This is a genomic window from Aeoliella straminimaris (assembly GCF_024054565.1).
Taxonomy (GTDB): domain Bacteria; phylum Planctomycetota; class Planctomycetia; order Pirellulales; family Lacipirellulaceae; genus Aeoliella; species Aeoliella straminimaris.
Map to the genome: position 1 here is coordinate 1 of NZ_JAMXLR010000006.1, position 57,671 is coordinate 57,671.

Annotated in this window: 49 protein-coding genes and 1 pseudogene (1 of these 50 running past the window's edge); 26 read left to right on the plus strand and 24 right to left on the minus strand. The window is 60.1% G+C overall.

Annotated features, from left to right (window positions below; genetic code table 11):
• Positions 1-1,288: 1,288 nt before the first annotated feature.
• From NG895_RS01365 to NG895_RS01390, 6 genes are all read right to left on the minus strand, one after another.
• Complete coding sequence (locus tag NG895_RS01365; RefSeq protein WP_252850646.1) at positions 1,289-1,447, minus strand: outer membrane protein assembly factor BamE; 159 nt, start codon at positions 1,445-1,447, stop codon at positions 1,289-1,291.
• Between the two features lie 323 nt (positions 1,448-1,770).
• Positions 1,771-2,013: a hypothetical protein gene (locus tag NG895_RS01370; protein WP_252850647.1), complete on the minus strand. Its 243-nt coding sequence runs from the start codon at positions 2,011-2,013 to the stop codon at positions 1,771-1,773.
• A 186-nt stretch (positions 2,014-2,199) separates the two neighbouring features.
• Positions 2,200-2,700 carry a hypothetical protein gene (locus NG895_RS01375; protein WP_252850648.1) on the minus strand — a complete coding sequence of 167 codons (501 nt, stop codon included), beginning with the start codon at positions 2,698-2,700 and terminating at the stop codon, positions 2,200-2,202.
• A gap of 138 nt (positions 2,701-2,838) precedes the next feature.
• A complete protein-coding gene (locus NG895_RS01380) occupies positions 2,839-3,675 on the minus strand; it encodes a hypothetical protein (protein WP_252850649.1) in 837 nt (278 codons plus the stop codon).
• A gap of 410 nt (positions 3,676-4,085) precedes the next feature.
• Positions 4,086-5,003 (minus strand): PEP-CTERM sorting domain-containing protein, encoded by a 918-nt coding sequence (locus NG895_RS01385; protein ID WP_252850650.1) that lies wholly within the window; start codon positions 5,001-5,003, stop codon positions 4,086-4,088.
• Positions 5,004-5,364: 361 nt separating this feature from the next.
• Complete coding sequence (locus NG895_RS01390; protein ID WP_252850651.1) at positions 5,365-7,569, minus strand: autotransporter outer membrane beta-barrel domain-containing protein; 2,205 nt, start codon at positions 7,567-7,569, stop codon at positions 5,365-5,367.
• 367 nt (positions 7,570-7,936) lie between these two features.
• Here NG895_RS01390 and NG895_RS01395 point away from each other — a divergent pair, with 367 nt between their 5' ends.
• From NG895_RS01395 to NG895_RS01430, 8 genes are all read left to right on the plus strand, one after another.
• A complete protein-coding gene (locus tag NG895_RS01395; protein ID WP_252850652.1) occupies positions 7,937-9,412 on the plus strand; it encodes a hypothetical protein in 1,476 nt (491 codons plus the stop codon).
• Positions 9,413-9,535: 123 nt separating this feature from the next.
• Positions 9,536-10,021, plus strand: a complete 486-nt coding sequence (locus NG895_RS01400; protein ID WP_252850653.1) for a MarR family winged helix-turn-helix transcriptional regulator — start codon at positions 9,536-9,538, stop codon at positions 10,019-10,021.
• Positions 10,022-10,115: 94 nt separating this feature from the next.
• On the plus strand, positions 10,116-11,213 hold the full coding sequence (locus NG895_RS01405; RefSeq protein ID WP_252850654.1) for an alkene reductase: 1,098 nt from the start codon (positions 10,116-10,118) through the stop codon (positions 11,211-11,213).
• A 429-nt stretch (positions 11,214-11,642) separates the two neighbouring features.
• Complete coding sequence (locus tag NG895_RS01410) at positions 11,643-13,304, plus strand: hypothetical protein (RefSeq protein ID WP_252850655.1); 1,662 nt, start codon at positions 11,643-11,645, stop codon at positions 13,302-13,304.
• Positions 13,228-15,048 (plus strand): HSP90 family protein, encoded by a 1,821-nt coding sequence (locus tag NG895_RS01415; protein ID WP_252850656.1) that lies wholly within the window; start codon positions 13,228-13,230, stop codon positions 15,046-15,048. Before NG895_RS01410 ends, NG895_RS01415 begins: the two co-directional genes overlap by 77 nt.
• Complete coding sequence (locus NG895_RS01420; protein ID WP_252850657.1) at positions 15,041-16,126, plus strand: hypothetical protein; 1,086 nt, start codon at positions 15,041-15,043, stop codon at positions 16,124-16,126. Before NG895_RS01415 ends, NG895_RS01420 begins: the two co-directional genes overlap by 8 nt.
• Before the next feature lie 70 nt (positions 16,127-16,196).
• Positions 16,197-17,282, plus strand: a complete 1,086-nt coding sequence (locus tag NG895_RS01425; RefSeq protein WP_252850658.1) for a hypothetical protein — start codon at positions 16,197-16,199, stop codon at positions 17,280-17,282.
• A gap of 154 nt (positions 17,283-17,436) precedes the next feature.
• Entirely contained in the window at positions 17,437-18,414 is a 978-nt protein-coding gene (locus tag NG895_RS01430; RefSeq protein WP_252850831.1) for a UDP-glucuronic acid decarboxylase family protein, read from the plus strand.
• Here the strand turns inward: NG895_RS01430 and NG895_RS01435 are convergent.
• Positions 18,405-18,815: a VanZ family protein gene (locus tag NG895_RS01435; RefSeq protein WP_252850659.1), complete on the minus strand. Its 411-nt coding sequence runs from the start codon at positions 18,813-18,815 to the stop codon at positions 18,405-18,407. The two genes, NG895_RS01430 and NG895_RS01435, sit on opposite strands and share 10 nt — an antisense overlap.
• 141 nt (positions 18,816-18,956) lie before the next feature.
• Between NG895_RS01435 and tadA the strand changes: the two genes are divergently transcribed.
• The 10 genes from tadA (at position 18,957) to NG895_RS01485 (ending at position 25,863) form a co-directional block, all read left to right on the plus strand.
• Positions 18,957-19,439 carry a tRNA adenosine(34) deaminase TadA gene (gene tadA, locus NG895_RS01440; RefSeq protein WP_252850832.1) on the plus strand — a complete coding sequence of 161 codons (483 nt, stop codon included), beginning with the start codon at positions 18,957-18,959 and terminating at the stop codon, positions 19,437-19,439.
• Positions 19,440-19,799: 360 nt separating this feature from the next.
• Complete coding sequence (rpmJ, locus tag NG895_RS01445) at positions 19,800-19,913, plus strand: 50S ribosomal protein L36 (RefSeq protein ID WP_252850660.1); 114 nt, start codon at positions 19,800-19,802, stop codon at positions 19,911-19,913.
• Positions 19,914-20,066: 153 nt separating this feature from the next.
• Positions 20,067-20,438 carry a 30S ribosomal protein S13 gene (gene rpsM, locus NG895_RS01450; protein ID WP_425267192.1) on the plus strand — a complete coding sequence of 124 codons (372 nt, stop codon included), beginning with the start codon at positions 20,067-20,069 and terminating at the stop codon, positions 20,436-20,438.
• Positions 20,439-20,491: 53 nt separating this feature from the next.
• Positions 20,492-20,881 carry a 30S ribosomal protein S11 gene (gene rpsK / locus NG895_RS01455; RefSeq protein WP_252850662.1) on the plus strand — a complete coding sequence of 130 codons (390 nt, stop codon included), beginning with the start codon at positions 20,492-20,494 and terminating at the stop codon, positions 20,879-20,881.
• Positions 20,882-21,038: 157 nt separating this feature from the next.
• Positions 21,039-21,668 (plus strand): 30S ribosomal protein S4, encoded by a 630-nt coding sequence (gene rpsD / locus NG895_RS01460; RefSeq protein ID WP_252850663.1) that lies wholly within the window; start codon positions 21,039-21,041, stop codon positions 21,666-21,668.
• An 88-nt stretch (positions 21,669-21,756) separates the two neighbouring features.
• The gene (locus NG895_RS01465; protein ID WP_252850664.1) at positions 21,757-22,749 is read left to right on the plus strand and encodes a DNA-directed RNA polymerase subunit alpha; all 993 of its coding nucleotides are present in this window, start codon (positions 21,757-21,759) and stop codon (positions 22,747-22,749) included.
• A 39-nt stretch (positions 22,750-22,788) separates the two neighbouring features.
• The gene (locus NG895_RS01470; protein WP_252850665.1) at positions 22,789-23,523 is read left to right on the plus strand and encodes a bL17 family ribosomal protein; all 735 of its coding nucleotides are present in this window, start codon (positions 22,789-22,791) and stop codon (positions 23,521-23,523) included.
• Between the two features lie 217 nt (positions 23,524-23,740).
• Positions 23,741-24,097 carry a PadR family transcriptional regulator gene (locus NG895_RS01475; protein WP_252850666.1) on the plus strand — a complete coding sequence of 119 codons (357 nt, stop codon included), beginning with the start codon at positions 23,741-23,743 and terminating at the stop codon, positions 24,095-24,097.
• 2 nt (positions 24,098-24,099) lie between these two features.
• Positions 24,100-24,663: a permease prefix domain 1-containing protein gene (locus NG895_RS01480; protein ID WP_252850667.1), complete on the plus strand. Its 564-nt coding sequence runs from the start codon at positions 24,100-24,102 to the stop codon at positions 24,661-24,663.
• Positions 24,664-24,717: 54 nt separating this feature from the next.
• On the plus strand, positions 24,718-25,863 hold the full coding sequence (locus tag NG895_RS01485) for a hypothetical protein (RefSeq protein WP_252850668.1): 1,146 nt from the start codon (positions 24,718-24,720) through the stop codon (positions 25,861-25,863).
• A 169-nt stretch (positions 25,864-26,032) separates the two neighbouring features.
• Here the strand turns inward: NG895_RS01485 and NG895_RS01490 are convergent, their stop codons facing one another.
• From NG895_RS01490 to NG895_RS01510, 5 genes and pseudogenes are all read right to left on the minus strand, one after another.
• The gene (locus NG895_RS01490; protein WP_252850669.1) at positions 26,033-26,467 is read right to left on the minus strand and encodes a hypothetical protein; all 435 of its coding nucleotides are present in this window, start codon (positions 26,465-26,467) and stop codon (positions 26,033-26,035) included.
• Positions 26,468-26,642: 175 nt separating this feature from the next.
• Complete coding sequence (locus NG895_RS01495) at positions 26,643-27,533, minus strand: hypothetical protein (RefSeq protein ID WP_252850670.1); 891 nt, start codon at positions 27,531-27,533, stop codon at positions 26,643-26,645.
• Between the two features lie 82 nt (positions 27,534-27,615).
• A complete protein-coding gene (locus NG895_RS01500; RefSeq protein ID WP_252850671.1) occupies positions 27,616-28,233 on the minus strand; it encodes a hypothetical protein in 618 nt (205 codons plus the stop codon).
• A 111-nt stretch (positions 28,234-28,344) separates the two neighbouring features.
• Complete coding sequence (locus NG895_RS30510; protein WP_341871427.1) at positions 28,345-28,800, minus strand: H-X9-DG-CTERM domain-containing protein; 456 nt, start codon at positions 28,798-28,800, stop codon at positions 28,345-28,347.
• Positions 28,777-29,040 (minus strand): annotated as a pseudogene (locus NG895_RS01510) (type II secretion system protein); the annotation flags it as partial. The gene NG895_RS30510 and the pseudogene NG895_RS01510, both read right to left, overlap by 24 nt.
• A 92-nt stretch (positions 29,041-29,132) precedes the next feature.
• On the opposite strand from NG895_RS01510, the gene NG895_RS01515 reads away from it, so the two are divergent.
• Both NG895_RS01515 and NG895_RS01520 read left to right on the plus strand, forming a co-directional pair.
• On the plus strand, positions 29,133-29,894 hold the full coding sequence (locus NG895_RS01515; RefSeq protein WP_252850672.1) for a hypothetical protein: 762 nt from the start codon (positions 29,133-29,135) through the stop codon (positions 29,892-29,894).
• A 43-nt stretch (positions 29,895-29,937) separates the two neighbouring features.
• Positions 29,938-30,945 (plus strand): arabinan endo-1,5-alpha-L-arabinosidase, encoded by a 1,008-nt coding sequence (locus NG895_RS01520; protein WP_252850673.1) that lies wholly within the window; start codon positions 29,938-29,940, stop codon positions 30,943-30,945.
• 33 nt (positions 30,946-30,978) lie between these two features.
• On the opposite strand, the gene NG895_RS01525 is transcribed toward NG895_RS01520, so the two are convergent.
• Positions 30,979-33,567, minus strand: a complete 2,589-nt coding sequence (locus NG895_RS01525; RefSeq protein WP_252850674.1) for a hypothetical protein — start codon at positions 33,565-33,567, stop codon at positions 30,979-30,981.
• 222 nt (positions 33,568-33,789) lie between these two features.
• Between NG895_RS01525 and crcB the strand changes: the two genes are divergently transcribed.
• Positions 33,790-34,194 (plus strand): fluoride efflux transporter CrcB, encoded by a 405-nt coding sequence (crcB, locus tag NG895_RS01530; protein ID WP_252850675.1) that lies wholly within the window; start codon positions 33,790-33,792, stop codon positions 34,192-34,194.
• Positions 34,195-34,258: 64 nt separating this feature from the next.
• Here crcB and NG895_RS01535 read toward each other — a convergent pair whose 3' ends face one another.
• The 4 genes from NG895_RS01535 to NG895_RS01550 form a co-directional block, all read right to left on the minus strand.
• A complete protein-coding gene (locus NG895_RS01535; RefSeq protein ID WP_252850676.1) occupies positions 34,259-34,693 on the minus strand; it encodes an Hsp20/alpha crystallin family protein in 435 nt (144 codons plus the stop codon).
• Between the two features lie 229 nt (positions 34,694-34,922).
• Positions 34,923-35,480: a YiiD C-terminal domain-containing protein gene (locus tag NG895_RS01540; protein WP_252850677.1), complete on the minus strand. Its 558-nt coding sequence runs from the start codon at positions 35,478-35,480 to the stop codon at positions 34,923-34,925.
• 44 nt (positions 35,481-35,524) lie between these two features.
• Positions 35,525-36,520, minus strand: a complete 996-nt coding sequence (locus NG895_RS01545; RefSeq protein ID WP_252850678.1) for a DUF481 domain-containing protein — start codon at positions 36,518-36,520, stop codon at positions 35,525-35,527.
• A 231-nt stretch (positions 36,521-36,751) separates the two neighbouring features.
• Complete coding sequence (locus NG895_RS01550; protein ID WP_252850679.1) at positions 36,752-38,305, minus strand: hypothetical protein; 1,554 nt, start codon at positions 38,303-38,305, stop codon at positions 36,752-36,754.
• Between the two features lie 745 nt (positions 38,306-39,050).
• Between NG895_RS01550 and NG895_RS01555 the strand changes: the two genes are divergently transcribed.
• From NG895_RS01555 to NG895_RS01565, 3 genes are all read left to right on the plus strand, one after another.
• The gene (locus NG895_RS01555; protein WP_252850680.1) at positions 39,051-39,533 is read left to right on the plus strand and encodes a TadE/TadG family type IV pilus assembly protein; all 483 of its coding nucleotides are present in this window, start codon (positions 39,051-39,053) and stop codon (positions 39,531-39,533) included.
• Between the two features lie 29 nt (positions 39,534-39,562).
• Positions 39,563-40,066 (plus strand): TadE/TadG family type IV pilus assembly protein, encoded by a 504-nt coding sequence (locus NG895_RS01560; protein ID WP_252850681.1) that lies wholly within the window; start codon positions 39,563-39,565, stop codon positions 40,064-40,066.
• Between the two features lie 70 nt (positions 40,067-40,136).
• Positions 40,137-41,948 (plus strand): pilus assembly protein TadG-related protein, encoded by a 1,812-nt coding sequence (locus NG895_RS01565; protein ID WP_252850682.1) that lies wholly within the window; start codon positions 40,137-40,139, stop codon positions 41,946-41,948.
• Positions 41,949-42,088: 140 nt separating this feature from the next.
• On the opposite strand, the gene NG895_RS01570 is transcribed toward NG895_RS01565, so the two are convergent.
• The 7 genes from NG895_RS01570 to NG895_RS01600 form a co-directional block, all read right to left on the minus strand.
• Entirely contained in the window at positions 42,089-49,540 is a 7,452-nt protein-coding gene (locus tag NG895_RS01570) for a type I polyketide synthase (protein ID WP_252850683.1), read from the minus strand.
• A gap of 260 nt (positions 49,541-49,800) precedes the next feature.
• Entirely contained in the window at positions 49,801-50,493 is a 693-nt protein-coding gene (locus tag NG895_RS01575) for a PEP-CTERM sorting domain-containing protein (protein WP_252850684.1), read from the minus strand.
• 475 nt (positions 50,494-50,968) lie between these two features.
• Complete coding sequence (locus tag NG895_RS01580; protein WP_252850685.1) at positions 50,969-51,742, minus strand: FkbM family methyltransferase; 774 nt, start codon at positions 51,740-51,742, stop codon at positions 50,969-50,971.
• A gap of 28 nt (positions 51,743-51,770) precedes the next feature.
• Entirely contained in the window at positions 51,771-52,592 is an 822-nt protein-coding gene (locus tag NG895_RS01585; RefSeq protein ID WP_252850686.1) for a glycosyltransferase family 2 protein, read from the minus strand.
• A 153-nt stretch (positions 52,593-52,745) separates the two neighbouring features.
• Positions 52,746-53,330 (minus strand): hypothetical protein, encoded by a 585-nt coding sequence (locus NG895_RS01590; RefSeq protein ID WP_252850687.1) that lies wholly within the window; start codon positions 53,328-53,330, stop codon positions 52,746-52,748.
• Between the two features lie 71 nt (positions 53,331-53,401).
• Complete coding sequence (locus NG895_RS01595) at positions 53,402-54,544, minus strand: Gfo/Idh/MocA family protein (protein ID WP_252850688.1); 1,143 nt, start codon at positions 54,542-54,544, stop codon at positions 53,402-53,404.
• A gap of 224 nt (positions 54,545-54,768) precedes the next feature.
• The gene (locus NG895_RS01600) at positions 54,769-55,929 is read right to left on the minus strand and encodes a Gfo/Idh/MocA family protein (RefSeq protein ID WP_252850689.1); all 1,161 of its coding nucleotides are present in this window, start codon (positions 55,927-55,929) and stop codon (positions 54,769-54,771) included.
• Positions 55,930-56,061: 132 nt separating this feature from the next.
• On the opposite strand from NG895_RS01600, the gene NG895_RS01605 reads away from it, so the two are divergent.
• Both NG895_RS01605 and NG895_RS01610 read left to right on the plus strand, forming a co-directional pair.
• Positions 56,062-56,691: a class I SAM-dependent methyltransferase gene (locus NG895_RS01605; protein WP_252850690.1), complete on the plus strand. Its 630-nt coding sequence runs from the start codon at positions 56,062-56,064 to the stop codon at positions 56,689-56,691.
• Positions 56,692-56,813: 122 nt separating this feature from the next.
• Positions 56,814-57,671: the 5' portion of a hypothetical protein gene (locus NG895_RS01610; protein WP_252850691.1), read on the plus strand. The gene runs 132 nt beyond the window's last position; 858 of the gene's 990 nt are visible here — the first part of the coding sequence; the start codon lies at positions 56,814-56,816; its stop codon lies off the right edge, out of view.

Genomic DNA, 57,671 nt, shown 5'->3' on the forward strand with positions numbered 1-57,671 from the left:
AACGATTTCGTAATACTCCTGTGGCATTCGTGCATCGGACATAGCAACCTCCTGGTCTGTAAAGTTGCTATCTATAAGGCGCAAATGGCGTGCCAAACTCGCTTGGGTTCTCTGTCCGGTTCTTAGTCTTACTTCCCTGGATATACAGTCGGGATTCTCCAATCCATTAGCAAGTTCGCCGACACGAGAGCAGAATGTTTGGTATCACGTACCGATGCGATTCTTGCGACTTTGTATTCTGCTCCGGATGGTCGCATCATTCTGCTGGCCAACATGTCGTGTGCAGTGACTGTGCTACTCACTTCACACTTGGCGGAGGGCATTCCGAATGGGGCACTAAAGAAGGTGAGCAACTCCAGTTATTTGCATTCGATGGCGAGAATGATGTGCCAACCGGCGTCTCCATTACGGTACTACAAAAGGATTCGGAGGTCACAATCCTTCAAGAACAAGATGGCGTGTCGAGGCTGAAGTTCGAGCCTGTTCCGTGTCCGCAATGTCATGGACATGACACGCTGAAGCAGTGGTTTGACGAAAACGCCGAATGCCCAAAATGCCGCCTTGGCACAGTAAATCGCAGAGGTTCATGCATTTACTGAACGACTGCATGACAAGGTGCTTCGGCCACATCGTCCGACGCACCTGAATTTATCGAATCGAGCGGACGCCCCCCCAGCCTCTTGTGCTCCGCCCACGGACAAACGGCCGTGGCGAGCGCACCACATGGCTGAATCTGCTCCGGCCGCCCGGCTCTGGCGAGAGACCACTCGCGCGGAGAAGCGGATTTTGTTAGTGTCGGTCGGGACGACCGACCTACTGGGTTGTAAGAAAATCGCCGTAGATACCGCGCGGCGATTTGGTCTAATGAGGGTGTGGCGATAGGCTCACACTGCTCTTTGACAACTTAGATTGCATGCGCGGTCGGTGGTGCGCGGGTGTTCTCCACTGGCTTGCCCATCGCGGGCTGGCCAAAGAGTTTTGGTACAACTTCGAGTTTTGGGCCAATTCGCCAAACATGCGGGGAACAACGCGTAGGGTTTTGTCCCCTCCCCCACATGGTTTGGCCGGGAAAACTAGGGGTTTCACCACTTGGGGGTGACCAAAACCGCTCGAGTTTTGGGCCAGTGATCGTAGAACCCCAGAATTGGCCCAAAACAGTTGGCCCAAAACGATCCTCGCATGGAGAACGGGTAAACTCGGCGGCGACAACATTCGTCAGCCAGTTCTCGCAATCGTCGCCGTCGGAACCACCCACCCCACAAACTACCCACGGTGGAAATACAGCCCCTCACATCGACTCGTCATCGATCGAAACCACCAATCCGTTCTCGTCGAAGTACACGGCGTACCAACCGGGTGCTTCGGGTCGATCGTAATCGAAACAGAGTTCACTAGTCTGCGTGCCAGTCGGAGTGCCAAGAATGTCGAGCACTTCGCCCTGGGACATTCCGATTTGTATCCGACGTTTGGCCGAAGGTTGCACTTCTCGAAGACGAGCGGCCGCGAGGTGAAAACAGGCTAGCAGGATACAAATGATTGCCGTTGTCCAAAGCAACGCACGAATTCCGAAGCTGAACCTTGGTAATAGTTCTTCCTTTGTTGCTACCATTGCTGAACCGGAGGTCGTGATACCATCGACGCTTCTGAATTGACGCCAATTCAGTGCTGGTAGCAAGTGTAGCGAACCAGTTGATCGAACTCTAGGAAGACGCAGCGAAGTTAATCCCCCCTATCCCGAAGGGATTTTGCTATCAACCCAGTGTTGCGGCGTCAGCCGCTACGCTGGGAAGAGGGCTGCTCCGCCCGCCCCATCCTTCGAAACTTTCGCCACACCGGGAACGCCGCCACCACCGCAAACAAACATCCGTTCAGCGTGGTGAACTCGATCTGCCCACGAGTCGCCCACACGTACAGGCAGGCCAACAGGCCGATGGTAACGCCAATCGTCACGATGACTAACGCAAGCAGATGGAAACGGTAATCCAGGCTTCGTTTCGATTGCTCGAAGGCCATTACAGGTGCTCCAAATGCATTCGAGGAACAGGAAAACTTTGATGAGGGGCTTGGAGTGATTCGCGGGCAGAGGCCGTTTATTGTCCCCAATCCTGGTTCGAGCACCAAGCGGATACTACCGACAATCGGTCGAGGTGCGCCTTCCATGCGGCTGGGTCAACTTCGGTCGACTGTCCAAGTTACCCGCTAAAACAACCACTCGTGCAAGACAATCATCTCACCTGTCTCCGGGTATTCGGCAACTAAGAATAGATCGACGCCCTCAATGTGCTGACTGCCATAACCGGGCGTCGCATACCAGTTGTAGTCGGCGCGATCGCCAGAGATCCATTTGCCGGGGGCCGCTTTGAGGAGGTCGGGTACCATGGGATGATTCGAAGTGGTTGCTACCAACTGGTGTCCCGCAAACAACCGTTGGCGTAGCGGGGAGCCCGGCTTGATTCGCCAGATGGATGCGTGGTCGACAAAGCTCCCCAGCCCGAGTGGCTCTACATCGTCGACCAATGCTGCGTCACTATCAATCAAATCAACGAGTGACCGAGGCCATTCGTCAAAACTGCTGTACGGACCATAGCCCCAGCTCTGTCGAAATTCGTGATACAGCATGGCTGCACCGCAACACAGAAGGGCAGCAACACCCATCAGCACTAGAAGGGTCTTGAGTGAGAAGTGAAATCGCTTGGCCATTGCGAGGCAATTCTACGTCCAGATCCTGGTCGACAGTAACTCTATGCAAGTGAGTCCTCCAGCTCCACGAGGCTGCGGCGAAAGCAACTTGCTCGGCAGCGTGATGGCGGCTTGAAGCGACCCTGCAATTGCTATCGGTCACCGCGTACCCAGGTCGGATTTGCCACTGAAGTCGGAAATACGACGCCTCCACGACGAGCCGGTGGAGACGCTAACGAGGATTAGTAGCCCAACTCCGCACAGGCCGGCGGCGGCCGGCTCCGGGACGACCGAAATGAACGTGTCGTCGTCAAACGATATGGACAAGGTGTTGAAAGCATCGGCTGTGCCCTGGTACGAACCTGCCGCCAGGTTTGCGTAGATGCCAAATGATTCGCCGGCGGTGACATCAAACTCCAGATAATCGGTCAGACTCGGGGCATCTCCGCCGTTGTACAAGTTGGAGAAGTTCAGTCCGCTCTCTGACTGAGCGATGCGGTTACCGCACAAATAGGTGCCATCAAAAGTATACTGGCCGGGACTGCAGAACGTGTCGGAAACACCAAAGCCACTGCCCCCAATCACGTAAACGTTCGCCAACACGCCCGACGTCCCGCTGGGGCCATTGGTCACCACGCTATCAAGGGCGACATCGATCCGAATGGTTTGCGCAACACTGCTGGTAAAGACCTGGTAGGCTTCTGCTCGCGTATTGGTTCGATCATCATCGAAGGTGGCGTCCACTCCTTCGGATTCCGCCCGCAGGACCGGCAAGTACGTGGAGAGCGGGTCGAAACTAGCGTCCACACGAAATGTGCTGAAGCTCACCGCTGCCGAGAGACTCCCCGGGCCACCATCTTCGAGAAACACACTGACCGGCTCCAGGTCAGACCCACTCGCCTTGGCGCCAAAGGTCGGCGCTGCGGTGGCAATGTTGGAGAAGATTGTCAGCACCAGGCTGCAGAGAAGACATCGTTGAAGGGATTTAGAAATCATTTTTCTGTCCACCGGGGGGCATTCACCAACACTACTGCACAGACCCTATCCGCAATTCATTCGAACTTCGTAATACAGTATCGCTGCACCACTACACGGAAGCACAGCAACGCACATCAGCATTGGAGGAACTTGAGAGAGAAGTAAATCGCGCCGCGATCGAATTTCAAAGCCAACCCTGCACCGTGAGTCCTCGATTCTACGAGCAACCCATCTTGAAATCCAGAGAAACATATTGCCGATGCAACTGACAGCGAAACAACGCACCCGCCCCAACTGGCCGAGGGGTGCCCCATGGGATGCCGGCAAAGTAAAACAGCCTTCGGCGCGATGCGCCGAAGGCTGTTCGGATTTACTTTAGTCGTGCGACGGACCAGGAGACTGGCACGTGCGAACTACCAGTGGGGCGACTAGCGTTTGGTGCCGGCCGCACGCTGGCGTCGGCGACCTGCCACGACCAGTCCCATCGCGCCAATCGCACAGAGGGCCAGCGTACTGGGTTCTGGCACCCTTACCACCACGTTGTCGATCAGGCCGAATGTCGATCCGGCAGGTTCGGCAACCGAGGTGAAGAAATCGGCGTAGAAGAGCGACAGGTTGCCCGAGGTCGAGAAACCGCTGGAACCGTCGGACATGTCACTTCCGTCCAAAGTGGCAATCAGCAGGCGGTCGCCATTGGGCTTCTCGATCCTGACGTCCACAATGCTGCCATCGACGTCAAACTCCCAGGTCACCCACTGAAAACCGGGTGAGCCAGCAACGCTTCCGTTGACCGAAGGCAGGAAGTCGGCGTAGTAGGGTTCGGAGCCCTGGCGGGTGCCGGCGGTCATATCTTCCGCAGCAACAAAAAAGCCACTCTTCAAAGCCCGCCAGTCGTTGGCGGACCCGCCGTCTCCGGTAGTGATCGCTTGGGCACCGCTCGTCAGGTCAGCATCGGTGTCGTTGTAGCCGATGCCCCCGCCGAGGAATTCCGTGGTGCCGCCGGTTCCCCAATTCATCCAGGCATCAAACCGCAGTTGGTAGTCGCCGGAGAAGCTCTGGCCTGTCGGATAGAGCGTGAAGAATTGGCCCGAACCTGATTCAATGTTGGCTTCCAACTTGACGCCGCGGGTGGCGTCATCGCCACCGACCGAATTCGGGGCCTCCGGAATGCCATCGGCGCTGTAGTCGTAGTTGAACGTGGCAGCCGAGTCGCTGCCGCTGGCGTTCACGCCCCACGCTGCGCCATTGTTCATCTGGTCACGAAACAGTTCCGCAGAGGCAACTCCCGGAACGGTGGTGAGTAGCGCTACTAGCGCTACGGAGAAAGATCTCGATGCTGACAACATTAGCGAATACCTCAACTTCCTCTTGGCGAATGATCGGCGCGATGGCGCGACTTAACGGTACATGGCGTGACGCTCAAGCGACCGGAAAACCTTGTTGACTAGGGTCATACTCGATGAGCGTTGCGCCAGGCGTTGGGTCGCATCCGCGCGGACCGGAAAGAAATGCCCCCAACAAAACGGATAAAGCCTGTCACTATCCCGATCCTGCCCAGAACGGACAAATTGTCAAGAAAATAATGCGGCATCTCGACAATTTGCGATTCTTTCGCGTACTTGCTCGGTCGATAGGCAGGCACCACGCTGCGTGATGCCGCACCTATCGCGCGTCGGTGCGATGGCGACCGCACAATGGCCGCTACCGCTACGATGCCTGCTGCTTGCCGTCGAATTTAACCGCGCGCCGTCCACCCCGTTGCCGGAGGCGAGAGCTTCGAACCAGCGCCAGCCCAACTAGTCCGAGCAGAGCAAACGCTATGGACGAAGGCTCGGGCACTTCCGTCGTGATGTCGACCAGTTGCAGCGTCACGCTGTGCGGGTCGTACAGCACCTGCCAATGGAATGCTTGACCATTGGCAAACGAGACCGGATCGTGCTGGAATTCGCCCAGGATCTCTTCCAGTGAAGTGAGCACCGTGAAGGCATCGCCAATCTCGGGCAAGAACAGGCCATCGCCGGCGTCGATCAGACTCACGTCGATCAATCCGTCCAGATTGGCGTCACCGGCCAGCAGTAAATCGTACTCGCTGCCGGCAACATGGCCGCCAATCTCCACCAGCCAGTTGCCCTCGGCCGTGTTAGTGAACTCGGGCACGCTGATGGTGCCCGGTGAGTTGCCAATTTCCAACAGGCCGCTATTCACCAGATTGATGTTCCCCATGTTGACGCCGTCGGCCAGTCGCATGTAACCGGTGGCAAGATTGTGGAGCGCGCCCGCTCCATCGAACGAAGTTCCCGCTTCGACGAGCGTCTCGGCTTGCATCATCAATGCGGTGTCGGAATTGGCAAAGTTCAGTTCGGCGCTGGGAGCGAACTCGGCGTTGGCGGCGATGCGGACCCGGCCAGTACTGTTGAGTTCGCCTGTAATCCGCACCGGGGCGCCGTCCAGGCGTTCGGCACCTAGCGGGCCGAGGCCGGCCGCCAGGTCCATTTCGCCGTTCATGGTCCACTTGTCAAAACTGCCCGTCAGTTGGACGTTTAGATTGCTGAAGGGACTGTCGAGTTGCAGTACGCCGTCGAACGTGTTGCTAAGCGTCGAGTCGAGGCTCTCGGCCGTGACGGTGAAGAAGTGATTGATGTCCCACGTCGTGCCGCCCCCTCCATCCATGTCGAACACGCCCGCGGTGATGCTGGTAATACCGTTGACCGTGGCGTCGCCATTCTGCAGAGCGATACCGTTGATTTGCGTAGCGCCGGTCCAAGTGGTCTCGCCATTGAAACGGACCGCGCCATCGACGCTCAAGTTGCTGTGCGTGTTGAACGTTCCACCTTGGACCGCGACTGCCGATTGAAAGAGCAGGTCGTTGTCCGGGTCGAGGTTGAACACGGCCGTATCGAGAATTGTGGCTTCGGACTCGAAGTGTACCGGGTCGCCCAGTCCGCTGAAGCCGTTGACCAGATTGACGGCGCCACCCAGACTAGCGTGGCTGCCCTCGATGGTGGCGATTCCATCGGAGTTTTCCGTTCGGCTCGTAATATTGATCACGCTATTGGCGTCTGCGGTCCAGCCATTGCTGAGGTTCATCGTCAGGATCGACGCGGTTGCCATTTCGATGGTGCCGCTGAAGTTGTCGCGCAGGTGGGTGCCGTTAACGGTTAGTTGGTCCTGCCCGAAAATGCTGTTGCCTCCGTCGACCTGCAGTACTCCGTAGCCCGTGTTTCCATCCAGATCCATCGGTGCGTCGCCCCCTTGATTCAGCACCAGCCCTCCGAAGCCTGGCGAGGTAGCGATCAGCCCGTCGTTGATTAGCGCCACCCCAGAGTTATCCAGGCACTCGACCACTCCGCGGGCCCGCATTCGCGACTGGGCATGGATGTTGAGCGTATCGTAGACAATCACTTCGGCACCGTTCGCGATGTCGAAGTGCGCCCCGTCGCTGACGAGAATGTTGTTGGCAGACATGCCGAAGCCGGCCAGCCTCTGCACCAGCAATCGGCTACCCTCGCCCGAAACAGTGGCATTGCCCCCAATTGCGAGTGCGCCGGGTTGGTTGACGTACAAACTGGCACCGTTGAGGACTTCGAGTGCTCCGACGGCCTGGTTGTTCTCAACCAACACGTTGCTATTGTGCGTGGCCGGTAACACTCCGAGTCGGGCCACATCGGCCAGCCCCGGAGCGCCCGCTGGGCTCCAACTGGCCCCGTCGGTCCAGGGGACGTTCGCGCCGCCATTGATCAGTGTCTTGATTTCCGCGCTGGCGCTGCTGGCAACCATAGCGCTGCCAACGCACGTCAGTACAAACGCAATGGACCACTTAACCGTTGCCGTCTGAGTGCGCCCGCCTTCCGAGAAATTGTTGATCTCCACTAGTTCCGCCTCCCCTGTTTTGGTGTGAATGCGTACCGACACAGTTGGCCGAGATCGAGCTTGGATGCTCCATGGCCCTAGATAGTTCCCTAGATAGTTCCCTCGATAGTCGTCGTTGTAGTCATCCACTTCAAATGCTGGAAGCCATGAACAAGGTTTGTGCGCAGAAACGATGCAACAAAGGTGCACAACCAACCGCCCGATTGATTCATTGACAATCCGGTGAACGCCCGTTGGCGATCGATGCGCAGGAGCGACGCAGGTTTGCTCACCACAGCGCAAACCCGCCACTTCCCTTGCGTCGCAGGTTGCACGAGATACGAAGACCCAGTATCGGGTTGATGGCCAACCATAGGTCCGCCAACTATGATCAGTACTGCAGGGGGTCGTCTGTCCAGGTGGCAACTCAATGAATCGTCAAATGCCTCAACTCAATCCAATCATCCTGCTGTTGTCGGCCGCGTTTTGCACGTTGGTTTCAAGCACCTTCGCACAGAACTCGATCAACGTTGGTCTGCAGCGGGCGAAAAATCCGCCCATGCAAACGGTCTCGCGCGAGCCACCGGTGTTGCCGGACCCGCAAGAGCCGTTCGAAGTCCGTGATGACTTTACGCTCATCGAGTCGCTCGACGAGTTTCGCGCGGCCATCAAAGCGAGCGGACAGAAGGTGCGACTGAAGCCGGGCATCTACCGCGCCGAATCCGTCGACCCGCCCGTGGGAAGCGACCAGCACATCTTCGCGGCGACCGGCTCCAACAATCACTTCGACCTGCGGGGCGTGGTGATCGAGACACCGGTCTCAGTGCAAAGCAAGCTGTCGCGCGCCGCGCACGTGTCCGACTGCTGGCATTTGTTTGGTGACAACAACACCTTCGAAGGTGGCTACTTCCGCAACGTGATCGATCGCCCGTACCCCGATTACAGTGTGGCAGAGAACGAGTTTGAGGTGCTGGGGAGTGGCAACTCGTTTGTCGACTGCACCTTCGTCATTCAGGGCTCGGTTCCCTATGGCTATTCGGACTTCTATGGCAAGGGAGGTCCCAACTTCGGCCGCTTGAACAAGCATGGATTCCTGTCGATCGTCGGAGCACAGCACACCCGGCTCAGCGGCTGCCAGGTCTACATGCAATCGTTTGGCCACTGCATTCATTTCCATGCCGCCGATGGAGTTGTGATCGAGAACTGCTTGCTCAGTGGCACGCTGCGCCCAACCAACGACATCTTCGCCGAGCAAGTCGGCAGGGCAGTGGAGTACGATTTCCAAGTCATGTACCGCGGCAAGCGGCCCATCCCCCATGACGAGATGATCCCGCTGACCGAGGATGGCATTCGTACTTATGGTGGCGATAAGAACATCACCGTGACGGACACCACCATCGAACGATTTCGCGGGTGCGTCCAGATACTGTGTGAGAGCGACGTGACCCTGAAGAACGTCACGGTGCTCGAAGCGGGCGACTTCAGTTTCGACGTCAGCGCGGGCGACCAGGGCAAGGTCGAGCTGCGAAACTGCCGGGCCGACGTGGCTTACAACCCGGTGTTCAACCTCACTCGCGGGGCAACGCCCAAGGACGCCTTCTACGAAGTGACGATTCTCAGTCCCGCCGAAGGAGTGAAGCCAACGCCGCGTTCGTCGCTCGGCACCATCTGCGGCGAGCGATGTACCTTCATCCTGCACGACGGCACCACGCGCCCCCTGCCGGCGGAGGCGAACCAACTGCATTGCGGCGGTAACAAGGGGCTCGCAAACTCGACGGTCAAGAACTACACCTCGGCCAGGCTGCTCTTGAGCGAGCGGGTCCGCGATTGCACGATCGAGTCGGTGGGGCCCGTGGACGACCGAGGTGCCGGCAATCGGGTGATGCGGATTGAGCCGGAAGATTGAGCCGAGGAGGCTCGGAATGGGCGCCGCCTCCACTGCTTGACCGCCAGATAGTTTATTGCTAAAATAAATAGTGATCGACAAACCAGCCGACACGTAACCGCGTTGGCAGAAAGGCGGGATGCCATGGCGCAAAAACTCGAACAGGAACTCAAGAAGAAGAAAATATTCGACTCGGTGCAACAGGCGGCCGTGGTCGGTTTGTTACGCACTAACGACCTGTTTCAGTACCGGTTCGCTCAACTGTTTCGTGAATACGGACTGACACAACCTCAGTACAACGTGCTGCGAATCCTCCGCGGCGAAGGCAAACCGCTACCCTGCCTGGAGATCGCCAGCCGATTAATCACCATGGTGCCGGCCATCACCAGCTTGATCGACAAGCTGGAGAAGCGCGAATTGGTCGAGCGGAAACGTTGCAGCAAGGACCGGCGAGTGTGGTACGTGTCGCTCCGGCCCGAAGGGGGCAAGTTGCTGAAAAAGATGGATAAACCCGTGGCGGAGCTGCACGCCGAACTGTGCCGAGGCCTGACGGCCAAGGAGTGTAGGCAGTTGGCGGAACTGATGGAGAAGGCGCGGAGCGTTCACCCAGCGAAAGCCGAGCTGGAATGAACGGGACGAACCAGGCGCGTGTTTTTTTCGTACGATAGTTTATTGCTAAACAATTTACCTCTAGCCCAAGTCTCAATGCAACGGAGCCCCCCTCATGAATGCCAACGAATTCCTGTTTCGCCCCCTGCAAACCGGCGACATCGAACTGCCGAACCGCGTGCTGATGGCGCCGCTGACCCGCGGTCGAGCCCCCGGCCGCGTGCCTAACGAGTTGATGGTGGAATACTATCAGCAGCGGGCAAGCGCCGGCCTGATCATCTCCGAGGCCACGGCCATCAGTCCGCAGGGTTACGGCTGGCACCAGGCTCCGGCCATCTACAACGACGAACAAGTGGCGGGCTGGAAACGCGTGACCGACGCCGTGCACGAGGCGGGCGGACGCATCTTCGTGCAGCTCTGGCATATGGGTCGTGTATCGCACCCCGACTTTCAGGATGGAAAACCGCCCGTCGGCCCCAGCGCCATTGCGGCCACTGGCGAAGCCCACACGCCCACTGGCAAGAAGCCTTACGTCGTGCCGCACGCGCTGACAACCGACGAGATTGCCTCCATCGTGGCCGACTACGCTGCCGCGACGGTGCGTGCTCGTCAGGCGGGATTCGACGGCGTCGAGATTCACGGCGCTAACGGCTACCTGATCGACCAGTTCCTCCGCGACGCCGCCAACCAGCGCGACGACGAGTACGGTGGCTCGGTGGAGAACCGTCTCCGGTTCCTGCGCGAAGTGGTCACGGCCGTTGCCGACGCTTGGTCGCCAGTACGTACTGGCTTGCGACTGAGCCCCACGATGAACGGACAAGGCATGCATGACAGCAACCCCGTGGCGTTGTACACCGCAGCGGCGGAGATGCTCAACGGCTTCGACCTGGCCTACGTCCACACGGCCGAGGCCATCCAGCCCGGCAGGTTGTACAACGCCGATGCCGAGCGAGTGACACCGCATATCCGCCAGGCGTACCAGGGCGTACTGGTAACCAATGGTGGCTATGACAAGGAGTCGGCCGCCGAAGCCATTGCCAGCGGCCAGGCCGACGCCATCGCCTTCGGCCAGCCCTTCATCGCCAACCCAGACCTGCCCGAGCGCCTCCGCGTCGACGCGCCGCTCAACGAACCGGTGGTAGCCACCTACTACTCCCAAGGCCCCACCGGGTACGTCGACTATCCGACACTGGCCGAGGCCACTGGTTTTTGAAGGGCAGCACTAACTTGCTTCGGTGTGTGGCGCATCAGAGCATTTCACTGAAAACCACGACCCATTCTCGAATGAGCGTGGGTCGTGAAGTTGTTGACTTGGCTATCTGAATGAGTTAGTTTGATGGCGTCATGGGAATGATGGGTTTAGGCTGCAAGTCGCCTTTTCAATTCTTGCAGCGGAACCGAACAGATGAGAGCAACTTCTCTCGCGCGTGCTGGCAACACACAACTACCCGCCGTTGGCAGGCGGCGACCATCCCTTCACAGGGCTGCGTGCAAACCGTGGGAACTATGGATCGTGGCCACAGCAGTGCTTCTTTCGTGCTGCGAAACCAGCCGCGCCGAAGTTTCCTTCGCAGGGGACGTTGAGTTCGTCTCAAGTGGACAGAACTCCCAACTCTACATCGGACAAACATCCGATGGCCACATGCGCATCGATACCGGTTCGGAGCTCTCGGTTTACGGCACGCATGTGGGCATGTCCAGCGACAATATTTCAGCGCTGGACATTACGGGAATTGGGTCAAGGCTGATTACACCGGATGGCCTCACTGTCTCCGGATTCAGTCGTGTGAGAATAGCTGATGGCGGATTTGTTGCTAGCGGAGCGCTAACATCCTGGCCGTTTGAGTATGGTGTTTCGACCATCGAGCTGTCCGGGGAGGCGACGTCGATGGCAGTTCGGGGCCATGTCACACTTGGCCAAAAAAACCAAGCAAGTCTCTATGTACACGACGGTGCGTCTATAAATGCCCCGACGGCATTGGGCTACCTCGGTCCTCACCTGAAGGTCCTTCTTGATGATGGGAGCATCACCTTGCGCCAAGTCAACCTTTCGGGTCACCTGAGCGGCACAGGAACGTTGCGACTATCTGGCGGTGATTTCAGGAACTACGGAACGATTGTGGCGGGATCGTCACTCACGATTGATGCCACCTCCAGGCTTAAGAACGCTGGTACGATTGATGTGGACAATGGCTCAATCATATTTCAGAGCGTTTACGACTGCTTGCTCGACAACACAGGAACCATCGCCCTTCGCCAAGGGAATCTGCTGTTCAACACAATAAACGACAAGACTCTATCCAACGGTGGCGACCTAATCGCTGATTTCGGAGTCAGTCACATCTATGGTTCCGTTGCGAATGGAGGAAGTGTGCTAGCTCTCGCTGATCTGGACATTCACGGAAACCTGCTGAATGGAGGAGTGGTGCACAACAATGGTGAGATGCTAATCCACGGAAACTTGTCGAACGCCACTACTGGTGTATTCAACCTGGGAGCTGGATTAGCAGTCGTCGAAGGCGATTTCCGTAGCAACCACTCAACATTGGCAACCGAACTCACCGAATCCGACTCTGGCCATCAGTACGGGGCTTTGCAAGTCGGAGGAGAAGCCCACTTCACAGGAGACAACACACTCGAAATAAAGGCCCCTTTTCGACACACATTCCAGCTAGGCGAAAGCTTCGAGCTTCTTACCACTGCTGGCGGTATCTTCGGCGACCTCACTCTCGGCGATGTGCCATACCTCGACGAATCGCTCGCATGGAAACTCTTCAGCGACTCGCACACGTTGACCCTCTCCGTGGGGCTGGCTGGTGATTTCAACGACGATTCGGCCGTCGACTTGGCCGACTACCTTGTCTGGCGCAACTCGCTGGGCAGTCGTGAGTCGTTTCCCGCGGCCGATGGCTGGGGGCCACGTGGCGTGGCCGATGGAGTGGTCGACCATTGGGACTACGACATCTGGAAGGAGAATTTCGGAAACTCGGCTGCCGTCTCCGCAGCACCTTCGACGGGAACCATCCCCGAACCTGCTAGCTGGTTGGTGTTCGTACTGTCCGGACTTGTTGTGTCCGTCTGCAGGGTTCGCATCGAAACCATCTGGTCGACTTGCTGCAGCTATGTTCAAACACATCGCGCCGCGTTATTCTCAGACTACACCTTGTTCGTCCGCAGGAGGCCATGCACCTCCTTACCCATGATGGATGCTGCTGAGGGGGAGAGCTTTGTCAGACCAACAACAGAATCGGTTTCAGGTCGACTTGCGGGGCCTGATCGACCTGCTATCGCAGCACCTTTATAGCGGACCAGAGGTTTTCGTTCGCGAACTGCTTCAGAACGCCGTGGATGCGATTCGCGCTCGCCAGCAACTTGATCTAGGGCACGTGGGAACCATCGAGATCGAAGTAGTTGAGTCCCGCAGTGGACCACCGACGCTGGTTTTTCAGGATGACGGTGTTGGACTCTCCGAGCAGGAGGTTCACCAGTTCCTGGCCACAATCGGGCAGTCGTCCAAGCGAGGAAACGTGGCGCGGCGGCCCGACGATTTCCTTGGCCAGTTCGGCATCGGGCTGCTTTCCAGCTTTATGGTCACCAATCAAATCTCGGTGCTGACCCGTTCGGCACGGGAAGGTGATCACCCGGCCGTGGAATGGCGGGGCAATACCGATGGCACCTACTCCGTGCGACCGCTGAAACGGGAGATACCCTGCGGCACTCAAGTGTTCCTGCAACCTGCCGAGGGATTTGAGGAGTTCTTCGAGCCCCAGCGCATCTTGAACCTGGCCCGCAATTTCGGCGAGTTCCTCGAGCCCCGCATCGTGCTCAATAGCGGTGGTCAGACTCAGGTGGTTAATGGCGATGCTCCCTGGGCCGAGTGGCCAGTCGACCCCGACGAGCGCGAGCAATTGCTCGACTATGGACGAACCACTTTCGAGCGAGACTTCCTCGACGTGATCCCCCTCCGGTCTACCGCCGGTAGCGTCACTGGCGTTGCTTATGTCCTGGCGCAGGCAGTTCACGCGGGGGCGCGGCAGCGTCATCGGGTGTACCTGAAGGACATGCTGCTATCGAACGAAGCGCACGACTTGCTGCCCGAGTGGGCTTTCTTCGTGCAGTGCGTGCTCAACGCCCGCGGCCTGCGACCAACCGCCTCCCGCGAGTCGTTCTACAAGGACCGAGTGCTGGAAGACACGCAAGAGGAACTGGGTGGTTGCCTGCGGCGATATCTGGTGGAGATGGCCCGCACGCAGCCCAACCGATTCAAGCAACTGATCGCGGTGCATCATTTGGCCGCTAAGGCCCTGGCCATCGACGACGACGAGTGCCTGGAACTGTTCGCCGACTGGTTCCCGTTCGAAACATCGCTCGGCACGATGACTCTGGGCGAGTATCGACAACAACATCCAGTGGTGCGTTACGTTGCCAGTCGCGATCAGTTCCGGCAGATCGCTCAGGTGGCGGCTTCCGAGTCGCTGGCAGTAGTCAACGCCGGCTATGTATACGAGGTTGAAATCCTGCAGCGTCTGGGGGCGATCCGCCCGGATATTCGCGTGGAACCGTTCGACGCCGACCAGCTCTCCGAGCGATTCGAAGAGCTCACCCAACAGGAACGAGAAGAGACCATCGAGTTCGAGCGGCTGGCCGATGTCACGTTGCAGCGATTCAAGTGCGCCGTGGAGATCGCGAAATTTCACCCCACGGAACTGCCGGCCCTGTACGTGGCAGATGAAAACTCCGGCTTCATGCGGTCCATCGAACAGGCCCAGGACGTTACCGAAGGGGTCTGGACCGACGTGCTCGGCTCGTTGGCTCAGGACGTGCCTTCGACGTACGCCCGACTGTATCTGAACTATGGCAATCCTCTGATCCATCGCATTTGCCACCTGGCCGACGAGCGTGGCCAACAGCGATCCATCGAGATGGTTTACGTACAATCGCTCTTGCTGGGGCACTTCCCCTTGAAACAGAGCGAGATCAAGCTGCTCAACGAAGGGCTACTGGGACTCATCGACTGGGCAGTAACCACGGATCGCGGCCATGAGTGAAGACACCCTCGAACGCATCGAAGACCTGGTGGACGAAGCCATGCAGCTACCGCATGGCGAGGTGCAGGTGCGGTTGTTGGATGAAGCGGTCAGGCTGGCGGACATCGTCCGCGACCAGGACGTCATGTTCGCCACCCGCATTTACCTGGTCGACTCTGGAGTGTTCTCCGGGCATTTCGAGAAATCGCTTCCCGCCTTTGCCTGGTGCCTGGCGCAATTCGAGCAGGATCCGCAGCGCTATCGGGACCAGGAACGCACGCTGTTGTGGTATTTCAAAAATGTGCTGCACAACGCCGACGAGCTGCCACAACTCACGCGAGAGCAAGTGGAAGAGCTGCGGGGCCAAATGGCCAGGCTCTACGGTCAGTGCGGGTACAACATGCGTCCGGTGCACTACACGCGACTGGTGTTCGCCATCCGCATCGGCGACCGTCAATTGGCCGAGGAGTCGTTTGCGAACTATCGGGCGGTGCGGCGCGACTCGATGGCGGACTGCATCGCATGCGAAGCCGACAGCGAAGTCGAATACTTTGAGTTCATCGACGAGCCCGAGCAAGCCCTCAAAACAGCCGGCCCGAGCCTCCAGGGACGGCTCACCTGCGCCGAAGTACCCCACCGCACGTACAGCTATGTTCTGCGTCCTTTGGCTGTGCTTGGCCGATACGAAGAGGCCGACGAATACCACCGCAAAGGCTATCGTTTGATTCGCAACAATCCGGCTTTCCTGCGACACGTTGCCTGGCACATGGCGTTTCTGATGCACCGCGGCAAACAATCCTCGGCAGTACGGATGCTCGAACGCCATCTATCGTGGGCCATCGACACCTTCCACCTCGGCGCACGCTATCTGTTCTACGTCTCCTCGAGACGCACCCTCGCGTGGCTGGCTGAGAACTCGGATACCGCGAAGCTGGACCTGCCGAAATCGTTCCCTGCCTACCGCCCCTCGGGCGACTACGACCTGGCCGAGCTGATCGCGTGGTTCGACAGTCAGCTTGCCGAATTAGGAGCACGTTTCGACGCCCGCAACCAGAATGACTTCTTCACGCGAAATCTGGTCGAACGGCTGCAGTATTAGGGGGAGATCGAGCGACTCGCAGCAGGACTACTGAAATCAGCGTACCGGGACGCAAACGCGGACCACAGCCATGAGTGATACGAATCTGGATCGCATCGAGGAGCTATCGGCCGAGGCCTGGAGCCTGCCGCATGGCGAGGTGCAGGTGCGGCTGCTGGAAGAAGCGGTCAGGTTGGCGGACGTGGTGCGCGACCAGGACCTGATGTTTCGCACTCGCCTCAGCTTTATCCACTCGGCCGTGTTCTCCGGCCACACCGAACTGGCCCTGCCCGCCTTTGCGTGGTGCCTGGTTCAGTTCGAAAGCGACCCAATCCGGTATCAGCGGCAGCAGCACTCGGTGCTGTGGTCGTTCAAGTACATCCTGCACTTCGCCGACAACTTTCCGCAACTCACCCGCGACCAGGTCGAGCGGCTGGAAGGCCAGATGGCCGAGATTTACGATCGCTGCGGCTACAACATGCGTCCGGTGCACTACGTTCGTCTGGGATTCGCCACCGGCATCGGCGATCGTGAACTGGCCAAAGAGTCATTCGCAAACTACCGCGCTGTACCGCGCGACACGATGGCCGATTGCATTGCCTGCGAGGCCGATGGCGAACTCGAATACTATGCGTTGATCGACGAACCCGAGAAAGCGGTTAAGGCCGTCGAGCCAAGCCTTGCGGGACAGCGAACGTGTGCCGAGGTTCCGCACCGCACTTACAGCGACGCCTTGCGACCGCTGGCCCTGCTGGAACGCTACAAGGAGGCCGACGAGTATCAACGCAAAGGCTATCGCCTGATTCGCAACAACCCGAAGTTCCTCCAGCAAGTTGCCTGGCAAATGGCCTATTTGGTGCACCGCGAGCGCCGAGAGCCAGCCTTGCGGATGCTTGAGCGGCATTTGCCATGGGCATTGGACACCTACTACCTTCGCAATCGTTACCTGTTCTACGTGTCCGCCAAACGGACGCTCAACTGCTTTGTCGGCAAGCGACGCACCAAGAAACTGCATTTACCCTCGGCCTTCCCGGCCTTCAGCCCCACCGGTAGCTACGACCTGGCCGAGCTGATCGCGTGGTTCGATAGCAAACTGAAGGCATTGGGGGCACGCTTCGACGCCCGCAACCAAAATGATTTCTTCACACGGGATCTGGTTGATCGGCTGCAATACTGAGGTGCCGCTGCCGGAAGGATTAGCGGAGCCCCCCCCGAGCGACAAGCTGGCAACAACTTGCCCGGTTCGCTCCGCACCGATAGCCAACCTGTCGGTTGATGACTATCATCGGTACTCCGTGGCCGCATTCGATCAGCGAGGGAGTATCGACCAGATGTCTCAGATTCAGCGTATTTTGGTGACCGGTGGGGCAGGGTTCTTGGGCTCGCACCTGTGCGAACGGCTGGTGGATCAGGGGCACGATGTCATTTGCCTCGACAATTTCTTCACCAGCCAGAAATCAAACGTCGCCCACTTGCTCGACAAGCCGAACTTCGAGCTCATCCGGCACGACGTGACCCACCCGCTGTTTCTGGAGGTCGACGAGATTTACAACTTTGCCTGCCCCGCCGCACCGGGCCACTACCAGTACAACCCCATCAAGACGATGAAAACGTCGGTCATGGGCGCCATCAACGTACTGGGCATGGCCAAGCGGTGTCGTGCCAAGGTGCTGCAGGCTTCGACCAGCGAGGTGTACGGCGACCCCGAAGTGCACCCCCAGCCCGAAAGTTACCGTGGTTCGGTGAACACCGTGGGGCTGCGGTCGTGCTACGACGAAGGCAAGCGGGCGGCTGAGACCTTGTTCATGGACTACCATCGCATGAATGGTGTGAACATTCGCTTGGTGCGGATCTTCAACACCTACGGTCCGCGGATGCATCCGTACGACGGCCGGGTGGTGTCGAACTTCATTCGCCAGGCCATCAATGGCGAGGACATCACCATCTTTGGCGATGGATCGCAGACGCGATCATTCTGTTATCGCGACGATCTAGTAGAAGGCATCATTCGCATGATGAACGGCTCCGACGACTTCGTGGGCCCCGTGAACATCGGCAATCCCGGCGAGTTTACCATTCGCGAGTTGGCGGAACTGGTGATCGAACTGACCGGTTCGAAATCGAAGATGGTCGAACGACCTTTGCCAGCCGACGACCCCACGCAGCGGCAACCTGACATCACGCTGGCCAAGAAGCACCTCGATTGGCAGCCCAAAGTGGCGCTGCGCGAAGGACTGAAGCAAACGATCGAGTGGTTCCAATCCATCGACCTTGGCGATTACCGCGCTCCCACGCCCAACTACAGCTGATCGCAGCCCCACCGGCGCTCGCAAACGGCGTACACTCCCAGTCCGATAGCCGCACCAATCACGTCGGCTACCAGATCGAACGGATCGAACGTTCGGTTGAACCACGGCTGCGTCACCTCGTCGAATAGCCCGTAGAGGGCGACGATGGCCACCACCGCCGCGGCTCGGCGGAGCGTGAACCGCTGATTGGCATACATGCACCAGGCAAGAAGCCACGCCAGAGTTCCAAAGGCGACAAGATGCTGCACCTTGTCGTAAGACGTGACTGGCACCCCCAGCTCGATTTCCTTCGGCCAGTGCGTCGCCGTGAGCAGCACCAGCCAGTACGCCACCAGCAGCCCCACTCGCCAGACGCCAGGCCTGAACGGGGTTGAATCGTCGCTTTCCGAAGGGAGGGCCATCGAGCGGCAGGCTGACGGTGAAAGGTGAGCTGGCTTAGAATCAAGGCAAAGTTCGATGGCCAGCAGCGGCAACTTCAGCCAGCCTGACCGTCTGGTTCCATGACACCCACCAGTATGACCAACTCGCCGCCCAGGACGAAGATGGCCGACGAAGAACTACCCAAAGATTTTCCGCTGCACCAGCGCCATATGCGCGAGGCCCTGCGACAGGCGGAACTGGCCGCGGCCGAGGGCGAAGTGCCCGTGGGCGCCATCGTGGTGCACGAGGGGACGATGATCGCCGCGGCCTACAACCAACGCGAGGCGCTGCACGACCCGACGGCCCACGCCGAGATGATCGCCATCACCCAGGCCGCCGCCGCCCTGGGCAGCTGGCGACTGGCCGGCTGCACGCTGTACGTGACGCTGGAGCCCTGCCCGATGTGTGCGGGGGCGATCGTCAATTCCCGGCTCCCACGGGTCGTGTACGGTGCGGCCGACCCCAAAGCGGGAGCGGTCGACACGCTATACAGTTTGCTACGGGATCCGCGGCTCAACCATGCCTCGGAAGTGGTGGGAGGCGTGCTGGCCGAGGAATGCGGCGACATCCTGCGGCAGTTCTTCCGCCAAAAGCGACAGAAATAGCCACCGCTTGCGTTGCCAAGCGGCCCGGCGAATAACCGGTGTCCCCAGGGGCCAATTTGCCCGGCCGGCGGCCAGCCAGCGGTTCACGCCACGCCGGCAGCAGGCCCAAAAACCCTCTAATCACTGTGATTTACCTGAATCTCACAGTCCCCCAGCATTACTGTCACAGTAAGGCAAAAAACGTGCCGCGCGACCCTTGCAGGGGGCAGCCGGTCGCCATATATTCAAGCGTTTCCCCTCGTCGGAACCTCGACGCCCGGGCCGCGCTCGTTCTTCACGGTGCAGACCCGCTCGGTTTCGGCGATGGCGACCACCGCTATTTTGCCCCACGGGCTATCCGGATTTCGGAGGAACGGCACGATGAAAGTTCGAGCCAGCGTAAAACGTATGTGCGACAAGTGCAAAATCGTCCGCCGCCGCGGCGTGGTGCGAGTGGTGTGCGAAAACCCCCGTCACAAGCAGCGACAGGGTTAAGCGACGAAGCACGAATGACCGGATGACGAAACAAGAGATGTTCGGCATTCGAGCATTCGTCATTAGGAGGCCGCTGTGCCTTCTTTTGCAAGTTTGAAAGTAAGAACCGCGTAAACACTAGAGCCGACCAGGACAAGAAACATGCCACGTTTGTTGGGTGTCGACATTCCGGCCAACCGCCCCACGGCGATTTCGCTGACGTATTTGTATGGCGTGGGCAACCACACGGCCCGCGAGTTGTGCCACAAGGCGGGACTCGACCCGCAGGCGCGTGCTTCGGACCTGACCGAGGACGAAGTGGCTCGCATTGCTGCCTTGCTGGACAAGGACTACACGGCCGAGGGTCAGTTGCGTCGTCAGACCAGCCAGAACATTTCACGTCTGCGGGACATCGGCTGTTACCGCGGCATTCGCCACCGCCGGGGCCTGCCCGTGCGTGGCCAGCGTACCAAGACCAACGCCCGCACTCGCAAAGGCCCCAAGAAGACGGTGGCCGGCAAGAAGGGCGTGAAAGACCTGCGTTAATCGCACAGATACATTCTGCGTAAGCAACCTATCGCGACGGAGATTATTGGCGGATGGCCAAGCAAAGTACCAAGTCGAAGAAGCGCGTCAAACGCAACGTGGCCGTGGGCATTGCTCACGTTGTGGCCACGTTCAACAACACCACAGTCACCATCACCGACACCAAGGGCGACACCCTGTGCTGGGCCAGCGCCGGCACCAGCGGTTTCAAGGGCAGCCGCAAGAGCACGCCCTTCGCCGGTCAGTGTGCTGCCCAACAAGCGGCCGACAAGGCCAAGAAGTTCGGCATGCGTGACGTGGACGTCAAGGTTCGCGGCCCCGGCAGCGGACGCGAGAGCGCCATTACGGCCCTCGAAGCCGCTGGCCTGAAGGTCAAGAGCATCGAGGACGTGACGCCACTGCCCCACAACGGCTGCCGTCCCCGCAAGAAACGCCGCGTTTGATTTCTGGTCGAGCCGAACTTTTTGCATTGCGAAAGCAGCAGTTGTCAAAGAGTTCCGGCCCGCTACCAGATCGCAACTCAAAAACACGCGTTTGACAAAACACTAGTTGGCCAGCGGCCTCTCAACACAACACCTACCTTTCAACAGCTAACTAAGTATGGCCAGGTATACCGGACCCGTTTGCCGCCTCTGCCGTCGCGACGGCATGAAGTTGTTCCTCAAAGGCACTCGCTGCGACACGGCGAAGTGCGCCTTCGAGCGTCGTGACTCGCCGCCAGGCATGCAGCAAGGCCGTCGCGGCAAGCCCACCGACTACGCGATTCACCTTCGCGAGAAGCAGAAGGTCAAACACTACTACGGCGTGCTGGAGCGTCAGTTCCGCCGCTACTTTGCCGAGGCCGAACGGCTCAAGGGCAACACGGGCGATAACCTGCTCACGCTGCTCGAGCGTCGCCTGGACAACGTAGTCCACCGGTTGGGCTTCGGCCTCAGCCGCGCCCAGGCTCGTCAGCTCGTGCATCATGGTCACATCACGGTCAATGGCCGCACCGTGACCATCCCCAGCTACCAGGCTCGACCGGGCGATGTAATCCGCGTTAAGAACAAGGCCAAGAGCCTTGGTTGCGTGCGTCAGGCTTTGGGCGAAGGCTCCGGCCGAGACGTACCCGATTACTTGTCGGTCGATCCTGAGGGTGTGCCCGAAGGAATTGTGGGCCGCATCCCCAGCGCCGACGATATTTCGCTGCCGGTGCAAACCCAGTTGATCGTCGAGCTCTGCTCGAGGTAATCCATCGGAAGGTCGCTGTCGCCGTGGGCACACGTGTGCCAGAAGGCGTCGCAAATTCGTCATACAATTCCTCTGAGGGAGGCATTCGATGCATATTCGTTGGCGTGGCTTGGAACTTCCCAGTGTGGTGGAATGCGAGCAGGAGTCGCTGACCGGAACTTACGGCAAGTTTATTGCCGAACCGTTCGAGCGAGGCTTCGGCACCACCGTGGGCAATGGCCTGCGACGCATCCTGCTGTCCAGCCTGGAAGGCAGTGCCGTTACGCAGATCAAGATCCACAACGCCCAGCATGAGTTCACCACCGTTCCAGGTGTGCTGGAAGACGTCACCGACATCGTGCTGAACGTCAAGTCGTTGGTCGTGAAGAACCACAGCGAATCGACCAAGGTGTTGCGTGTCGAACGCAACAGCGCCGGCGAGATCAAGGCTGGCGACATCCTGACCGACGACACCGTGGAGATCGTCAACAAGGATCACGTGCTCGCCACGCTGACCGACGATGTACCGTTCGTCATGGAGATGGTGGTCGAGAATGGCCGCGGCTACGTCCCGTCCAGCGAGCACAGCGACAACGTGCAGGAAATCGGCATCATTCCGATCGACGCCATTTTCAGCCCCGTGCTGCGTGTTCGCTACCAAGTGGAAGAGACCCGCGTTGGCCAGAAGACGAACTACGACAAGCTGACCATCGAGATCACCACCGATGGTTCGTTGGGCCCCGAGATGGCGGTGGTCGAGGCCGCGAAAATTCTTCGCAAGCACCTCAACCCGTTCGTCCAGTACTCGAGCCTCGGCCCGCAAATCCGCACGCCGGCCCGCACCACCATCAGCGACGGTGTCGATCCCGGCCTGGAAGCCAAGCTCAACCTGCCGATTGCCGAGCTGAAGCTCTCGGTGCGGGCGAGCAACTGCCTGGAAAGCGAAAACATCCTGACCGTCCGCGAGTTGGTAACCCGTAGCGAAGACGCCTTGCTGGAAGTTCGCAACTTCGGCGAGACCACCCTGACCGAGGTTCGCGAGAAGCTGACCGAACTCGGCCTGCACCTGGGCATGCGTGTTCCCACCACCGCCGGAGTCTAAGCTCCCCATCGCTCACCTTTATTTGTAAAGACCAGAGTCATGCGACATCGCCGCCGTGGCCGCAAGTTGGGCCGCAATCCGAAGCACCAAAGGGCACTGCTCCGCAGCCTGTCCTGTGCGCTGATCCTCACCAAGTACAATGACGAAGTCTCCTACTCGGAGAACTTCGACATGCAGGTTCGGCAACTGGGAATGTCCGACACGCTGCCCCGCGTTCCGGGACGAATCATCACCACGGTCAGCAAGGCCAAGGAAGTTCGCCCCTACGTGGAGAAGTGTATCTCTATCGCCAAGAAGGGCCTGCTGGCCGAAGAAGCCGCGCGTCAGCATGCAACGGATGCCGAGCGTGGCACCGATGCCTGGCGTAAGTGGCGTGATAGCGAGTCGTGGTCGAAATGGAATCAGGCCATGGCTCCGGCCCTGGCCGCTCGCCGTCGCTGCCTGCAATTGCTTGGTGATAAGCTGGCCGTGAGCATCCTGTTCGCTGAAGTCGCTCCGATGTTCGAAGGTCGCGATGGCGGCTATACCCGAATCGTGAAGCTGGCTCAGCCTCGCTTGGGCGACGCCGGTCCGCGGGCGATCTTAGAGTTCGTGGGCGTTCGCGATCGCGTGGTCCAGAAGGCCGAGCGTCCGACATTCGACGACACCGAGGACGAGACGCAAGAAGAGGCAACCACCGAGGCACCAGCCGAGGAAGAAGCCTCCGACGAAACCGCCGCGGCTGAGTCGACCGAAGAGGCAACCGCCGAGGCCGACGAGGAAGAAAAGAGCTAACACCCGGTTCTTTCGAGATAACACGGACCCATTCGCCCCCCTGGAAGCTGCGAGCCTCCAGGGGGTCGTTTTTTGCGCTTTCAGCGAGATTCCGCCGGTTAAGTCGCACGCCACACTCTTTGGTGCGTATTTTCTTCGGCCTTCCCCTTGACTGTCTAGGGGAGCATCGCGTAGACTTCCATAGAACGACAAGGGGAAGACCCTGGAGACCCATCAAATGCCAGCCAAGAACCAAAACAAGAAGGCCGAGCTGCTGCAGGGCACGCTCGACATGCTCATCCTCAAGACCCTCGCCGCTGGCAAGCTGCACGGCTACGCCGTGGCGCGGCAGATCCAGCAGGCCAGCAACGAGGCATTGGTCGTCGAAGAGGGCTCGCTGTACCCGGCGCTGCATCGCATGGAGCGACGCGGGTGGATCGAACATGAATGGGGTCTGTCTGAATCGAACCGCCGGGCGAAGTACTACCAACTCACCGCGGCAGGGCGGAAGCAACTCACGACGGAAAAGCAGCGATGGAACCGGTTCGTCGAGGCAATTGCCATCGTCATGAATCCATCTCTGCCGGAGGCCTGATCATGGACCTTGTGCAAACCCTCGGGCAGTACGTTCCCGCCGTATGGACACAAACAACCGCTGAGATTGACGCTGAGATTCGCGAAGAGCTCGAGTTCCATCTCGACATGCGAACCGAAGAAAACATTCGCGCCGGCATGGCGCCCGCCCTCGCTCGCCGGGACGCGCAAGAGCGATTTGGCGACTTCGAATCGAGCCACCGCGCGTGCAGAAAGATCACACTCGGACCACGACTCGCCCTGCGGCGACTGCAAACAGCTTTGCTCGCTCTGCTGATCGGAGTGGTGGTGTATCAGGCGGTAGTGCTGGCCAGGGTGCAGCAGGCCAACCAGAGCCAGATTGAGAGCTTGAAGAATACCATCGACCAACTTCAAGCGGCCCAAGTATCTCCATCCAACGAGCGCGCCCCCGTTCCATCTTGGCATTGGGATCCGGGCCTGCCCACCGAGTCGTTGACGTCGACGCTGGTTCCAACGGTGCCGGAGGACTGGGGCACAGCGCCCGGGGTGCTCGATCGTCCGTGGTGCGACTGGCAGGCGCTCGACGAGCCACCTGGAGAGCATTAACTGGAGACATTCTGTCTCCGTATCTAACCATCTCTTTCGAGAGGAGACATTGCGATGACGAGGCTTGTGCATTCGTTATGGGCAGCGTCGCTCGCGGCCCTGTTGGTTGCGCCCACGTTTGCCCAGAAGACCGAGCTGCTGAAGTACGACGACGGTTCGCAGGAAAGCAAACGCAGCATGACCGGAGGCGTGCACGTCGTTCGGTTTGAGTGTCCCGACGATCAGAAGTGGTACGTCAACGCGGTCCGGCTGCACGGATCGCGGTATGGCGCGGCCCAGGCGCCGAACGAAGACTTCGAGATCGTGATTGCCAACGACGACTTCAGTAAGCGCCAGGTAATCAAGAAGCCCTACTCGCTATTCAAACGAGGCGACGAGAAGTGGGTGCGTATACCGATTGATCCCGTGGAAGTTGAGGGGCCCTTCCACGTCGCGGCGTTCTTCAATCCCACCCGCACCAAGGGCGTCTACGTCGGCATCGATACCGACTCGTCCCCCTCCCACTCAGCCACTGCCACCGTCATGGACATGGGCGCAATGGAGAACAACGTGGACGGCGACTGGATGATTCGCGCCTACTTAACAAATGAAATCGAAGGCGAAGCCAAACAGCTACTCGACGAAGGGCAGCGTGCCGAACAGGCTCAAGAACGCGAAATCCAGATGGACAAAGAGATTGTGGGCGAAGCTCGAAGCCTGACGCTCCGGCAGGACGACGGGCCGACGGACGACCACATGAACATCCAAGGGGCGTTGTACACCGTGGAGTTTGAAACGCCGCAGGACGTCGAGGGCTACGTATGGCAAGTGCAATGCTACGCCTCGCAGTTTGGCCGCGAGCACGACAGCGAAGCGGTGAGTGGCGACGTGTACATCCTGGACGAGAATCGCAAGATCCTCAGCCGTACCACGTTCCCTTACAGCGTTAGCACGCAGGTGAAGCATTGGATCTCGATCCCCACGCTGCCCACCCGTGTGAAAGGGAAGTTCTACGTCAGCATCGACACGCACGGCACCAAATTTAAAGGGCTGTACATGGGCTACCAGGACGGCAACCCTCAGGGGATCGGCTCGACCGACGCTCGAAACGGCGAACGCATCGTCCCGGCCGATTGGTCGAAGCGATTCGACAACATGCAATGGTTGATCCGCGTTAAACTGGCGGATCGCCCGGTGACTTACGGCGAGCAGCAAGAGTAAGCGTTAGCACCTTGCTCACCGCAATCCACACTGTGAATTGAGTAGTAAAACCATGCAGGTGGTCGGAGCGAAATCGCAATCGCGTCAATGCTTCGGCCACCTTTGCCCTATCGTTGACGACGGCTGGGCTTTGAAGTGCTGAACGACGAGAGACTTCTGACGGTAGCTGTTAACGCTGGCCGTAGAACCTTGACCCGACAATCGGTCCTGTGATCATGGGACCGACAAGGAAGATCATCAGGAAGACACCAATTCCCGCTCCTGTGATCGCCGCGGATGTCACCGTCATATTCGGCGCTTTGAAATTCACCATCACAGCAGCACCAATCGCCGCTCCAAGAATCGGCGCGAACAGCCAATACCACACGGCCCACAGAGGTGCTTCGCATCGCAATCGCTTGCGGTAGTCAGAGATGGATTCGCCTGTATCCTCCCAGTGGAAGTCTTTCAGGGATCCAGGCCCACAATTGGCGCAAATGGTACCCAGGCAAACGTTAAACGGGTTACAGAGGGTAGCAAAATGCCCCTCGTTAATGACGGTTGTCGTGCCGCACTTTTGGTGAACATACGGCCTTCCACTGACTAGCGTATACCTGTCGCTCATTGCATCCCCTTTTCACTTGACTTTCGCAAACACAGTCAACCGCAGTGCGAAGTATAGCGACTATCGGCAACGACTCCAATCGCGCACTCGCCCTGCAGTTCAACATTCGGAAGAGAAGTAGCGAGTTGGCTCTAGTGGACGCCGAGGTCAAGAAAGAGAATGGCGACGCGACAATCTAGTATCTACCTTTGCTGGTCCGCCACCACGCGAATAATGCCAAGATGAAACTGGCCGCCGTGGCGAAGGAGTCAGGCTCAGGCACCTCCACAGGGGTGACCGGGACTTCAGCAGACTGAACTGCCAACGTCGCCCCCAGGTGGTTACGCCACAACGTATAGTCCGCTAGGTCGACGATGCCGTCTTGATTGCCATCGGCGCCACTGCCGAGAAGGACGCTGCTACCAAATTGCTCTAGCCATAGCGCGTAGTCTTCCGCATTGACGGTGCCGTTCTCGTCGTAGTCGCCGGTGAGTTCTGGCAGGGCCTCAAAGTAGAACGTTACTTCGGCAGGCGTGAAGCGGCTATCGGGTTGGCCTGTCGTATCATCGCCGATGTACACGCGGTACTCGGCGAAGTACTCATCTCGCAGCGGCGAGGCGACCGCGTACAGGTTGTGTGTCATGCTCAGACTCCATCGCCAGCGTGGGTTGCTGCCATCGGTGCCGAAGATCGCTTGGCCGCTCGGCGAGGCCGGGGGACGCTGATAAACCTCCAGCTCGGGCGACGCGTCGAGTTGTTCGATCCAAATCCAGGTGCCTGCCGGCGGATAGGCATCGAAGCGACCGGGGTTCCAGCCGTACTGAAAATTATAAGCGTGCTGGTTAATCGCTCCCCAGGTGCCAGCGGGGTCGAACTCGTCGCCTGCATCCAGCGGACGTAGCACGGGCGTGGCGATGGTATCGTCCACATGGACGCTGAGCACACCGGCTTCGAACGAAATATCGGCGTGCTTCATGCCGGCCTCACCCTGGCTGACTTGCCCGCCCCCCATCATTGGCTGCACGTACGCAGCCGAAGCCCGTTGTGCGGACAGCAACAGACAGATAGCGATTGTAAAACGTATCATGGATCTCACTCTGAGTTAGAAACCATTCGGAGCAGAAGGGACCGCGCGGCCCTTTGCCGCGCGGTCCCCGTCACCAGGCCGATCAGCCGCGAGACTTTCGCCAGCGGCAACCCACTACTGCCAACACGGCAACTCCGGCCAACGCGGCGCAGGAAGGCTCGGGCACGGGCGTGGTGAAGTACAGCGTCGTGGTCGCTGAGCCGTAACCAGCCAGCGGCTCGCCGGTCGTCGCGTCGCCCAGGTATACCTCGAAGCTCATGCTGTACTCGCCGGGCAGGTCGGCCACGTACAGATCGTGCTGCATATCGCGATCCCACTTCCAGGCTTCGGCCGCTTCGGTGTGAATCTGGTTCATGGTCCAGGACCCCATATCCATGCCCATGCCACCTTCAAAAACCCGGAACGTAGCGCCCCCTGGCATCGTGGCACCGGTTCGCTTAATCCACACGTCACTCGCAGCCGGCGGAACGATTGGCAGCTCCTGCAGCCAACCATACTGGGCATTGAAGTAGTGGTTCTCGAGCACCTCGAACGACATGGCATAGTCGTGGCCCATGCCCGACATCATGGTGACCGGCGTGGCAGGTGGCTCGGCCACATGCACTGCGAGGTCGGTACCGTCGAGCGAGACCAAAATGTGCTTCATGCCGTTGTTGGCGGGGTTGCCGTCGCCATTGGTCATGCCGGGCATGGGTGGCATCTGTCCCCTCGTCGTGCCGATGCAACAAGTCAGCACAACGGCAACAACACAAAATCGAATAACTGTCATTCATCAAGACCTTATGAAATATGGAAAGCGAAACTCCATCGCTCATGGTTCCGCGGCGGTGCCCGGATCCCAGCGGTCGAAGCGTCGATTCCAGTCGAAAGTTTCTTCAAACGGGTGGTTCGAAACGTGACCGTCCACCCACAAATAGTTACTTGCACCCTGATGGCGATCGGCGGCAACCTCCACGGCTCCGCCCAGCTTCCAGAAGTGCGCCATGATGTGGTCGGTGGTCGAGCCCGATTCGAGCTCGCCCACCAACACAGTGCGGCTGGTGCTGGGAATGCTCTTCAGCCGCGCGTAGGTGGGGCCGCGCTCGGCACCCTCCACGTCGCCGGTCTCGGCGCTATTGAGTTCAAACCACACGTTCTTGCCGTAGCTCCACAATCGTTTGTCTTCGCGATCGTCTTCGGGACAACGATAGATGCTCTCCATCAACCCCTCCGGCACCGGGCCCATCGTGGGCTCGATGGTCGGGTCGAGGTACGGCGCGATCCGCATGCCCCAAGTCAGTTCGCGATGGGCGAATGCCGAGTGGGTGCTGCGGGGAAACCTGCCTTGGTTGAAGTCCAAGAACAAGTGAAACGCTAAGCCGATTTGCTTGAGATTGTTCGTACAGTGAGTACGACGAGCTGCAGCGCGCGCCGATTGCACGGCCGGCAGCAACAGGGCTACCAACACGCCAACAATCGCCAACACCACTAACAGCTCGACCAGCGTAAAGCCACGTCGAGTGAGCATGCTGCCAATGCCTGCGCCAAGCGGCAGTATCCGCGCAGTGATTGCACACGCACGAACGCACCGAGGCGCGGTTAGGAGAATACGGACGGAGAGTGAGAACTCACGTCACCGACTTGGGCGGTGGGGTAGGGGGGGCCAAGCCCAATAGAGGCACGAGCTGTGCGTTAGTCGCCGCGATCGATTCACACGGCGCGGCATTCGTTTCACAAGGTTCGCAGGCATACGGCGCCACGGTGATCGAAAGCCACAGCTTCAACGATCCCTGGCACGCGGCTACTTGCCAAATTGACGTGCGGGGCAGGGGGGAGCACCGCTGTTTGTCGGCCGCTTTCGAAGGCTCGTTCGGCTTGCAGCAACAGCAACAGGACGCCTTGGCGGCCGGTGCGGGGGACGCACAGCAGGAGCCCGCCGCCGGCGGAGTCGACTCGATCCAAGGTCGCACGTCGTGCCCTTCGCTCAGTGCCAACTGCAGCACTTCCTCCGGCGGTCGCACTGCTTCGCTGCGAGCTCATTCCAGGCGCTGGGCCATGGTGTGGCAGCAGCAGTTGGTCCAACAGACATCGGCCGAATTGCACCCGCAGCCGCAGATTTCGCAGGGAAAACGCTCAGACGACAGCCGGGCGAGCTGCGGCCGCGGTAGCGGCACACCCGTTGCCGCGGCCGCAAAGGCCACCAGCAACAGTGCGGCAATCGGTCGACGTTGGCGAAGCAACCAGGGCATGGCGAGGCGGGTGAGCAACTTGGGTACAGAATCCCATATTCTCGACTATTTCACGCTCGCCTGCCACCAATCGCAGTGCGGCAGATTGTCGCACCTGCAGCCCACATCGTGGCGTGCGGCATGGTATAAATGAAGTTCTGCCAGATTCATCCCGCACTGTTTCACGAGTCTTTATTGTGTCCTACTTCTCACGATCCGCACATACGTTGATCCTGCTTTCTTTGCTCACCACCGTGGCGTCTGCCCAGCGGCGGAATCCGTTGCTGCAAGGCGCACCCGACCCAACCGCCGTGGCCGCCGTGGACGAAGCCGGGCAGACCGCTTACTACGTGGCCGCTACCGGCCGGGGAGTGCAACTGCTCAAGAGTACCGACCTGAAGAAGTGGCGCCGTGTTGGGCGAGTGTTCGACGACGCCGTACCCGAGTGGGCTCAACGTGAAATACCTGGATCCAGCGGCATCTGGGCTCCCGATCTGAGCTATCACGACGGATTGTACTACCTGTACTACAGCGTATCGACCATGGGCAGCCAGACCTCGGTGATCGGCCTGGCCGTGAACAAAGCCATCGATCCGGAGAGCCCCGACTACAAATGGGAAGATCGCGGACTGGTGATTGAGTCGTCGCCCGAAACCACCAACTTCAACGCCATCGATCCGGCGCTACTGGTCGACCAGGACGGCCGCTGGTTGTTGTATTGGGGCTCGCACTGGACGGGCCTGAAAGTCGTGGAAGTCGACCCTGCGACAGGCAAACCAAAGCCCGATGCCGAGATCATTCCGGTAGCGGCTCGCCCCGATACACGCTCGCACGCCATCGAAGCGCCGTTCGCCCTCTTCCACGACGGCTATTACTACCTGTTTGTGTCGTGGGATGCGTGCTGCGATGGGGCCCGCAGCACCTACAATATTCGTGTGGGACGCAGCCGTAACGCCACTGGCCAGTTTAAGGATGCCGAAGGCAAGTCGATGCTCGAAGGGGGTGGCACACTGGTGATCGAAAGCAGCGATCGCTGGCGCGGCCCCGGACACAATGGCATGCTGACCACCGATGATGGGCAGTGGATGGTGCTGCACACGTACGACGTCGAAAACTTGCGTGCCCAGCGCATCCTGCAGATCCGCCCGCTCACGTGGACCGAAGCGGGGTGGCCCCAGGTGGGCGAGCCCGTGGCGACGCCCTAGCTTCACAGCTCACTTGGCAGCAGTTTGCCTGCGTTACCTCCACAACGGGGTGTAGCGATCAATTTGCGCCGTTCGCTTGGGTGTCGCTGGCCCCAAGGCCACGGCCAGCCACCCATCGTCCACCACCAACTGGGTGATCATCAGCCCGGCGAGCCGCGGGTCGTCGGCAAACTTGGTCCCCACCGCCAGATTGCTGTCCTCCGGAAACACTTTGCCGAAGATGGTCTGCAGCCGAATGCGCTGCGAGTTCCGCATGCTGCCTTCCAGGTAGGGCCCCGCACTGTGCTCGAACCGCGCGACCAGCCCATCGGCCTGCGGCGTGTAGTACAGGTGCACGGTAAAGTCGCGGATCGACCGACCTCGCACCACCAGCTCGCGAACCCGCCAGGCGAGGTGCAGTTTGCCATCGGTCAGTTCGAACGTAACCGGCGTCTGGTCGGCAAACTCGATCACCGTTTCGCGGGCGTCGTCGTCCAACTTTTCGCCCGACAACTTGGGGGCGAACCTCTGCAGCCGCGCGGTGAACTGCTCGGCGGTGAGTCGCTCACCCGCCAGGTTCAGTGCTCCCACCAGGTTGGTGAGCGCCGACTGATGCAGTTGCACACTGGCCAGGCTGTCGGATGGCGCCCGCGGCCGAGGCGAGTGCGACGTGAGCGACGTGCCATGCAACAGGCGAGCGCGGGCAATCAGTCGCTGCTCGGTGGTTCGCATCTCGACAGGCTCGATCGATACCCCCCCGTCGGCCAGCGGGTCGGTGACACGACTTTTCCACTCGCGCAGTGCCCGATCGGCCGCCGTATGCACCGTGGTGCTCATTTCCTGCTCGACGCGATCGCGGGCCTTCATCGACACTTCGCGCTGCGCCCGCCCGCGACGCTCGGAAAACGCACCGGCTGCCTTCGAACGAACCACTCCGCCGATGATGGGCAGCACATCGTAGCTACTGCGGGCGTTGACGAAACGGCTTACGCTGTTGGCATCGGAAACCACCCGGCCGAAGCGCAGGCCCTGCGGATCGATCACCACCTGCTGCCGCGCGGCGAAGTTGGTGGTGCCGTTGGTTCGCACACGAACGGTTCGCTCGAAGGCGATGGTCTGCGAGTCGGCGTGCCCCATGACCTCCAACCCTAGCCGCCAGGCCTGCGGATCGGGCAGCAGCGTCACGCTGGTCTCCGATTGCGTGGTCGCCCGGCCGCTGACGGGAGTGCCGAGGATGCGGTCTCGCACCGGTTCGGTGCGAGGCTCGGATGGCGGTAGCAAGCGATTCACCAGTTCCTTGCTAATCGCAATGCGGGCGTTGGCGTTGCGGTACTGATCGGCCATGGTCTCGGCCAGCTGCTGCCTGCCGGCGCTGCCCGATTGCGAAAGCTGGGCCATTCGCACGGCGAGTACCCGACCGTTGGCCTCGGTGGGGGCACTCTCGTACTGCTCGACTTCGCTGAGCAATTGGTCGAGCTTCACGGGGGTGTGGAGCGATACCGGTGCTGCATGCCCACTGTATCGAGCCATCGAGGCATTGGCCAAGGCGACGCGACCCACCGGCGGAGTCTTCAGGTCGGCTACCACATGCCACAACGCGATGCGGCGCCACATCGCGTACCGAGTTCGACGCAGACGCGTCGCCAACCCTGGGGCGTCGGTCGTCTCGGCCATCCGCCCAGCCTGATCAGATAAGCAGGCCAGGCGATCAATCACGTCCGCCTCGGTCACGCATGCCGGCAACTCGCCAGTAGCCAGCATGTCGATCCACTGCAGCGACTCGAGCGCCCACTCCTGGCACTCAGGCACCACTGCCAGTTGCCGCAGCATCGCCACCAGCGAAATCGGGTCGGCGACCATGGGCTCGCGCTCCGCATGGTCGTAGCTCGACTCCAACAGCGGCCGCATCGCCAGCAACACCCGCTCTTCCCACCCCTGTTGGCGGTCCGCAAGTTCGCGCGTGGTCTGCGAACGCGGTAGCATCGCCAATCGTTCACCTGGGCGGGTGAGCATCGGACCGTACAGCAACGAGGGGGGCGAGGCGTACCGCTGCGAGGCAATCGCCTGCTGCATCGGATCGCCGGCTCGGAACCACTGGTGCAACGCCGACTGCGAGGTGGCGTACCAGCCTTGCACGTGAGGCGGCCCCAGCAGCGACCAGGCGGGATGCCCACCATCGAGGCTCTGCAGCTTGCTGAACCACGGACGTAGCGACGGATCGAGCGACTCGAGCGAGAACCTTGGCTCGGCCGGCAATTCGCGCGCCGCCAGGTGGTCGCTCGGGCTTTCCACGACCTGCAGGAACGTCGGGTCTTTCAGCAACTGGCGAACCAGGGGGTCTTCCGCCACGGGAAACTGCGAGACCAGCAGCGGATCGACCGTGGGCTGCACCTTCGCACTCGCCTGCTGCACCGACAGTTGCGCTGGTAGCTGCATCCAGCGATAACGCGGGGGGGAGTCGGCCGCCAGCGAATTCGCCAGCGCCAGTTGGTGCGAAGGTCGGCCGACCAGCCGAGGAGTTGAGGTGCGACGCGGGGCGTCCGGCTGCCAGGTGTCGATCGTAACCCAAACCACGATCATGACGAATGCCGTAAGCATCCAGCGATCGTGTGTGGTGCGTATTGGTGTGTGATTGCCAACCATGGCGCGACGCCTCCTGCGTCGATTCCTACGTAGCTCCCTAAATCCAGGTCAGATTCACTCTCACGTACCGCTAGCAGCACTCCGACCATCCCGTCTGAGGATTTAAATTCGGTGGTCTAGGCAATATGATTGAGCGCCATCCGGCAAGCTGCACGAATTAGAGAAAGACTGACGAGTGATCCTCGACACAAACGCTGCAACCTGACCCCCTGAAAATTGATTGTGGATACTCACCTGATACGAATTTTCGCCATTGCCGGCGGCGGCGCCGTCGGGGCGCTGCTGCGCTACGGCGTGGCGGTACTCGCCGTCCACACGCTGGGCGACAGGTTTCCTTATGGCGTACTGATCGCGAACCTGCTGGGCTGCTTCTTGATTGGCCTGCTGATGCACGAGGCCCTGGTAGAAGGCAAGTGGCTGCCCGTGACCAGCCATGTGGCGGTGACCATCGGCTTCCTCGGAGCCCTGACCACTTTCTCCACGTTTAGCTACGACACCTTGCGACTGATCGAATTGGGACGACCGCTGGCGGCCGCGACAAACGTGCTCGCCAATTGTGTGCTGGGCATCGCCGCGTGCTGGCTCGGCGGACACGTCGGTTCGATGATTGAGAAGTCCGTCCAATAAAAAACGCGACCGCACCCCAAACAGGGGCGCGGCCGCGCGGCATAGAAGTCGCCGTTTTCTAGTGTTACGCCGTCTTCACTTCAATCCGCTTCGGCTGCAGCTCGGGCCGCTTGCCGATGGATACTCGCAGCACGCCATTGCTCAAGGTCGCCTCGATGGTTTCGGGGTCGACCGTCTCGGGCAGCGACACCGTACGGGTTACCTTGCCGTAACCTCGTTCGCTGTGCCATAGCGTGCCTTCGTACTCCGGCGACTTGCGCTCGAGAGTCAGTGATAGGCGGCCCTTGTCGAAGGTGATATCGACGTCATCCAGCGTCACGCCCGGTGCGTCGACCTCCATGTGCAGGTGCTCCTTGCCTTCCCAGATCGAGGCCGGAGCCCGCCAGGCGGCGCCCCGGGAGCTGACCGGACCAAAGAACTGGTCGACCAGCGAGTCGACCTCGGCCATGGCCACAGGGAAGATGTTTTGAAGACGGTTGTTGGTTTGAGTGGCTTTCATCGTACTTACCTCCACTAACTGAGAATTGAGAACTGGCGAACCAGCGTACCGGCGGTTGCGGTGGTGTCGGCAGGCCCGACGACCATGCCAGTAGAGAAAGCAAGTGGAATGCCAAACACCCCACCATCATCGCAAGTCGCCAAATGACAACGACTTACGAAAACAACCATTTAGGCCGCCACGCCGGAGGATGCCAAATCGGCAGCTTCAACCCGCCCCCAGGCCTGTATCAGATGATAGCGAAGACGCCAATTTGGCAGTCTTCGCGAGTGACCACGTAGGAGCCCATGAACGTCACCGCGGGGCGATCTTCGCCCGAGATTTCGACCGCCAAATCGAGCTTCGCTTGGCCCTTCTCGGCGTACATCTCGGCGAAGTGCTGCTCAGCCAGCGGATCGACTGTCAGGCAGCAGGCGGTGACGCGGCTAGTGGCCACAGGCCGGTGGTATTTAATGCTGCTGCGGCGAATGACGATGTTGCCGGAGGTCTCCAGGCGACGCAGCAGCAAGTACATGGTTCCCCAGCCGGCAATGGTGCACAAAGCATTGAGGCTACCAGCGAAGGCCGTCTGCTGATGATTGTGATTCAGTTCCAGCGGCATCGAGACCGCCAGGCGGCGGTCGAGGTGTTCGGATACCTGCATCGCCATCTGGGCGCACATAGGAATGTCGCGATCCAGCACCTGCTGCAAATCTGCCAGGTGAGCGGCGGGGATTTCCGATGGTGTGGGAGTGATACCGGGCACAGGGCGAAGTGTCTCGGAATGGGAGGACTTGGTCGTGGCCATTCTACCGAACTCGGTGGTTTTCTGCTAACGATAGCCACTGCGGATTACAGCTTCCAAAGCAGCAACACGGAGTAGTTGAAATTGTTGGGATTAGCGCCCTGCGGGTCGCTATCGTGGCGATTGTTCGCCGCAAACTTCAGGCTCACATTCGAAGGCGTTGCCAGTTCCACTTCCCAGGCGATTTCGGTCAGCATGCGGTACTGGCTGAAATCTTCCCATTCCGGGTAGTAGTCGAGGCTGGCGGTCAGCTTCTGCGTCTCGGATAACTTCTGCTCGTAGTCGAACCCGAACTGGGCTTCCGGCACCCACTCGTCGTCAGGTCCGCCGAACTCCCGATACGTACCGGCACCAAAGCTACCTGTTAGCTTCAGCCAGTCTTCATCCACCACGCGATAACCAAGACCACCGTTGAGGTTCATATTCAGGTCGAACGCCTGAAACCGATCGTAGTACAGTTGCGTCTGACCATAGACTGTCCATGGCGACTCGGGCAGCAGCCAATCGTGGCGGAACTTCATCTGCGCGTTGTTCTGAGTCTCGACGCCATTTGCCTGTGTGCGATTGAGATAGATGTTGAAGTCGACCTTGCGAGAGTCGCTCTCCCGTTTGAGGTAGCCACCGGTGCGAATACTGAAACTATCGCTGGTGCCACTCGAGCCATTGATGCCCAGTTCCACGGCGGTGTCCCACCCCGGCAACTGGATCCAATACGATGGATAGTACCATCGGGGTTCTGCTTCCACCTCCACGGTCACGTCAACCGCTTCAGGATCGGAGGCGCCCACTTCCTCACCCGCCGGGATGGGCTCGGCCAAGGTGGGAGATTCCAGCATCAGCGGAGCTTCGTCCGGCGTGGCGGTCGAAGGGTACGGCGTCACAGTCTCCGGATAGCTCCAAGCGGCGGTCAAGGGAGCCTCGGGCGTGGAACCAGTAGGGGAGGGGGGGGCGAACAATCCTTCGTACGGATTGGCCACTGCACCACCGGCCATGGCTACCGCCAATACGAGTGAAAGAATCGCACTGTTGTACAACACAGGCATGAGCAAATTGGCCCACAATGGCCGAAACCCTAAGGCGTAAGACAGAGGCTGGAAAACTCGTGGGTTCTAGCAAACCACACCAGCTCGGACAAGTTGAGTCGCAGCTTCTGGCTAGCGTGCTGGCAGGAACACTTCGAGTGGGTGCTAGCACTACCTAAACAAAAAGCGGGCCGACCTCCAAAGGAAGTCGGCCCGCTAGGGTTACTTCAATCTGTTGCAGCTAGCGATAGCTCAGTTGCAGCAGCCACCACGGTGGAACAGACGGCCGAAGCAGCCACGGCGAGCGCGGCAGCAGCTGTAGCTTTCGCAACCGCAGCTGCTAGCACAGCCGCTGTCGCAACCACAGCCCGTCTCGCAAGGCACGGTCACTTCTTGAGCAACCATCTTGCAGACCTTCACGGGCACTTCCTTGGTGACCTGGTGAGGGACGCAGACCGTGTAGGTCGAGGTCTTCTCTTCAGGTACGCAGTCGTAAGTAGTGACCGTGTAAGTGCGGGTCCGCTCTTCAGGGACGCAAACCGTGTAGTTCACTTCCTTGGTCATCGTCTCGGGCACGCACTTGGTGACCGTGTACTCGCGGGTGCGAGTCTCGGGGCGGCACTTGTTGACCGTCACGGTCTTGGTGCGGGTCTCGGGAACGCACTTGGTGACCATGTAGGTGCGAGTACGCTCTTCGGTACGGCACTTGCGGACGGTGCAGGTGCGAGTCCGCTCCTCGGTGGTCATCTTGCAGACCTTCACGGTCTTGGTGCGGGTCTCGGGAACCATCTTGCAGACCTTGTAAGTGCGGGTCCGCTCTTCGGGACGACACTTGGTGACCGTGCAGGTGCGAGTCCGCTCTTCGGTCTTGCACTTGGTAACGGTGTAGGTGTAGGGCACTTCTTCCGTCACGCACTGGTAAGTGGTGCAAGGAACCTCGCGGGTTTCGCAACCGGGAACCCAGCAACGTTTGCAGACGGTGCGAGTGCAAGGAGCACAACCGCAGTCGTCGCAACCCGAGGCACAACCGCAGCCACAGCCGCATCCGCAGGGCACCTCAACCATCTGGGTTTCCCAGTGGCCGGTGTTGACGGTAACGGTACGAGTGCTCTGAACGGGGACGCGCTTGGTAACGGTCCGCGTACCGGTCATTTCCTCAGTGTAAGGAACCTGCACCGTGTAGGTCTGCTCGATCTGTTCCGTGTAAGGAACTTGCACGGTGTAGGTCTGAGTCTTTTCCTCGTAGGTGGGGACCATCACCGTGTACTGAACTTCCTTATCCTCGTAGACGGGCACCTGAACGGTGTAAGTCTGCTCAACTTCTTCGGTGTAAGGAACCTGGACGGTGTAGGTCTGAGTCTTCTCTTCTTGAACTGGCACCATCACCGTGTAGTTCACGGTCTTCTCTTCAGTGTAGGGAACCATCACGGTGTATTCCGCGGTCTTGGTTTCCTGCACAGGCTTCATTACGGTGTACTCAACCGTCTTAGTGCGCGTCTGAGGGACCTGGACGGTGTAAGTCTGGGTCTTTTCCTCGGTGCGAGGAACGCGCTTGTACACCGTGTAAGTGCGGGTCCGCTCTTCATTGGTGTACTCGGTCGAGGTGACCGTCTTCATCACGGTCTCGTAGGTGGGGACGTAGATGGTTTTGGTTACCATCGTCGGGCCACAACCACAATCGTCCGCCACAGTGGCAGAGCCACAACCACAATCGGAGCTTACTGGCGCTCCGCAGCCACAGTCGGCCTGAGCCGATCCGACGGTGAGCAGCATCGCCACTGCAACCATCGCAAAATAACGCAACATACAAGTTCCTCCCATCCCACGGATGTAAAAGTTTTAACTCCCGCTGTTCCCGTCCGCTTCGTCGCGCTCGGTTTTCCAACACACGCGAGACCAACCCTTGGAAGAGTGGGAAAGTTGGGGAAGAGTCTTCCACTTCGGCGGGTTACCGAATGATTCCCCCTCAACAAAATCCAGCCAGGGCGGAGCCATGCCCTGGAAAAACGCTTGTTTTCTCGTTTATTGGCGGGCCCTACCTGGCCCTTGCTCCCGGATAGAATAGTACTCGTTTTAGGGGTTTGGAAGCCTCCGCCTGACAATTTCGGCAAAGTTTTTCGGCTGGGGGCTCGGCGAAGACTGGGGCAATTCAATGGTGATCCTCTTCCATCCAACCTGACCGAGTTAGCGCCAATGGGTGCGGAATCCACTAAACCCCTACCATCGTTTGGGTTGCGCCGTAGATCGGGGAATCACACTGGTCGATGTGCCGTCAGGTGTCTTCTACTATTGCGGGAAGACCCTCCTCTCTGGATGAGGGATCCGGCCCGCAAATTGGGTACAAACTGTTTCTGCTGAAAACATGCGGTTCGCCGTTGCGCTTTCCCGCCATTCAACCTAGGGTTTAGATAGCCGAGTCGTTCGCTCGAGTGGTTTGGCCCCAAGGGGGCACCCTCGACGAGACTTGTCTCACTCATCACCTACCCTTTTCACCCCAAATCGCGACTCACAGGTCGCACCGTCGCCGCGGTGTGGCGAGTCCCTCAGTGCCATGCGACTATTCAGCCGCAAGCCAACCGACCGTCGTCGTACGCAAGGTACGACCATTGTCGAAACGGCCTTTGTGCTTCCCATCTTCCTGCTGTTCGTACTCTCGCTGGTTGAGTTCGGGCACGCCTTGATGGTGAACAACGTACTCCGCAGCGCCACTCGAGCAGGCGCACGAATGGGATCGACCGAAGGTCGCTCCACGTCCGACGTCGAGCAGTACGTCCGGGACATCCTGGACGGGGCCATCAATGCAGAACTGGCCGAGGTCATGGTGAAGAACGCGCAAGTGTACGACCAAGGATCTTCGGTTCCCGCCAACGGACAACAGATCGAGGCGCTGCCCGACATCGAAGTGGCCGACGCCGATCCTCGACAACTATTTCTGGTTCGCGCTCGCGTTGCCTACAACGACGTGGCCCTGGTGCCGATGCCGTTCATGAGCAACGTGGTGCTCCAGGGACAAGCCTTCATTCGTCACGAGTAACCCCCTTCCTCAAGCAACGTATTGCCCCCATGTGCCGCAACATCAGAAGTGTCGCCGATCGATCGGTTGGAACCCTACTTGTCCAGAGACGTGGAGCGGTAGCCGTTGAGTTTGCCGTGGTGGCTCCGGTGCTGATCGGTGTGATGTTTGCCATGGTGGCGCTAAATCGGGCATTCGAAGCGCAGAATCTGCTGTCGACCGCCGCCCGCGAGGGAGCCCGCTTCGCCTCGATGGACCGCGACGGCATGCCCGAAACCGGCATGACTGGCAACGAGAAGCTTTCGGAGGACATCAAAAATTTCCTGGCTTCGAATGGCCTGGATCGCGATTCGGTTTTCGTCGAGGTGAAGGATCACGAGGATCCATCGCAGGAGTTCAACATCGACGATCCCGCCAACGATCTAAAACTGTTCGAAGTCCACGTTTCGGTCGACTATTCGGCTGTCAGTTTCACACCAGTTGCCAGCAACAGCGATTACACGCTGGATGCGGTGGTAGTGTTCCGCAATGGCCGCGCTACGCTTTCCGATTAACCAAGTTAGTATCCCTCCCTGCTTCGCACGTCCCTTCCTTGTCCCGCACGTCCCACCCCTCGAGTCCACCATGCGTCCCACAGCCCTCCCACAATTTGGAATCCGTCCACTTTTCCTGACCCGCCAAAACTCACGCCGTGGCATCATCGTGGTGCTCACCGGCTTCCTGCTGGTGGTACTGTTCGCGTTCATGGCGCTGACAGTGGACACGGGGCGAATCGTGCTGACCGAAACAGAGATGCAGAATGCAGTGGACGCAGCGGCGCTGGCTGCCTCGCAGGAAATTGCCGCCGCAATTCATAACGCCGGGCAGAACGGAACTAATCCGAATGTCGACCCCAACAGCATCGCAGCCGAGGCAGCCCGCCTGATGGCGGCCAACGTAGCAGATGCCAACGGGGTGTACGTCGATCCCGATTCGGACGTGAAGTTCGGCAAACGCCGCTACGACCCCGACACCGGCACCTGGCCCATCGAGTGGGGCGGGACGCCGGTCAACGTGGTGCAGGTTGTTGCTCGCAAGACCAACACCGATAGCGGGGCCCCCGACGCCCAGTTGCCGTTGGCGTTTGGCTGGGCCGTCGGTCGCGACCAGGTGCCACTGCAGGCCACGGCCACCGCGTTCGTCGAAGCCCGCGACATGGTGCTGGTGCTCGATTTCTCCGGCTCGATGAGCGACGACTCGGAACTGCGTGCCATCGGCACCTTCAGTCAGGCCGATGTCGAAGCGGGACTCGACACCATATTCAACCAGCTATACGAGTCGAACGCCGTATGGCCCGATGTATCGCCAGTCCGCCCGAAGTTCACCCTCGCGTTTGGCGAGATCGACACGGCAGAGGGAACTTACATCTCCAGCGATGACACCAACTACATCTTCTCGCTGCTGAAGCTCGACGAAGAGTACCCCAGCAGCCACCCCGACTGGCCCGGCCAGTTAAAGTACCCCTACCCCCAAGCAGGTCGATACAGCAATGGCACCCCCAAGGGGATGCCCAGTGAGTACACCAGTAAGAACCTGTGGAAGGGGTACATCAACTACGTCAAAAATCTGGGCGGTCCCTACCACAAGAAGTATGGATATCGCACGCTGTGCGACTACATGCTGCAGAACAACCAAATGAAGTGGACCGTTTCGGAAGACTTGTGGCGGACGTCGCACTACCCGTTCCACGCGGTGAAGAACGGTGCCTCGTTGTTCCTGGGCTTCCTGAACGATCTGGACTTTGGCGACGAGGTCGGACTGGTGAGCTACGGCACCTACGCCGTGTGGGAAACCAGCCACTATGACGGCGAGGTTTCGCTCGACACGTCGACCAATCCGATCACGGCCAACTATGCGATGATCGATACCATTCAGCGACGCCACCAGGCTGGCCACTACGACGTGTACACCGGTATGGGCGAGGGCATGCTGAAGGCCCGCGAAATGCTGGTCGGTGCGGCCAACGATCCAAACGACGACGGCTACGTCCGCTACGGTGCTCGTCCCACGGTGATCCTGATGACCGATGGGCAGGCCAACAAGAGCCCTGGCGGCTGGAGCCTACCCGGCAACTTTAAATGGAAGGACTGGACCGACTACGACGGCGACGGCAACGCCGACTACACGACCGGCGATCGCAACAAGCAGTACGCCTTCTACGAGGCCACCGAGGCCATCAAGCGTGGTGTCACGATTCACACGCTGGCAGTGGGTGCTGGCGCCGATCGCGACATCATGCGGGCAATTGCGTTCGCTGGCGATGGCGTGTTCATCAGCGTGCCGGGTGGTTCGACGGTGGCCGAGATGGAATCGCAGATGCTGGATGCCTTCAGCCAGATTGCGGCCAAGGTTCCTCCAGCGAAGCTGGTGTTCGAACTGTCGCAGCCCGAGGACTAGTCATCCCACATCGTGGTGACGTCTACCTGACGTCGCCGGATACACCCCGCTAGTTCGCTTCACCCATGAGCGAGCTACCCCGCTTGGCCGCCGGTTGCCTCTGCAATCGGCGGCCATCTTTATAGCGCTGGCATCCGGCATTACGACATCAGTTTGTCGAGTATTGCCGCCAGTCGCTCGGCCCCCTCGCCGGTCATCATCGTGAAGTGGTCGCCAGGAATGCTAGTGCGTTCGATGCGCTGCCCCACCAGGCTATTCCAACCGTTGTCCTCGGGCAGTTGCTGATCGCTGATATCCTCCAGCCCGCCACCTACGGCCGGCTGGAACAAGTGCATCTCCAGGTCGATGGGTTGCGGCTGGTAACCTTGGCTGGCGCGGATCAGCCCGCTGCCGACATTGATTAGCCGATGGACATACTCGTCGCTCACGCTGGGTGGGAACATGCCTTGGTCGCGGGCTTGCTCCAATGCAGCGGCGAAGCGTTTCTCCTTGGGCAATTCAGCCAGCTTATCGACCGACACCTCAATATTCGTGCCGGCGAAGCGGTTGGTAAAGCGCACCAGGTCGCAGAGGAACAGCGCGTCGTCGTCGACGTCGATGTCGCGATAGATCGTCGGCAGCGGCGTATCGAACAACGCCAGCAGCTTGACCTCGTGGCCGCCCTTCATCAGTGCTTCGGCCATCGCGAAGGCACTCACCCCACCAGCCGACCAGCCGGCGAGATAATACGGACCGGTGGGTTGCAGTTCGCAAAGCGCCGCGGCGTAGTCGGCCGCCAGGTGATGCATCTCGTTGTGCGGCGGATTGGGATCGTCCATGCCCCGCGGGCGGAACGCTACAATTGGGCGATCGCCTGACAAATGCTGCACCAATTGCTGATAGCAGCCGACGTCGCCACCCAAGGCAGGCAGCAACACCAGCGGTTCGTCCAGCGTTCCTTCGCGCAGTTTGACCAGCGGGCTCCAACCTTCCGCCACGGAGTCTTCGGTCGAGGGTGCTTCTTCGCCGGTGATCAATCCCACAGTGTCGGCTGCCAACGAGGCGATGCTGGGCCCTTCCAGCAACTTGGCCATCGGCAGCGTAAAGGCCAGGCGAGCCTCCAGGTTGTTCTTCAGCTCCAGCGCCATCAACGAGTCGAGCCCAAACGCCGTGAGGGGTTGGTCGACGTCCAGCTGGTCAGGGTCGAAGCTCATGATACGGGCGAGCTCGGCCTGGATGTAGTCGCGCACCAGCGGTACACGGGCCACCGGCTCCGCTTCCAGCAGGCGGTCGCGGAACTCGTGATCGACACTCGATCCGCCACCTTCGCCATCGCCATGCTCGGCAGCGCGATCGTCCAACAGGCTCAGCCGCCGTGTGCCCAACAAACGCAAGAGCGCTTCCCAATAGACGTCCATCACGGTGGTTTGCGTCGTGCCGGCGTCGATTAGGTCGCCCATCAACTTCAAGCCGGCATCGGCGGGCAGCAGGTCCATGCCGCGGGACTGAATGCCGGTCTCCCGATCGGTGTCGGCAAAGGTCTCGGCCGCCATGCCACTGCCGGCCCACGGCCCCCAGTTGATGCTGGTCGCCGGCAAGCCCTGGCTGCGACGATAGTGAGCCAGCGCATCGAGCGTGGCGTTGCCGGCGGCGTAGTTGGCCTGGCCGGGCGAGCCAATCATGGCGGCCACCGACGAAAACAGCACGAACAGGTCGAGCGGCATCTCCGCCGTAAGCGAGTGCAGGTTCCACGCGCCCACCGTCTTGGAGAGCATTGCGCGATTGAGTTGCTCGAGCGACATATCGGCCAGCACGCCATCGGCCAACACACCAGCGGCGTGAATCACACCACGGAGCGGCGGCAACTCGCCGGGCAACGACTTGAACCCCTGCTCGAGCGCGGCGTAGTCCACCACATCCGCCTGCATGGCAAATACCTTGGCGCCCTTGGCTTCGAGCGCGGCGATGGCCTTGCGCCCGCTTTCCGAAGCAGCGCGGCGAGACATCAGCACCAGGCCGCCTGCCCCCTGCTCTGCCAGCCAATCGGCCACCAGCAAGCCCAATCCGCCCAGGCCACCAGTGATCAGGTACGTCCCGTCGCTGCGAACCGTCTGCTTCCTGGTCGCGGCTGGCTCTGCGGCTTCCGAAACCGAATCGGCAATCGCCACGACCACCTTGCCAATATTCTTCCGCTGCGACATATAACGGAACGCGTCGATCGTTCCGTCGAGTTCGAACCGCGTGAACAGCTCGGGTTGGTACTTGCCCGCCTCGAAGTACGGCATCATCTCATGGTACAGCCCGCGAATGTAGTTCGGCCGCTGGCGGAGCATGCGATCGAGGTCGATGGCGTGGTACGACAGATTGTCCTGGAATGGCAGCAGGCCGATCTTGCGATTCTGGTAGATATCGATCTTGCCGATCTCGAGAAAGCGGCCATACGCCCGCAGGATCGAAAGACTCTTGGTAATCGCCTCGCCGGGCAGCGAGTTGAGCACTACATCCACCCCTTCGCGGTCGGTATCGGCGAGAATCTCTTCGGCGAAGTCCAAGGTACGCGAGTTGTAAATGTGTTTGACGCCCAGCGAGCGGAGGAACTCGCGTTTCTCATCGCTACCGGCAGTGACAAAAACTTCGGCGCCAACATCCTGACAGATCTGAATGGCTGCCAGGCCCACGCCGCCCGCGCCGGCATGAATCAGCACGCGGTCGCCAGGCTGAATCTCGGCCAGTCGCACCAGGCCGTAGAAAGCAGTGAGGAACACGATGGGCACGGTCGAAGCTTCGTCGTGGCTGATGTTCTTCGGTTTGTGAACCAGCGTGTAGTCGCGGGTCGTGGCGTGCGACGCAAAGGCATACGGCGCAACGCCCATCACTTCGTCGCCTACCTGGAATCGGTCGACCCCCTCGCCCACCGCGGTGACGACGCCCGAAGCCTCGATCCCCAGCGGGACGATCTCGTCCTTGATGCCCGGATAGAGCCCGAGCGCTTTGAGCACGTCGCTGAAGTTCAGCCCCGTCGCATGCACAGCGAACTCCACTTCGCCAGGGCCGGGCGGTTGCCGCTCGATGGCGACATACTTTAGTGCGTCGAAAGAACCAGGATTCGTGATGCGCAATTGGAACGCCGAGCCGCTTGGCACCGTGCCGGCGGCCGCTTCTTCAGCAACAACTGCCTGACGGCTGGCTTCGTCTTCCACCAGGCGAGCGACCATGCGTTGGCCGTTGCGGTAGGCAACCTGGCTGTCGGTCGAATCGCCGCCCAGTTCTGCAAGCAGGTTCGCTGGGTCCAGTTGCTTGGCGTCCAGGTCCACCAACGTGGGGGTGAGTTCCGTATGTTCCACTGCCGCCACGCGGACCAGCCCCACCAGCGGCGCTTCGGCCACCATGGTCGGCTCGCCCTCGGTCACGGCTTGTGCTCCGTTCGTGGCGAGCCACAACCGTGGCATCTTCGCCTGGCCACAGCGAGCGAGTTGCTTGATGGTGAACATTGCACTAGCGACGCCAAGCCGCGACGATTCGGCCCACATCTGCGTCGCGTCGCCAGGTTCGGGTGCTGGAATGTCGAGCGACCACAAGTGGACGACGCCCACCAATGGATGTTCCTTGCTGGTGATCTGCGAGATGAGATCAGCGTAGTGCGACTCGTTGAGTGGGTCGATAGTCGCTTGAACGGAGCCGGCGGACAGGTTGTCGAGCTTGAATTCTTCGCCCGGCCAAACGAGTGCCACTTTACGATTGTCCGAGGTCAGTCGCTTCACCAACTCGCTATGCACGCCCGCCGAGTCGCCAAATACCAACCACGTGCCGGCAGCCGGTTCCGCCGTACTCTCCAGCGGGGCACTCTTCCACGTCATCTGGTAGAGCCAGTCGGCCGGACCATGGGCCTCTTCGCCCGCCGCACCGCGCCCGATGCGTTGCACCTTGGCGGCCAGCATTTCCACCAGCACCTGTCCGTCGGCGTCCACCAGGTAGACATCGCTGGTCACGCTGTCGGGACTGGGGCGGTCGTCGTCCGAGCGGCGGACGGCGTAACAGTACACCGGCTTTTCGAATGATTCGATCGGTCGCACCACACGCACCTGGCCTACGCCAACCGGCATGTAGGTGTAAGGGCTGTACTCGCCGTTTTCTTCCAGTGGCACCGTCGAGGCCAAGGTCTGCCAGCAGGCGTCGCCCAGCACGGGATGCAATTGGTACTTGGCCAACTCGGCCACCACGGCTTCGTGCGGCTGAAGCGTCGCAATGGCCTCGCAGTCAGTCCGCGCCACGTCGCCCAGCACTTGAAACTGCGGCCCATACACCAATCCGCGCGCGGCCAGGATTTCGTAGTACTCTTCGCGAGTCTTGGGATCGATGATCCGCGATCGGACTTCTTCCAAGTCAATCACAGGCAGCGAATCGAGTGCCGGCAACTGCGACTCATGTAGCAGCGTGCACGTCGCGTGAAGATTCCAATCGGCGGGATCGGCGTCGGCAGGCGAGCTGTAACTCTCCATCTCGCTGCGCCCGCCAGCCTCGGGCTCCACGGTAACTTGCACTAGCCGAGAACCTTCGGACGGCAGGAACATGGCGGCTTGAATCGATACGTCGCGAATGGCGTGCTGGCCTTCGTCGAACGTCAGCTTCGTGGCGGCGAGGCCCTGCTCGATGAATGCGGCGCCTGGCACCACCACCGACCCCTGCACCTGGTGATCGATCAGATAGCCCGGCGTGTTGGCATCGACCACCGTTTCGTAAACCGAATTGGTCCACACCGTGGGCACTCGACCACCCAATAGCGGATGTCCGCCCGCTGCCCGCCGACGCGCGGCGCCCCCCGTGGCGCTGTTGTCCATGTCGAACCAGAATCGTTCGCGATGGAACGGATAGTTGGGCAGCAGCAATCGCTTGGGCGTCTGACGCTGGTCGCGTGCTCGCCAATCAATTTTCGCGCCAGCGGTGTACAAGTCGCCCACCGCGGCGGCGATGGTTTGATCGGCCGCTTGCCCCTTGCGCAGTGAAGCCACAGACGCCGCTTCCAGGTTTGGCAGGCATCGTTTGGCCATACCCAGCAAGCTGGCCGCGGGACCCACTTCGAGCAGAATGCTGGCCTTCGACTCGCCCACTCGCTGCACCCCGTCGACAAAGCGCACGGCGCCCCGAACGTGGTCGCGCCAGTAGCGGGCCGTCGGCGCCTGGGACATCGCCTGGCCGGTAAGGTTCGAGATCACCGTGATCCGTGGCGGCTTGAAGTCGATGCCATCGGCGAACTCCTCGAAGTCGTCGAGCATCTCATCCATCAGCGGCGAGTGGAACGCGTGTGAAACGACTAACCGTTGCAGGCCAATGCCCGACGATTCGAACTCAGCAACCAACTGATCCACGGTCTCCGCATCGCCGGAGATCACGGTGTTCTCGGGCCCATTCACGGCCGCGATAGTCACCAAGTGTTCTTTGCCGGCCAGGCGGGCTGCGACGTCCGCTTCGGGCGCAAACACCACGGCCATCTTGCCCGGCTTGGAAATCTGCTGCATCAGCCGCGCCCGTTCGCTGATCAGCCCCAGGCCTTCGTTCAGGTTCATGCAGCCGGCCACCGTGGCGGCGACGTACTCGCCAACGCTGTGCCCCAACAAGATGTTCGGCTCCACGCCCCACGACTGCCACAGTCGGGCCACGGCGTACTCGATGGCGAACAGTGCGGGTTGCGTGAAAACCGTTTGGTTTACCAGCTCCGCATCCCTATCGTTTTCAGGGAACAGTACCGTAAGTAGCGACTCGCTCAAGCCCGTGCGCAGAATCTCGTCGCACTGGTCGATGATCTCACGAAACAACGGCTCCGTCTGATACAGTTCGAGACCCATCTGAGGATACTGCGAACCCTGGCCCGTGAAGAGCATTGCGATCTTCGGCCGGGTGATTCCTTTGATCTGCCCCCGTTTGACGGTGGGGCTAGCCTTGCCGGCAGCCAGCGTGGTCAGCGCCTTGCCGAGCGATTCCCGTGAATCGCAAGCCACGGCCGCTCGATAGTTGAAGTCGGACCGCCCGGTATTGGCCGAATAGCAGAGATCGTCGAGCTCCACCTCGGGGCGCTCGTTCATGTAGGCTGCCAGGTTCGCAGCCTGTTGTTCGAGGCTGGCCGCATTGCGGCCCGACAGCTTCAAGACGTGCCGCGTACGCTCGGATCTATCCGATTCGGCCACGCCAATGCGCTCGATGTCTGCGGTCGAGCCGGCGTCGCTTCCTTCATGGCTGGCAGGGGGTGCCTCGATCACAATATGTGTGTTGGTGCCACCAAACCCAAACGAGCTGATGCCCGCCAAACGCCGGCCCATGGTCTCGGGCCAGGGCTTATGCTCGGTGGGAACCTTGATCCGCGAACCTTCCAGCGTGATGTGCGGATTGATCGATTCCAGGTACAGCTGCGGCGGAATCCGCTCGTGTTGCATCAACAGTACGGCCTTGATCAGACCAGCAGCGCCCGACACCGTCTCGGTATGCCCAATGTTTGCCTTGACGCTGGTCACATGCACCGGCCGATCCGAATCGCCACGGCTCTTGAAGATCTCGGTCAGCGCCTGCATCTCGATTGGATCACCCAGCGGCGTGCCAGTGCCGTGTGCTTCGATGTAAGAGATGTCGTCGGGCGTGATGCCTGCCTGAGCGTGAGCGGCGCGAATGCACTCCTGCTGCGACTGGCCATTGGGGGCGCTGATGCCCGACGTGCGACCATCCTGATTCACCGAAGTGGCGCGAATCACGGCCAGCACCTGATCGCCATCGCGCTGGGCATCGGCCAATCGCTTCAAGAGCACCAGCCCGCACCCTTCGCCTCGCACGTAACCATTGGCTCCGGCGTCGAACGGTCGGCACTTTCCCTCGGGAGAGAGCATTCGCGCCTTGGAAAACGCGATGGTGGTTTCCGGCGTGATGATGGCGTTCACTCCGCCGGCAATCGCGGCATCGCACTCCTTGCGTCTCAGGCTCTCAACCGCCAGGTGAATGGCCAGCGAGGCACTGGAGCAGGCGGTATCCACCGCTGCGCTGGGGCCATGCAGATCGAAGATGTACGAGATCCGGTTGGCAGCAATCGACAGCGCGTTGCCCGTGCCAACGTGTGCATCAATGTGGTGATAGTAGTCGGCGAACTGCGAGGGGACCTTCGAATAGTCGGCGCCGCCGATGCCGACGTACACGCCGGTCTTACTGCCGGCCAGCGAATCGGCCGAGATACCGCCGTTCTCCATCGCCTCCCAGGCCACCTCCAGCAGCATTCGCTGCTGCGGGTCCATGCGGGCGGCTTCGCGGGGGGCGATGCCGAAGAACTGGGGATCGAACTGATCGATACCGTCGACGAAGCCGCCCCACTTGGTGAACATTTTGCCCGACTGCGTGCCGGTTGGGTCGTACAGCTCCTCGATATCCCACCGGTCGGGTGGCACTTCGCTGACCGCTTCCACTCCCTGATCGATCACTCGCCAATAGTCGGCCAGACTTTGCGCGCCGGCGAATCGGCACGACATGCCGACAATGGCAATCGGCTCGGCGGTGGGTTTCTTGCCAGCGAGTCGTTGCTCGAGGAGTTTTCGCTGGGCGGGCGAGAGACTCGCCATGCGTTGAGCTAGGTCGGACATCAACGGAATAAGATTGGAGGGCGGGCAGCCGACGGCCAGGGACACCAAGGTTAAGTGACGGTCCCTCGTCCGCAGCTTGGCCGGCGAAACTCCCTAGAATACGGCAAACGGCCAGGGGTGTTCAACCCGCGACGATCCCGCGAGAAAACCACAAAGCCCCTAAAAACCAAAAAACAGGCCGAGCCCCGAAGAGGCTCGGCCTGCGAATGGCTGCTATTTAAGAGGCATTCCGAATCGGAAGTCCTCGTAGTGTTGCCTACTTAGCGGCGAGCGTAGCGACGCACACCAGCCAATCCAACCAGTGCCATGCCAGCCAGCAGGAAGGTGCTGGGCTCGGGGACGTTCACGGTGATGGTAACACCGTCGAAGTCCTGCTTGTTGATCAAAGCACTACCACCACCACTGGCGGCAGCGGTCAGCGTATTCTCGAGCAACACGTTGATCTTGGTGGCACCCACGCTGTAGTTGATGCCTTGCTCGTCCAGATGCTGCTTGATGTCGACCATCAATTCGCCATACCAGATGGTATTGTAGGACGTGGTACCATCCACACCGAGCTCGAAGTCGCCTTCGGAGGGGGTGAAGGTCATGTCAGCCTCGATGTTGTACTCGATACCGCCAACAGGCATTCCGTCGATCTCAACCACATCGATGATGAAGTGAGCGGCCACGCTGCTGAAAGCTTCGTCGGCGCTGAGACCCACCAACTGTGTAAATCCACGTTCGGCGAACGACAGATCGTCGATCGAATTGTTCGGCTTGGCCAGCACGGTGAAACCAAGAACGCTATCGACAATCGTCGAAGTGGACGCACCTGGCGACTGAATGTCGGCGACAAAGTTCTGGGGGGTGAAATCGATGGCGTCGCTACCGACACCCGTGGGCTCCCCAAACCGCTCGACAGTATCCGTGTTCGATTCGGACACACCAAGGAACCAGACAGAGTCGGACATCCAACCCGTTTGACCGTCCGGACCAACCATGGGTCCCTCATAGTCAATGGTTCCGGCAATAGACGGCGCTGCGATAAGCAGTCCGAGCGCCAATGCACAGAAAGAAAAAGCTGCTACCCGATAAATTGATTGAGCACCACTGTTTAAGATGCTCCAGTTGCTTTTCCGACTCATTAGTCACTCCCCGGTGCGATATCGCGGTTGCGTATGGTGATTTGACAGCAGGTGCAGAGGCACCTGCCACTGCAAAACAATACTCCCCTGTGAAGGTGACGCCTCTTGCGACCACCACATGGGCAGCAGAATGGGCGTCGCTGGTGCCACACATTCACATGTAAAACACACTCCAGGCGTGCTTACGTCCCCCACTTTAACAGGAAAAGCGGTTTACGCAATAGTTGTCACAGATTTTTCTTGCACATTCGGTGAACTTGCACCCCCCCATCTTGGTGGAAAACGTCCGAAGATAGGGCATTTATGCGGCCTGTCGAGCCGATAAAATCGGCCGAACCGCCACCAAATCTCGGCTCTGGACCAGGAATTGGTACCTCTTCTCCGCCAGCACGGCGATGCAAACATCGAGTTTGCGAGAGTCGGTGTGCAGATATTCCAGGCGAATAATGTTGGGCTGCCAGCGATCCAAGTCGAGCGTTGCTAGCACCGCCAGGTCATGGCCTTCGGCGTCGATCTGCAGCACATCGAGCCGCTTCAAGCCTGATTCGGCCAGCACGTCGTCCAGCGGCAAGCACCGCACCGGGCTGCTCTGAATGTCGTCGGCCGCCACGCCATGCCGCAGCAGGTTGCCGCGGTCGAACGAGGCCAGACGCGACGCCCCCCATCTCGGACGGAAGAACTCTCGCTCGCCCCGCTCGGCGGCAATGGCGGCGTTGACCAGTCGCAACCCGGTATTGTTCGCGAAGCGGGACTGCAACTGCTCGAATGGCTCGGGCTGCGGTTCGACCAGCACGCCTTCGACCTGGCCCAGCGGTAGCAAGCGGGTAAGATCGTCCTCGCTGGTGCCGTCGAATGCGCCGACCTGCACAAAGCTCAGCGTACCCTGCGACAGCAGGATGTCGGCCGCCAGGGCGCGAACCACATTGGGCTGCTGCCAGCCGCGGCGACGAACCAGTTCCATCGGCACGTGCGAACGGGCCAACCCTAATCGCCGCAGTACGATGTCGCGCCACCGCCGACGCTGTTCGACGGTGCCCAGCAGGCGATGATGCCATTTCGTACGTCGAGCAGCCATGAAACCTCTTTCTACAGGATGTACGACGCTAGGCCGCTTTCTTCGACTTCGTGGCCTGGGGCAAATTGTCGCTGGGAGATTCGACGTACTGGGCCGCCTTGGTGCTGCTGTGCGACAACTCCCACAGCTTGGCGTATTTCATCAGGTTGTAGTAGGCCACGATGCCGCACCACATTAGTCCCGGCGTCCGATCCAGGATTCCCAGGCGAATAAAGTAAAACTGCATGAACTTCATCGGCGGCCGCAAAGCCAGGCTCCAGAAGCTGGCCCGCTTGCCGGCGTCGAACGCGTCGAGCGCCGCCCAGGTGGAGTAGCGATTCTGGGTCTGCATGAACCGGTTCAGGCACTGGCAGGTGTGGTGCTCGAGCTTGCCATCCAGTATGCCAGTCTTATCGGCGGCTACATCGATGTCGGCATGCACCCGCCGGGGATGATACCGCAGGTGACGGCGAAACAAGCGGATGCAGGTGGCGCTTTGAGCGCCCGAGTAGCGGAGCCGGTGCCCCAGCATGTAGGTGTCGCGGCGTACCGCAAAGGCCTCGTGGTCGCCGGGTTCGGCCAACGCCTTGCCGATGCTCAGGGCCACGTCCATCGTCACCCGCTCGTCCGAGTCGACCAGCAGCACCCACTCGTAGGTAGCCTGCGGAATGGCCCAGTTCTTGAAGTCGGCGCTGTTGACGTACTCGCGCTCGATCACCCTTACACCGGGCAGATCTCGGACCAACTCCAGCGTGCCATCGGTCGAGCCGCTATCGGCCACCAGGATCTCGTCGGCGATGTCTCGCACCGAATCGATGCAGTCGAGGATGTTGTGGCGTTCGTCTTTGCAGGGAATAAGGACGGTGAGCATTCGAGGCGCAGGGGGCTAGGAGCGAGGGGCCAGGTAATATCGGTGGCGGACCCTAGCAAATCTGTCACCGTTCGCCCACAGCAGTGAATGCTAGCAACTGAGCAACCTCTCCAGGTCGCCGCTGAAGGGTGTGGTTGGAGTCACCGCGGGCTCCTACTTGCCGAACGTCCCATCACGGGCCGCCGTGTTTCGCTGCCCTGGCAGCGTAGCGACCCAGCCAGCCACCAGCCCGCAGGCCAGGGCGAACATCGAGTGGAACACCCGGCCGGCCCAGGTCTCCTGGGGGAGCGCTCGATCGGCGGTGCCTCCGTTCAACCTGGCAACGGGTCCCACGGCCCGCTCCCAATACAGTTGCGCGCGCCCACGCTGCTGCACCACAAGCCGTTGGGGATTGTCCGATCGATCTGCCGACTCTTCGTACAGAGATGCCTCGAGTCCGGCGAATCCCGTGGTGGTGATCAGCCACGCACCAACTCGTTCATCGGCCACTGGCAGGTACAGCATCCCCAGGTACGCAAAACCGGCGAGGCTGAATGCCAGCAGGTAGCGGCGCCGATCGCCGCACGAGGCGGCTCGGATCAGCGCGAGCGACAATGCGGCAATCGCCACGGAGAACGCCAGGCTAGCCGCCCACGCGGACGGCCGGACCGTGGCGTACATCACCAGCGACAGCACCGCCATCCCGATCAACATCGAGGCGAAGCTGTAACCAAATGTCGAGCGGGGCGACGCGGTCATGGTTCAAAAACCAGGGCCCTGCAGGGCCCCGCTCCCTGGGGCTGATAGCTTACAGCTGACGGCCAACAGCCCTAGTACTCCACGTCCACCCACTTGCGTTCCTTGTTGCTCTGGACCATCGCTTCGCAAATGGCAATCTCGTTGTGGCCGTCGATGAAGGTGGCAAAGTCGCCGCCGGGGCGGGTACCGTTCAAGTGGCCGTAGACGTTGCGGAACAGGTTCTTCGGGCCATCGGGCCAGGCTTCGCCATGACCGCCGGGGAAGTGGGCGTACTCCTTGGCCTCGTCGTGCATCAGGCTGGCATCCTTCAGCATCATCTGGTTGGGCGTGTCGCGGTGGCCGATCCACAGTTCGTTGGGCCGCTGTTGGTCCCAGCACAGCGCAGAATTGGCGCCGTCGATCTCAAAGCTCAAGCGGTTCTTCTGCCCCGCCGCACACTGGCTGACGGTCATCACGCCATGGGCGCCGCTGTCGAACTCCAACAACACGCTGGCATAATCCTCGGTGTTGATGGGCATCGCTTCGTACTCGCCCGGCTGCAGTTCGCGGCCCGAGTAGGTTTCCATCTCCACGGTGGGCTTTTTCCGCTCCTTGTGGATGGTCACCAGATCGGCCATCACGCTCTTGATCTTGGCGCCGGACACGAACTGCACGATGTCGCACCAGTGGCTGCCGATATCGGCGATGGCCCGCGAATCGCCCGACAATTCGGGGACCAGCCGCCAATTCCAGTCGGTCTCTTTGAGCAGCCAGTCCTGCAGATAGCTGCCATGGATGGAATGCACCGGGCCGATGTCGCCCTTGGCCACCATCTGCTTGGCCTGCTGCACCAGCGGCATGAAACGGTAGTTGAAGTTAATGGCGTTCACCACGCCTGCTTCATCAGCCAGTCGGACCAATTCTCGCGACTCGGTGCTGTTCATCGCCAGCGGCTTCTCGCTCACCACGTGCTTCGAGGCCTCGATGATGGCCTTATTGACCTCGAAGTGCAGATGGTTGGGCGTGCAGTTATGCACCACCTGAATTTGCGGATCGGCCAGCAGCTCGTGATAGTCGCCGTAGGCCTTGGGAATGGAGAGTTCGGCCGCCTTGGCCTCGGCCAGTTCCTGGTTACGCTCGGAAACTGCAATCACGTCGACAAATCCAAGTCGACGAATCGCCTCGACGTGCGCGGGGCCAATAAAACCAGTACCGATAATGGCTGTTTTAATCATGGGAGGTGGGTAGGGTTCGGGTTCTAGGTGAGCCGGAAGCGTCAGCGCCCGGAGGTAGGATTCGTTTTCACCACGGAGAACACAGAGGTCACGGAGTTTCTGGGAACACCAATCTCCGCCAATCGACACCAATCATGACCAGCGGAGAACAGCTAACACTATTGTTCTCACTTCCTCCGCGTTCTCTGTGCCCTCTGTGGTTAGTGTTCTTAGCGGTTGTCCATTTACTCAATCTTCTCCACATCCGCCCAGCTGCCGGAGTCGATCGACTTGTCGACCGCATCCAGCACGGCGACCACTTGGGCGCCGTCGCGGAAGTCGGGCCAGCAGGGGCGGTCCTGGGCGATGTCTTCCAGCAGGTCGTACACCGCGTGGGTGAAGCCGTGTTCGTAGCCCAGGATGTGTCCTGGCGGCCACCAGTTGCCGACATACGGGTGACAGCCTTCGGTGGCCATAATGCGGCGGAAGCCCTGCGAGTGCTCGGGGCACTCGGTGCTGTAGTACTCCAGCCAGTTCATGTCCTCGAAACACCAGGCCAGCGTCCCCTTGCTGCCGTTGATCTCGAAGCGGTTGAAGTTTTTCCGCCCCGGTGCGAGTCGCGTAGCTTCGAAGGTGCCAAACGCACCATTGGCAAATTTGGTGAGCCACATGCTGGTGTCGTCGACGGTGACTTGTTCGGTGCCTTCGCCGGCCGTGGCGGTGAGGCCGTCGCTGGTGCCCTCGGCCGGCCGCTCGGTGATGAAGGTTTTCTTCTGGCCGACGACGCTGGCCAGGTCGCCCACCAGGAAGTGGGCCAAATCGATGGCGTGGGCTCCCAGGTCGCCGTGGGCGCCGCTGCCGGCGGTGTCCTGCCGTAGTCGCCAGTTCATCGGGAATTCGGGATCGACCAGCCAGTCTTGCAGGTAGGTAAAGCGGGCGTGGCGGATCTCGCCAATTTCGTCCGCCTCGATCATCTTCTTGGCCAACGACACGGCGGGCACCCGGCGATAATTGAAGTTCACCATGTGCTTGACCCCCGCGGTGCGGACTTCGGCCAGCATGCGGCGGGCTTCGTCCAGCGTGGGGGCCAGCGGCTTCTCGCAGAACACGTGCTTACCGGCCTGGGCCGCGCCGATGGCCATTGCGGCGTGCGTGCTGCCGGGAGTGCCAATGTCCACCAGATCGATGTCGTCCCGCTGGACCAGCTCCTGCCACATGATTTCGAAGCTTTCCCAGCCCCACCGCTTGGCGAATGCGGCAACCGCTTTCTCGTCGCGGCCGCAAACGGCCTTCATGACAGGTTTCGCCGTGGTGTCGAAGAACTTGTCGACCGTCATGTAGGCGTTGGAGTGTGCCTTGCCCATGAATTTGTAGCCGATCAGTCCGACATTGATGTCCGCTGGCATAAAGGTTGACTCCAAGCTGTCGTGGGGAAGAGTGGCCGCCCGCTGGTGTCGAAGGCGGTAGTAAAGGCATAATGCGAAGCCATCCAGGATAATGGCACCCGTACACCGCTCGCAACCATGGCCCGATGAAAGATGGCCCAACGAAAGATGGCCCGATTGAAGACCGTACCTTTCGACCCGCCGGCGCTGCTATTGCCCGAGCGTGTGACTGCTTTATTAGACGACGCCGACGAGCGAATCGACGGTTTTCAGTTCGAGCATCGCGATACGCCCGTCGCCGCGTTCGTGCCCAGCGACTTTGTACTGGTCTACCAGTCGCTGGCAGCCATTGCCGCGACAAACCTCGCGCCGGGCCGGCGGTTCGTGGAATGGGGTTCGGGCGTGGGCGTGGTGACCTGCCTGGCCGCGATGCTGGGCTTCGACGCTGTGGGCATCGAGATCGAGGACGACCTGGTGGACGTTTCCCGCGAGTTGGCCTCCGACCACGGCGTCGACGCCGACTTCGTCGCCGGCAGCTTTGTACCCATCGACGAGGTGGATCTGTTCGACCTGACGGGCGACTTCAACTGGGTGCGGACCGACGCGGTGAGCGCCTACGACGAACTGGACCTTGAGCCCGACGACTTCGACCTGGTGTACTGCTACCCCTGGCCCGGCGAAGAGGCGTTGAGCGAAGAACTGTTCGCTGAGTGCTGCGCCACCGGTTCGCTACTGTTGAGCTATCATGGCCGCGACGGTGTGAAGTTGCGTCGACGGATGTGAGCAGCAGTCCCTGCCGACGGACTGCGCCCAGTCGGTCGGTGGCGGCGGAATAATTGAGCTGCGTACAGACGAACGATCGTCATCGGTGAAACCTGGCCTATTCCAGAACAGGGGGAATTTCGATGAACGCGAGAAAACTCTGTCTCCTACTTGCAGCCTGGGCGTGTGTTGCTCTACCAACGTCCGTCGCCCAGCAGACCGACATCGACACCCTCCGCGAAGAGATTCGCACCGCCTGGGCCAAACGTCGCGAGGGCATCAAGACGCTGCGGGTGGAGGCGACGATTGAACGATTCGTCCCAGGAACGAAGGACCAGGACGTCAATGGCAATCCATTCGGCCAGGTGACATCCAGTAAGTACCTGAATACCCACCTCGAGCTGGCTTATAGCCGGGCTGGCGAGAAACGCTGGGTGCGGCTTCATACGGACGAGAATCTAGTGCAAGCTAAGCCGCTGATCCTCAAACCGTACACCCTTATACAAGGCTTCGACGGAGAGGAGACGCGAATGCTGCTTGACGGGGGACTGACTCCGATACCGTCTTGCCAAGTGGAGCAGAGCGAGACGCCTGATAGTTTCCTGACCGACGGCACGACTCTGCTTCCACTGTTAGTTTGGAGCGAACTGGACGAGAAACTGGAGCGAGGAGGATGGCAACCCGATCGGATGACGCCGGAGAGCCCAGCGGAGGTAGTCGATCGTACGAAGCTCGTACGCTTTAGTGTGCCACGCAACAACGGCTGGACATCAACCTTGGAACTCGACCCGAAACATGGTTGGGCTCCCGTTCGCTGGAAATCGCAGCTAAATGGACAGCCGAGGTTTTCGCTCAAGCTACAGTACGACACTTCGGACCCCGCTGACCCAAAAATAATTGGCTGGAAGTCGGAGCGATACTTTGGAGAGGGCAAGCTCGAATCGAGCGAGGTGGCCCAGGTCACTAAGCTGGAAATAAACAAGCCCGTTGCCGACAAAGAA

What these genes read in the sequence shown, in the direction of transcription:
- NG895_RS01365 (WP_252850646.1), bottom strand. Translation starts at nt 1,447, where the DNA reads ATGTCCCAGGGCGAAGTGCTCGACATTCTTGGCACTCCGACTGGCACG.
- NG895_RS01370 (WP_252850647.1), bottom strand. Translation starts at nt 2,013, where the DNA reads ATGGCCTTCGAGCAATCGAAACGAAGCCTGGATTACCGTTTCCATCTG.
- NG895_RS01375 (WP_252850648.1), bottom strand. Translation starts at nt 2,700, where the DNA reads ATGGCCAAGCGATTTCACTTCTCACTCAAGACCCTTCTAGTGCTGATG.
- NG895_RS01380 (WP_252850649.1), bottom strand. Translation starts at nt 3,675, where the DNA reads ATGATTTCTAAATCCCTTCAACGATGTCTTCTCTGCAGCCTGGTGCTG.
- NG895_RS01385 (WP_252850650.1), bottom strand. Translation starts at nt 5,003, where the DNA reads ATGTTGTCAGCATCGAGATCTTTCTCCGTAGCGCTAGTAGCGCTACTC.
- NG895_RS01395 (WP_252850652.1), top strand. Translation starts at nt 7,937, where the DNA reads ATGAATCGTCAAATGCCTCAACTCAATCCAATCATCCTGCTGTTGTCG.
- NG895_RS01400 (WP_252850653.1), top strand. Translation starts at nt 9,536, where the DNA reads ATGGCGCAAAAACTCGAACAGGAACTCAAGAAGAAGAAAATATTCGAC.
- NG895_RS01405 (WP_252850654.1), top strand. Translation starts at nt 10,116, where the DNA reads ATGAATGCCAACGAATTCCTGTTTCGCCCCCTGCAAACCGGCGACATC.
- NG895_RS01410 (WP_252850655.1), top strand. Translation starts at nt 11,643, where the DNA reads ATGCGCATCGATACCGGTTCGGAGCTCTCGGTTTACGGCACGCATGTG.
- NG895_RS01420 (WP_252850657.1), top strand. Translation starts at nt 15,041, where the DNA reads ATGAGTGAAGACACCCTCGAACGCATCGAAGACCTGGTGGACGAAGCC.
- NG895_RS01425 (WP_252850658.1), top strand. Translation starts at nt 16,197, where the DNA reads ATGAGTGATACGAATCTGGATCGCATCGAGGAGCTATCGGCCGAGGCC.
- NG895_RS01430 (WP_252850831.1), top strand. Translation starts at nt 17,437, where the DNA reads ATGTCTCAGATTCAGCGTATTTTGGTGACCGGTGGGGCAGGGTTCTTG.
- NG895_RS01435 (WP_252850659.1), bottom strand. Translation starts at nt 18,815, where the DNA reads ATGGCCCTCCCTTCGGAAAGCGACGATTCAACCCCGTTCAGGCCTGGC.
- tadA (WP_252850832.1), top strand. Translation starts at nt 18,957, where the DNA reads ATGGCCGACGAAGAACTACCCAAAGATTTTCCGCTGCACCAGCGCCAT.
- rpmJ (WP_252850660.1), top strand. Translation starts at nt 19,800, where the DNA reads ATGAAAGTTCGAGCCAGCGTAAAACGTATGTGCGACAAGTGCAAAATC.
- rpsK (WP_252850662.1), top strand. Translation starts at nt 20,492, where the DNA reads ATGGCCAAGCAAAGTACCAAGTCGAAGAAGCGCGTCAAACGCAACGTG.
- rpsD (WP_252850663.1), top strand. Translation starts at nt 21,039, where the DNA reads ATGGCCAGGTATACCGGACCCGTTTGCCGCCTCTGCCGTCGCGACGGC.
- NG895_RS01465 (WP_252850664.1), top strand. Translation starts at nt 21,757, where the DNA reads ATGCATATTCGTTGGCGTGGCTTGGAACTTCCCAGTGTGGTGGAATGC.
- NG895_RS01470 (WP_252850665.1), top strand. Translation starts at nt 22,789, where the DNA reads ATGCGACATCGCCGCCGTGGCCGCAAGTTGGGCCGCAATCCGAAGCAC.
- NG895_RS01475 (WP_252850666.1), top strand. Translation starts at nt 23,741, where the DNA reads ATGCCAGCCAAGAACCAAAACAAGAAGGCCGAGCTGCTGCAGGGCACG.
- NG895_RS01480 (WP_252850667.1), top strand. Translation starts at nt 24,100, where the DNA reads ATGGACCTTGTGCAAACCCTCGGGCAGTACGTTCCCGCCGTATGGACA.
- NG895_RS01485 (WP_252850668.1), top strand. Translation starts at nt 24,718, where the DNA reads ATGACGAGGCTTGTGCATTCGTTATGGGCAGCGTCGCTCGCGGCCCTG.
- NG895_RS01490 (WP_252850669.1), bottom strand. Translation starts at nt 26,467, where the DNA reads ATGAGCGACAGGTATACGCTAGTCAGTGGAAGGCCGTATGTTCACCAA.
- NG895_RS01495 (WP_252850670.1), bottom strand. Translation starts at nt 27,533, where the DNA reads ATGATACGTTTTACAATCGCTATCTGTCTGTTGCTGTCCGCACAACGG.
- NG895_RS01500 (WP_252850671.1), bottom strand. Translation starts at nt 28,233, where the DNA reads ATGCCACCCATGCCCGGCATGACCAATGGCGACGGCAACCCCGCCAAC.
- NG895_RS30510 (WP_341871427.1), bottom strand. Translation starts at nt 28,800, where the DNA reads ATGCGGATCGCGCCGTACCTCGACCCGACCATCGAGCCCACGATGGGC.
- NG895_RS01525 (WP_252850674.1), bottom strand. Translation starts at nt 33,567, where the DNA reads ATGGTTGGCAATCACACACCAATACGCACCACACACGATCGCTGGATG.
- NG895_RS01535 (WP_252850676.1), bottom strand. Translation starts at nt 34,693, where the DNA reads ATGAAAGCCACTCAAACCAACAACCGTCTTCAAAACATCTTCCCTGTG.
- NG895_RS01540 (WP_252850677.1), bottom strand. Translation starts at nt 35,480, where the DNA reads ATGGCCACGACCAAGTCCTCCCATTCCGAGACACTTCGCCCTGTGCCC.
- NG895_RS01545 (WP_252850678.1), bottom strand. Translation starts at nt 36,520, where the DNA reads ATGCCTGTGTTGTACAACAGTGCGATTCTTTCACTCGTATTGGCGGTA.
- NG895_RS01550 (WP_252850679.1), bottom strand. Translation starts at nt 38,305, where the DNA reads ATGTTGCGTTATTTTGCGATGGTTGCAGTGGCGATGCTGCTCACCGTC.
- NG895_RS01555 (WP_252850680.1), top strand. Translation starts at nt 39,051, where the DNA reads ATGCGACTATTCAGCCGCAAGCCAACCGACCGTCGTCGTACGCAAGGT.
- NG895_RS01560 (WP_252850681.1), top strand. Translation starts at nt 39,563, where the DNA reads ATGTGCCGCAACATCAGAAGTGTCGCCGATCGATCGGTTGGAACCCTA.
- NG895_RS01565 (WP_252850682.1), top strand. Translation starts at nt 40,137, where the DNA reads ATGCGTCCCACAGCCCTCCCACAATTTGGAATCCGTCCACTTTTCCTG.
- NG895_RS01570 (WP_252850683.1), bottom strand. Translation starts at nt 49,540, where the DNA reads ATGTCCGACCTAGCTCAACGCATGGCGAGTCTCTCGCCCGCCCAGCGA.
- NG895_RS01575 (WP_252850684.1), bottom strand. Translation starts at nt 50,493, where the DNA reads ATGTCCGACTCTGTCTGGTTCCTTGGTGTGTCCGAATCGAACACGGAT.
- NG895_RS01580 (WP_252850685.1), bottom strand. Translation starts at nt 51,742, where the DNA reads ATGGCTGCTCGACGTACGAAATGGCATCATCGCCTGCTGGGCACCGTC.
- NG895_RS01585 (WP_252850686.1), bottom strand. Translation starts at nt 52,592, where the DNA reads ATGCTCACCGTCCTTATTCCCTGCAAAGACGAACGCCACAACATCCTC.
- NG895_RS01590 (WP_252850687.1), bottom strand. Translation starts at nt 53,330, where the DNA reads ATGACCGCGTCGCCCCGCTCGACATTTGGTTACAGCTTCGCCTCGATG.
- NG895_RS01595 (WP_252850688.1), bottom strand. Translation starts at nt 54,544, where the DNA reads ATGATTAAAACAGCCATTATCGGTACTGGTTTTATTGGCCCCGCGCAC.
- NG895_RS01600 (WP_252850689.1), bottom strand. Translation starts at nt 55,929, where the DNA reads ATGCCAGCGGACATCAATGTCGGACTGATCGGCTACAAATTCATGGGC.
- NG895_RS01605 (WP_252850690.1), top strand. Translation starts at nt 56,062, where the DNA reads ATGGCCCAACGAAAGATGGCCCGATTGAAGACCGTACCTTTCGACCCG.